This window comes from Gaetbulibacter sp. PBL-D1 (assembly GCF_050509525.1).
Lineage (GTDB): Bacteria > Bacteroidota > Bacteroidia > Flavobacteriales > Flavobacteriaceae > Gaetbulibacter_B > Gaetbulibacter_B jejuensis.
In genome coordinates this window covers 173,014-223,926 of the sequence record NZ_JBNWKB010000005.1, presented here as the reverse complement: position 1 = coordinate 223,926, position 50,913 = coordinate 173,014, and the positions used below count along the sequence as shown (strand labels likewise).

Here is a 50,913-nt window from a genome sequence, read left to right as displayed (position 1 = left end):
TGCTGTACTGTTTCTGCTTTGTCTTCTATAAGCGTGTTTAATTCAGTATTCTTAAAGAAAATAACTACCAAAAGATGGTTTTTAGCAATACCTTTTAAGTAGGGAAGTTGTCTGTGTAATCCATCTAAAGTTTCAAAATTGGTATACAACAACATCAAACTTCTTTGGTTAATGTTTCGTTTTACATCAGCATAAAGTCTTCCATAATCACTCTCAAAATAATCGGTTCTTACATTGTAAAGAGTTTCTAAAACAAGATTCATTTGCGACGTTCTACGTTCGGCAACAACAATATTTTCAACCTTTTTAGAAAAAGCCAAAATACCTGCTTTATCTTGCTTTTTTAGAGCTACATTAGAAATTACCAAAGAAGCATTGATAGCATAATCCAATAAAGTTAAACCATCAAAAGGCATTTTCATAACACGTCCTTTGTCAATTACTGAATATACAGGTTGCGATTTTTCATCTTGAAACTGATTAACCATTAACTGATTGGTCTTAGCTGTAGCTTTCCAGTTTATAGTACGTAAATCGTCTCCCAAAACATACTCCTTAATCTGCTCAAACTCCATGGTATGACCAATTTTTCTAATCTTTTTTATACCATATTGATGCAGGTTGTTGCTAATTGCTAACAAATCGTATTTGCGCAATTGCATAAAGCTAGGGTAGGTTGGTACCATTTTGTTTTCGGCACTTACAAAGCGTCTTGCAACTAAACCAAAAACAGATGAAGCATATATGTTAAGTTTTCCAAAATGATATTCGCCACGTTCAACAGGACGCAATTCATACTGTAGTTTTGAAACGCTAGATGCTTTTAATCGTCGTTCAATATTAAAGTTTCTAACCTGGAATTGTTCAGGAATTTCATCTATAACTCTAACATTTACAGGAAAGGTGTAGAAATTTTCCAACGTAAGTTCAATAGCGTTTTGGTCACCATTTGAGAACTTTTCAGGAAGTAAACGGTTACCAACAACACCTCGTTTTGCCATAAATAACAGTAAGGTGTCCAAAATGGTTAATGCGACTAATAACAATACCAAAAGCTTAACAATATTGAACAGTCTTGGGAAAATAAAACTGACAATAAATAGCAGTATTATACCTAAGCAGGCATAAAAAAATCGGTTTTGTATGTAAAACGGTTTTAGGCGTTTAAGCATTATCTTGGTATTTCTACAGCTTCAATAATTTGATTAATAATTTGTTTTGTGGTAATACCTTCCATTTCGCGTTCAGGAGTTACAATTACTCTGTGTTGTAATACAGGAGTTGCCGCTTTTTTAATGTCCTCAGGAGTTACAAAATCTCGTCCAGCAATAGCAGCAAATGCTTTACTTGCTTTTAGTATTGCTATAGATGCTCTTGGTGAAGCTCCTAAATATAAAAACGGATTGTTACGTGTGTTTACAATAATATTGGCAATGTATTTTACCAAATGTTCTTCTATAATGATTTGGTTAACAATATCCTGAAACTTTTTAATTTGTGCTTTGTTAAGATGAGACGTTACCTTATCGGTTTTTAAATCGCCTTTAAGCGCTTGTTCTCTGTTAAGGATTTCAACCTCTTCATCAAGGTTAGGATAATCTACATCTATTTTAAATAAAAAACGGTCTAATTGCGCTTCTGGTAAGCGGTAAGTTCCTTCTTGTTCTACTGGGTTTTGTGTTGCTAAAACAATAAAAGGTAAATCCATTTTATATTTATTACCATCTATAGTAATTTGGCGTTCTTCCATGACCTCAAAAAGCGCTGCTTGTGTTTTTGCTGGTGCACGATTGATTTCGTCAATTAAAATCATATTCGAAAAAATAGGACCTTCTTTAAACTGAAATTCTGATGATTTCATATCAAAAACCGAAGTTCCTAAAATATCACTAGGCATAAGGTCTGGTGTAAATTGAATACGACTAAACCCAATATCCAATGACTTTGCTAATAGTTTAGCTGAAATGGTTTTTGCAACACCAGGAACACCTTCAATAAGCGAATGTCCATTTGCTAATAACGACGCCAAAAGCATGTCTATCATTCCTTTTTGACCTACAATAACTTTACTTATTTCTTGTTTTATTAAGGCAACACCTTTTTGTAACTCACTAAGGTCTATTCGGTTTTTAAAACTAATGTTTTCGTCTTCTGTAATAGCGGTTTCAACAGGTTGTTGAGTAGTTTGCTCGTCTTGTTGAGGTTGTAATTGCTCGTCTTGATTTTCGTTTTCGTGCTCCATAATTATTTGGTATAAAAATCTTCTATTGCTTTATTTAAATTGAGTAAATCATCTTCATTGCAACTAGGTTTTGCTTTTAAATGTGCAATAAGGTTGATGAGTTTTTGAGTTTCGCTTTCGTCTTTTCCTGATTTTAAGACTAAAGACTTTACAAACTTTTTATCCAATACTTGCGTGTCTAAATAATACACACGTCTTATATGTTCTAAAAAGTAAGTTATTTTTTTATTGACAAGATTGTCATGGTCTTTTGTTTCGTAATATAGGTTTCCTATGGTTTTTGTAAAGGCTACTGTTGTATTTTCTAATGGTTTTATCACTTTTACAACACGTTGTTTTCGTTTTGCATTAAAAATCATAAATAAAAATATAGACAATAGTGCTAAATACCAAGCATAGCGTAAAGGTGGTTGACTTAAAATGAATCGTAATGGTGAACTTCCTAAATCTTTACCAAACTTATTTTTTGAGTCAAAATAAATGGTGTCGTCTGGCAAGTAAGACAATGCAGCAGCTGCATACTTCTTATTATTTTTTTTGAGCAAATGGTAGTTGGTAAACACCACAGGTTGTAGGTGTAAAAAGATATTGCCTTTTCCCCAATTCACTTTTATAAAATTGACACGTTGTTGTAATGAGTCAAACTTTTGATAGCCTAAAACGGTTGTGTAAACAGTATCTAATTCTGAAAAGTAGATGTTGCTCATACCTTTTTGTATGAAAATAGAATCTTGTTTAAGCCTAGGATTTGCAAAACTTAAATTTGCAGCACCTTTAAAACTGTAATCGTTGTCAGTTTGAAAACCTAAACTGTCAAAAAATGTCCTTGGAGGATAACTGGTTGACATGAAAATGGAATTTCCAAAGGACGCAAAATCCAATAACTCTTGAGCCGAAACATCATCGGTAGGAGAGAACTCATTAATTTGAATAAAGTTTCCAGCAGTAAGGTACGTGCTATCTTCCCAACTGTAGTAATCGTCAAAATACTCATAAGGTGTAACCTTTATATCATGCACTTTACTGGTTGGAAAAAGGGTTTCCAATTCGTTGTGTAAAATATAAGTACCATATGGTATTTTTTGATTTTCGTTATAGGTTTTAGTCCAGTTTACTGGTGGAGGAGTAGAAAACTCAACAACTATAACTCCTACAAAAAGTAAAACTAAAAGACCTATGTATATTTTTATGGTTTTGTTCATGCTTTTACGTTGTTTATAAAGGTTGTAAATGCATGTTTAGCTTTGTCAAACTGTTGTGTATTGACATCAAACTCACCATACCAAATGTAATTATATAAGTAAGAGGTGTAAGAAAATTGATCTCTATTGGTTTTTGATTGTAATTCGTACAGATAGTCGCTATCAGTTTTTTCTACATCGTAATCAATAAGTTGCGCATTGGTTAACGATCGTAACAACCATAAGTAATAATAACGGACTGCAAGTCTGTAATTCTTTTCACTTTCAGCAATTTCAATAAGCGATTTAAAATCGGCTACGTGAATGTTGTTTTCAATATCAGTAACCGGAACAATATTTTTTTCCGAAGATTTTCCAAACACCCAAGTGCCTTCTTTGTTGATAATTGCTCTAAAAATAAAATACACTACCAGTAGAAAAACGACCACATAGAAAATTTTTAAAGCAACCTCAGTAAATGACGATGCTTGTCCGTCACCACTTAAATTGAATAGTTTTTGAAACAAATCGCTTAACCATTGTTTAAATCGAGTCCACCAACCAGACTGTTCTACTGTGCGTTCATAAATGTAATCGTTACCAGAATACTTATCGGTTAATTCTTCAAAATGACGTTTTTCAATAGGCGAATTGTCAGTTACTAAAGAATCAGAAGCAGTTTCAGTAGCAGGAATACCAAACACTGTAGTTAACGACCCAAAGTAGAAAAGGATAATATGTATAAATAAGAATTTATTCACCAGAACCAATTTGATCAATAACGCTTTTGGTGTTTATATTTTCATTGTCTTCTTTTAAACTGTAAAACACAATACCTTGGTTTAGTTGAACAATTACATTTAGTATTGAGCTTACTAAAAAGGTTAATAAGAAAATTGCAATCATCATTACTGTCATTGTACCAGCAATTTCCTGTGGGTTATTCATTGTGTCTCCTTGTTCTATGGTAGTAAATAAGCTTGCCATACCAAAAATATAAGGTATTAAAGCAATAATGTTTTGTACAATGTAGCTCATTAAGAAAAAGATACCAACGCTACCTATTGCAGCCCAAAATTTTGAACTTATTAAGGTCCAAGCATATCCAAAACATTCCCAAATACCTTTTTTATCTTCAATATATTCTATAAGAGTAGACTGATAAAATAACGCTACAAAACCAATAACAAGTGGTAAAAGCAGCATGCCAATAATTGTAATTACTAGAAGAAACATGGCTACTCCGCAAACAATCATTAAAGGAATACCAACTAATATAGCACATACCAGAAAAATGAATATTTTACCAATATGCTTTTTATATAGGTCAACAATATCACGTGTTTCAAAGTTAGAACCACCACGTTCGCTATATAATTTTAAATAAATAGGAACAAACGAATAGGAGACAACACCAGCAATTAAACCAACAGTACAAAACAAAATAATGAGTACTATGAAAATTCCCATGTTTTCATTCATGTAATCATCAACCACTGATGGATTATTAGACATTAATCCTCCAAAAACGATATCAGTATAAAACTTTGAAAAAAAGTAGCCCAATACCATAAGTATGATGAGGAAAATTCCATTTACTATAAAAAATTGCTTAAAAAGGTGTTTTCCACTTTGCTTTAAAAATGCAAAAGTGTCTTGAAAGAATTCACCAAAGCCTCTAGATTTATATAGTTCCATAAGTTGATTTAAGTTTTTTGTTTAAAATGTATGGGTAAACCAAATAGTAGTAAGAAATTATAAAAAGGGTAACTAATATAATTCCTACTGATAACCAATTGGGCATAGTATTAGAATACCGAGTCACATAACCTTCTAAAAAACCTGCTGAAAAGGTAAACGGAAATGTGCTGATTAAAATCTTTACACCATCTTTTACACCTGTTTTAAAAGAAGTCATTCGTGAGTAAGTTTTTGGAAATAAAATACTGGCTCCTAAAATTAATCCAGCGGCACATTCAATAACAATAGCAAAAATTTCCATAGAACCATGAATCCAAATACCTCTTACGCTTTCCCAAAGCACGCCTTTATCATAAAAAAAGTATTGAAAAGATCCTAACATAATACCATTGCGTAACATGTAATATACAGTGCCAATACCACCAAAAACACCAAAAATAAAGGAGCAAATGCCTACATAAAGGTTGTTTAGGGTAATGCCGATAAAACTTCCCCAATTACTACCGCTTTTGTAAACCGCAACAGGATCGCCTGCTTCAATATTCTCTAAAGTCATGTTTACATATTGGTCGGTAAGTATTATTCTTACAAAAGTATCGTCGTGTGCTGCAGAAATTACTCCAATAGCTACAAAAGCAGCAAAAATTAAAAAGGCATAAAGCACATAACGTCTGTATTGGTAAACAATTAGCGGAACTTCAATTTTCCAAAAATGCACAAATCGATTAGTGTCTTCGCGCTTGGTTTTATAAATTTTTTGAAAAGCTTTAGCAGCTAAGTTGTTTAAATAAAGAATTGTTTTACTTTTGGGATAGTAAGTTTGAGCATACGAAAGATCGTTTACTAAGTGTATATAAAGTGATGCAAGTTCATCAGGATTTTTAAGGGTTTTTCCAAAAATAGCCTTTTCAAAATTGAGCCATTTTTCTTTATTTTGTTTAATAAATGCAACTTCTCTCATAAGCTATCAAATTAAAGTAATAAATGGTAGAGTTACAAATAAACACCACTCAAAATGTAAATATTAATTTCACAGCTGCTAGTGTTGGAGATAGGATATTGGCATACATTATAGATTTAATAATTAAGATAGCCTATATCGTTGTAATTTATCAGTTAACATTTAATCTTTTTGAAATTGATGAAATGATTGAAGACATGGATCATTGGTCTCAAATAGCCATTCAAGCATGTTTTTATTTACCTGTTGTTTTATACTCTCTTATTTTTGAAACTATACTTGATGGTCAAACACTTGGAAAACGTATAATGAAAATTAAGGTTGTAAAAATTGACGGTTACCAAGCATCATTAGCCGATTTTGTGATTCGTTGGTTTTTTAGGATTGTAGATATTAACATGATGTCTGGTATTGTGGCATTAATCTCTATTGTAACCAGTAAAAAAAGTCAGCGTTTAGGTGATATGACTGCTGGTACATCGGTAATTTCATTAAAGAATAATGTAAATATCAGCCATACTATTCTTGAAGATTTAGAAGATACTTACACACCAACATATCCTTCGGTTATTAAATTGTCCGATAATGATGCACGTATTATTAAAGACACTTTTATAACTGCCAAAGCAGCAAAAGACTACACAACGCTTATAAAGCTGCGTAAGAAAATAATTGAAGTTATAGATATTAAAGAAGTGAATGGTAACGATATTGAATTTATTGATACCATACTTAAAGACTATAACTACTATACACAAAGCATGTAATGTTTTTTCAGGTTATTGACATACTAGGTACTATTGCTTTTGCTATTTCAGGCGTTTTAGTCGCTATGAATAAAAGAATGGATCCATTTGGAGTGCTTATTATAGCATTTGTAACTGCTGTAGGTGGTGGAACCTTAAGAGATACACTTATTGGGCAAACTCCTGTGTCTTGGATGATTAATATGACTTACGTGTATGTTATTTTAGGAGCAACCTTATTTGCTATTCTTTTTAAAAACTATATTAACTATTTAAGAACGTCACTTTTTTTGTTTGATACTATTGGTATTGGACTTTACACTGTGGTTGGAATTGAAAAAGGCTTAACCATTGGTTTGCATCCTATAATTTGTATTGCGCTAGGAACCATGACAGCTTGCTTTGGTGGTGTGATAAGAGATATTTTATGTAACGAAATACCTGTGATTTTTAGAAAAGAAATTTATGCAACAGCTTGTATTTTGGGCGGACTTACTTATTTCTTGCTTAGTGAGTTTTTAACCGATTCTAACTTTGTGTTTGTAATAGCAGGAGTAGTTGTAATTGTTATTCGGCTTTTAGCTGTTAAGTTGAAAATAAGCTTACCTAGTTTGTATAAAGATTAGAAATTGGTTTTGATGCTTTTAATAACTGCGTACTTGTAAATCATAATTATTGATATAACTATAGTGGCTATAAAATAAAGTAAACCTACTAAAAGTAGTGTTTGTGCTTCAGTGTTAAAACTAGGAAACTCACTAACTTCAGAAAGTACAGCTAAAATCATATACAAGCTTATAACAATTAAAAGACTTGGTATTGAAATTCCTACTACTTTATTCTTGAAGATGATTTGCAAAATTAAACCAGCTATAAGCGTAATGGCAATATAGTTAAGTGTTAGTCCTGTTGAAAACCAATAAAAAATTACGCTAGCAATTAAAAAGTATTCTGGGATTTCAAGAATTATTTTTTTGAAGTTGTTCATTCTATTTGTTTGGTGGTTGTTAATTGAAACGAAAAATAGACATATTTATTATAAAAAATCCCATTACCTAATACTAAGATAATGGGATTAAATTGTTGTTATATTAATGTTTAGTTTTGCGGTACAGGAAATCCTCTATCACGCATTAATGCTTCAATTTTAGCATCACGACCTCTAAATAGTCTGTAAGCTTCAGCAGGATCCATTGCGTTTCTAGGAGCAAACAAATACTTCACCAATTTTTCAGCAACTGCTTCATCATAAAAACCACCTGGAGCTTCAGCAAAAGCTTCTGATGCATCACTAGTTAATACATCTGCCCACATGTAACCATAATATGCAGTAGCATAACCTTCACCAGAAAATACGTGTCCAAAGTGAGGTGTTCTATGACGCATTGGTAATTCTTTAGGCATACCAAGTTCGTCTAAAGTTTCACGCTCAAACTTATCAATATCTATATTGGTTGGATCAGCTAAGTGTAATTTCATATCAATTAATGCAGAAGCTAAATATTCTGTAGTACCAAAACCTTGGTTAAACGTTGAAGCTTTTTTGATTTTTTCAACCAATTCAGCAGGCATTGGTTTTCCTGTTTCGTGGTGTACTAAGAATTGATTAATCACCTTGTCAGTAGATAACCAACGTTCTAACAATTGCGATTGAAACTCGGTATAATCTCTAACACCACCTTGTAAGGTTGGATACTTCACATCAGCAGCAAAGAAGTGTAAAGCATGTCCAAACTCATGGAAAAATGTTGTTGCATCATCCCAAGATACTAATACAGCTTCTCCTGGAGCAGGTTTTACAAAGTTAGAGTTGTTAGATGCCAATACGTTAGTTTCGCCATCAAATGACGTATAACTTCTGTAAGTAGTTGCCCAAGCACCTGAACGTTTACCTTCACGAGCAAATGGGTCTAAATACCAAAGACCAATATGTTTTCCTGAATCTTTATCAGTAACTTCCCAAACGTTTACATCTTCGTTAAATACAGGAACTGAGCCTTCTTTAACAGGAGTAAATTTGTAATTAAACAATTCTCCAGCTACAAAGAACATTGCTTCGGTTAACTTATCTAATTGAAGGTATTGCTTTACTTCATCGCTATCTAAATCGTATTTCTTTTTACGAACTTTTTCAGCATAGTAGCGGTAGTCCCAAGGTTCAATGGTAATATTGTCGCCATTTTCATTAGCTACAGCTTGCATGTCTGCTACCTCTTCTTTAACTCTTGCTGTTGCTGCAGGCCAAACTTTTAGCATTAAATCCATAGCGTTTTCAGGGGTTTTTGCCATTCGGTCTTGTAATCTCCACTCAGCATAATTGTCATAACCTAAAAGTGCTACACGCTCTTTACGTAGTTTTAAAATCTCAGCAATAATTTGGTTGTTGTCGTATTCGTCACCATTGTCTCCACGCGAGTAGTAGTTTTCCCAAACTTGTTTACGTAACTCACGGTTGGTAGAGTAGGTAAGGAAGGGATCCATTGACGAACGTGTGTTTGTAATGGCATACTTACCTTCATGACCTTTATCTGTAGCGATTTTAGCAGCAGATTTTATAAACCCATCTGAAAGTCCTCCTAATTGGTCTTTGTTCAAGTAAGTCACATAGTTTTCTTCGTCATGTAAAACATTATTAGAGAATTTGGTGTACAATGACGATAATTCTTTGTTGATTTCAGCGTAACGTGCTTTTTTAGCAGCATCAAGGTTGGCACCATTCATTTCAAACTGCTTGTAAGTTAAATCTACAACACGTTGCTCTTGGTCGCCTAAAGGCGTTTTTTGTGACGCATCATAAACCGCTTTAATACGTTGAAATAATTTTTCGTTTTGCGAAATTTTAGATTGGTAATCTGATAGTTTAGGTGCTAATTCTGCTTGAATTGCTCTAAACTCAGGAGAAGATACATTACTACTAAAAATACCATAGTAACGCGTTACTCGGTCTAACTCTTCAGCAGAACGCTCCATAGCAACTATAGTGTTTTCAAAAGTTGGAGGTTCAGGATTGTTGGCAATAGCTTCAATATCTTTTAAACCTAATTCCATTCCTATTTCCATAGCTTCTTTAATGTCCTCAACCTTCATTTTGTCAAATGCAGGAACGCCTTGGTAAGGACCTGTCCATTCTTGTAGTAAAATATTATCACTCATGGCAACGTCATCATTTTGTTGTTGGCTCTCTTCTTTACAAGCTGTAAAAGAGATTAAAGCACATAAACCCAAAGTTTTAATGTGCGTAGAAAAATTGTGTTTTTTCATTTAGAAAGTAGTTTAGTATTATGCTGCGGAAGGTATTAAAAATCTATAAAATGAAGTCTTAATTATTTTATAATTTCTACCTTTTTAATGTATATATTATGCAATGGCCATTCGGCTTCATCGGTTTCTTGTGCTGAGATTTTATCTACTACGTCCATTCCATTTATTACTTTTCCAAAAATGGTATAGTCTCCATCCAAATGGTAAGAACCACCAGGTTTTTGAACAATAAAAAACTCATAAGGAGAAGCCAATTTGTAAGGATTCTCAATCTCGCTACTTGGCATGCTCACCACACCTCTGTCGTGTCTAAAACCACGTTTGGTATCAGTAGGTAAGAGGTAGCGACCAATGTCTTTTCGTTTGTTCATAACATCAGGATCGTCAGTGCTTCCACCTTGTATAATAAAGTTGTTGACTACTCGGTAAAATTGTGTGTCGTCAAAATAACTTTGCTTGGTAAGAAAGATAAAATTAGCTCTATGGAATTTGGTTTCGTTAAACAATAAGATGTCTATTGTACCAAAATCTGTCGTAATTCGTACTTTGTTTTCTTTGTTGTGTTTTTCGTACTCCAAGAAAAACTCCATAGCATTCTCATCGGTTAGATAAGGGAATTCTCTTTTTGGTTCAACAATAGTATCGGTTTTTGGAGGTTCTTTTTTGGTTTCTGTAGTATCTGTTGAAGGTATTGTATTATTTTTTTTAGAAGATTTTTTATCTTCACAGTTCGTTAAGGCAAAACAAAGGCAAACCAATAAAAGAATTCTCATAATGAATTTTAATGCGTTTTTAGATTCTGTTTCAAAAATAAAAAATCTACCACTACCAGGAGAAGCTTCACAAATTAAAATGTCGCCTCCTTATCGTTTGGAGCTTATGGCAAAGCAAAAAGAAGCCATGAAAAACTCCAAGCATGCTGGTGTTATGGCATTATTTTATCCTGATACCAAGCAAAACGCAAAACTGTTGTTAATTTTAAGAAAAACCTACAAAGGTGTACATTCGGCTCAAGTGGGTTTTCCTGGAGGCAAGTTTGAAAAAGACGATGCGTCATTAGAATTTACTGCTTTAAGAGAAACACGAGAAGAGGTTGGTGTATTGGAACAGAGCATAAAAGTATTGCGAGCGTTAACGCCAATGTATATACCACCAAGTAACTTTACTGTGTTTCCGTTTTTTGGAATCACGACTACAATGCCTAGTTTTATAAAACAAGAAGAAGAGGTTGAGGATTTAATAGAAGTTGAGCTGTCTCATTTTTTAGATGATAGTACAATGATTAAAACTTCTGTACCAACATCTTACAAAGTAAATGTTGAAGTTCCTGCCTATAAATTGAACAATCATATTGTTTGGGGAGCCACTGCAATGATGCTTAGCGAGTTAAAAGACTTGTTAAAACAAGTGTTATAAAATAACAGTTTTCTTACATTTGTAGCTTACTAACTAATAAAAATCTATGGGATTATTTAAAAAAAATCCTTTCGGACATATTCTTTTTTTGAAAAAATGGCTCATTAGAATCTTAGGCGCAATGACTCACAGACGCTTTAGAGGTTTTAATGAACTTAAAATTGAAGGCTCTGAGGTTATCAAGAATCTTCCTGATGCCAATGTGTTGTTTATTTCTAATCACCAAACCTATTTTGCAGATGTTGTGGCTATGTTTCACGTGTTCAATGCGAGTTTAAGTGGAAGAATAGACAATATTAAAAATGTAGGTTATTTATGGAATCCTAAGCTGAACATTTACTATGTTGCTGCAAAGGAAACCATGAAATCTGGTTTGTTGCCAAAAATTTTGGCGTATGTAGGTTCGGTAAGTATTGAGCGCACATGGAGAGCAGAAGGACAAGATGTTAACCGACAGGTTAAAATGAGCGATATTTCTAATATTGGAAAAGCCTTAGATGATGGTTGGGTTGTTACTTTTCCGCAAGGAACCACAACACCTTTTAAACCTATTAGAAAAGGAACAGCGCACATTATTAAAAAATACAAACCTGTTGTTGTGCCTATTGTAATTGATGGTTTTAGACGCTCTTTTGATAAAAAAGGATTGCGTATTAAAAAGAAAAACATCTTACAAAGCATGGAAATAAAAGCACCTTTGGAGATTGATTACGATAACGAAAGTATTGCTGAAATTGTTGAAAAAATAGAATACGCTATTGAGCAACATCCTTCGTTTTTAAAGGTGATTTCCCAAGAGGAACTACAAGCGCAAGAAGAACTCAACAAACTGCGTGAGTGGTAAAACTAATTTAAGACTGTATTGCACTTGATTTGCTAATGCGGAATTCAACTCAAACATAAATTATGAGAATCTGAAACGAGTTCAGATTGACAATTTACATTTTAATAACCACTATACTTCCAGCTTTTTAAGCTCTCTGTAGTTGTTGTTAAGACGCTTGAGTAAAATACCATAAATAAGCCAGTAAAACCCAAGTAACACTAGTATTGCGCCACCTAGAGTAACTATGGTTAGTCCTATAATTTTAGCGTAGAATGTAAAGGCTTCACCATTGGCCGAAGCTAGCTCTACCTTAGAGATAACATCTTCGTTTTGGCTAAATTCAATATACAACGCTATAACTGCTGAGGCAATCATAAAAATAAGGTTAAAAGCTACATATTGCTTTACAGTACGTCTGGTTTTTAGGATGTTTTCCATAAGTACTTTTGCGCTGTCAGTTACAGAAATTCTGCGGTAGTTTTTATAGAATAAATAAAAGAAATACGCCAAAACCACATAACCTAAAATGGTAAATGGTATGAGTAAAAAGTCGCTTTCTAACTCGTCAAAATGTTTAGCATTCTTATTGTCTTTTAACAAGAAACTTATTCCTGTCCAAAATGCAAATTCTAAAAGGCTGATAATAAAAATCCACTTGACAATAGATGAGGATTTTTTTAATATCATTTTATAAATCTCATTGTAAGTCAACTTTGGGTAGTTGTCTTCTCCCTTTTTCCAGTCTTTCTTTAATAATTCTAACTCATCCATAAGCTTACGGATTTAATATTGTTTTTAGTTTTGTTTTCACTCTGTTCATCTTCACTCTTGCATTTACCTCAGTAATTCCCAGAGTTTCACTTATTTCACTGTAATTTTTATCTTCTAAGTATAAAAACACCAGTGCCTTTTCAATGTCGTTTAATTGGTGGACTGCTTTGTACAATAGCTTTAGTTGTTGCTCTTCGGTGTCGTCGTATTCTTCCGATTTTATTTTAAACTGAATACTCTCAAACTCCTGTGTTTGTATGGAGCGTTTAGATTTTCGGTACAACGTTATTGCTGTATTTAAGCCAACTCTATACATCCATGTGCTAAATTTTGAGTCGCCTCTAAACTTAGGATAGGCTTTCCATAATTGTATAGTTATTTCTTGAAACAAATCATTGTGCGCTTCTTGATTATTGGTGTATAATCTACAGACTTTGTGTACAATGTTCTGATGCTTTTCAAGCTGTTCTACAAAACTATGTTCAAGTTGTTTGTCCAAATTTCAATCAGTTAGTTGACTATATGTAGCTATAAAAGGTGAGTTGTTACACTAGTTTAAAATTATTTGTTTTTTAGTAAGCCTAACACTATGAAATACTGTGCTAAAGCATACGTTAGCATAATACTGATGTTCGATAATGGTAAGGGTTTGTAAAACTTGTTGAGTGCCAAAATACTATCAGAAAGCATAAACAGCAATGCGCCTAAAAATACTAGCGTATAGCTTAGTGGTAGCACTTTACCTTGTCTTAAAAACGCAGTTACAGCCATAGTTAAAATTACTAGCATATAAACCGTTACAGGATATAGCATGTCTCCAAGACCATCAAACATTATATAAAACAGCATTGCAGCATACAGCAAAGCTATAAGTATAAATACATAAGGGTTTTTGCTTGGGTTTTTATGTTTTAAAAATACTATGATGTACATAATATGAGCCAGTAAAAAAGCGATAAGTCCAAACATAAAATACCCTTCTGATTTGTGTACAAACATTAATAGCACATCACCAAGCAAAGAAAACAGTAAGGCAAATAAGGTAAGTAGCTTTAAGGTTTTGTTGAGGTGATTACTACTTGTTAAAAAATAGGCGATAAGCGACACCAAAATAGCTGGTTTGGTAACATAATGCAACCCATTTAGGCTTTCAACACTACTGCAAATAAGCTCTGCAATAATAATGATAAAAAATAAGATACTAAAGCCTTGTTCTTTTTTTGTAAGCATAATAGATAATTAATGCTTAAAGGTACTAAATTGAATGTGGAAATAAGAATAGGATGATTTGGAATGTTCGTTTAACGGTCTTGTATATGATACGTTGCGTGGTTTAGCACGTAATTTAGCAAATAAAAACCGAATAGAAAATCCGCGAGGATTTTCGTAAGTAGGCTCTCACTAGCAATGGATTATATACGTTGTTGTAAACTGTGCTTTTAATTTTTTTCAAATATTCTTAAATATTTCGATTCAGATAGTTTTTTTCTGTAAACTACAATTAAAATTGCAGAGATAAAACTTGTAATTGTTAGAATCAGATAAATAATTGGTGTTGCTTTTAAAATCAAATTATTATGTTCTATTTCTTTAACATAGTTTATTTTCTCGGTTTCTGTATTTAATGTAGAATAATGATATGATTCAGTTGGATTAAATACTCCATATTTTTTACTTACGGCAGAGTTTATTGTTGCTAAAAGAAAGTAACAGGAAATAATAATTAATAATATTGAAATGAAGTTGAAAAATATTTTTTTGTTTTTATCAGAGCTCATTTTTTTGCCATTAATTTTCTATAATACTTTTCTTGTTCATTCTCATTTCTTGCGTTTTCAAATAATTCAAATAGTCCAAACCAATAAAGTCTTTCGTTCATTGTCATTCCGCCAATTCCATCAATTGCCGATTTCCGAAATTCAGTCCACATTGCGTAAACTTTTTCAAAGTCAGTTTGTTTTTCAATCAACGTATTACCAAGAAAATGCTCAATATTGTCTTTTAATTCAACCGCATTTCTTTCATCAATTTTCCATTCCTGAATGTTATCGGCTAATTTTTGAATAGTTTTTTCTTTAGAAACTTTTAGAATATTTTTTATCAGTTCGTCCAAGTTCATTTTTTGCGATTCAGTTTGGGCATTGTTTACAATAATAAAGATATGGATAGTTTTAATTATCTATATCAACTTTGGTATGAATAGTTGCAGGATTTTCAGAAATGTGAGAAAACAAGCAATTACTTGTAGACATTATTGTGCATAGTATTTATTTTATTGTTACAGCATTTAAGAATCTATTTCCTGAATTTGTTCTATAAAGAATTGTAACTCTATCTGTGTTTTCATAAATGCCATTATTCGGTGCTTGAACTTCTGCTAATTCAAACTCAAGTAAGACGTTGCAAGAATATGTCCATTTATTAAATTCCTTATCATAATTTTTCAATACATAATGGGTGAAATTACGAGGTGATCCAAGATAACTACTGTGGTCTTTTCCAATATTCCCAAATGAATTTAACTTTAAAAGCAATTCAGCTTCTGAGGAACTAAAATTGGATAAAATATTCACATATCTCGGATGAAATTCAGAATCTATTAGTTGATTAGCTAATATATTTTCCCACATTTCGTGTAAAGTAGGGTCAACTTCTTTTGATGCTTCTTCAAATGATTTTACGAAACTTTTTAAATGTTTCGGTGAATTCAATTGTCCTTTTAGTTGAGCTTTTTCAACAGCTTTTTGAATAGTGTACGCACCAACAGCTTTTTCGGCATCAACCATATTATCGAACTTTTGTCGAATGTATCTTCCAAAACCACTCGTAGTCTCTGTAATGGGTGCGACAATTTTATTGAAAGAATCAATCAAGGCTTTAGTAGTTTCAACATAGACTTCTTTCGGTATAGCTTTCGCAGTTTCACCTAATCCAACCAAGTCAAGGCTTCTACTTTTTTTATCGTTTTCTTGTTCTTTCATTAGAGTTCTTTTGTTATATTTTACACAACAATAAAGATATGAATAGTTTTAATTAGCCCTATCAACTCTCAACGAATTTAGTTTTTTTATATGACAGTCATGCAGTTATCTTATTAATTGTTATTAACAGATGTATTCTTAAAAAAGCGTTAATTAACAGTTGTATACAGTACTTTAACAAATTGCTAACAGCAGTGAGGTAGGTAATGGTCTAATTTTAAGACAATCAATCAATTAAAAACGAGCAGTTATGTTTTTAAGTCCAGCATTTTAGTTGGGCTTTTTTTAGCTAATGTAATTCCACATGTTTTTGTATTTGCTCAATTGCCTGTAGGTGTGGAGTAGTACTTTGTGTTCTGGTAAGCCTAGTGTTGGGTCGCTGTTTAAAACGCGTTTAGCATAAAAGCGAGCGCTTTGTAAGATGTCTTTGTCTTTAACAATATCGGCAATTTTAAGGTTGAGTACACCACTTTGTTGGGTTCCCATAATATCACCAGGACCACGAAGTTTAAGGTCTACTTCGGCAATTTCAAAACCATCACTGGTTCTGGTCATAGTTTCTAAACGTAGTTTACTGTCGTTACTTAGTTTATGGCTCGTCATTAAAATGCAATAGCTTTGTTCGGCACCACGACCAACACGACCTCTTAACTGGTGTAATTGCGATAACCCAAAGCGTTCAGCACTTTCAATAACCATAACAGAGGCGTTAGGAACGTTTACACCAACTTCAATTACTGTAGTGGCTACCATAATTTGTGTTTCGCCTTTAGCAAAACGTTGCATTTCGTAATCCTTATCGGCTGGTTTCATCTTTCCGTGTACAATGGAGATTTGGTATTTTGGCATAGGAAAGTCTCTAGAAATGCTTTCGTAACCATCCATAAGGTCTTTGTAATCCATTTTCTCACTTTCCTGAATTAATGGATATACCACATATACTTGTCTGCCTTTTTTAATCTCATCTCTTATAAACTGAAACACACGAAGTCTGTTTTTATCGTAACGATGTACTGTTTTTATAGACTGTCTTCCTGGAGGTAATTCGTCAATTACTGAGATGTCTAAATCACCATAAACCGACATTGCTAAAGTTCGCGGAATTGGTGTTGCAGTCATCACTAAAATGTGTGGAGGAGTAGTTGCCCTTTCATTATCAGAAGATGCCTCTGGGCCTTTTCTCCATAATTTGCTTCTTTGCTCGACTCCAAATCGATGTTGTTCGTCTATAATTGCAAGTCCTAAATTTTTAAATTTTACCTTATCTTCAAGTAGTGCGTGAGTACCAATTAAAATCTGTAAATTGCCATTTTCAAGATTTTCATGGATTTCTTTTCGTTCTGAAGTATTACTTGAACCAGTTAATAATTTTATACTGATATTCAATTTGTTGCAAAACTCTGATAAACCGTTGTAGTGTTGAACTGACAAAATTTCAGTTGGAGCCATTAAACAAGCTTGAAAACCGTTGTCAAGTGCGATTAACATTGACATTAGCGCAACTATAGTCTTCCCAGAACCAACATCACCTTGTAATAATCGGTTCATTTGTGCATTACTGCCTAAATCGGCTCTAATTTCTTTGAGAACTCGCTTTTGAGCATTGGTTAATTCAAAGGGTAAATGTTCCTTAAAAAAGGTGTTGAAATAGTCGCCAACTTTTTCAAATGGAAAGCCTTTAATTTTTGATTTATGGATTAGATTTTTAAGAATAAGCTGCAGTTGGATGTAGAATAATTCTTCAAATTTTAATCGGAATTGAGCACGTGATAATAGCTCTTGGTTTTTTGGAAAATGCACGTTGAAAAGTGCTTCGCTTTTTGAGAGTAATTTAAGTTCGGAAAGTAAATTTTCAGATAAAGTTTCTGAAAATCTGCCTTTGGTTTCCAGGAACAGATTCTGCATAATTTTACTAATTACTCTGTTGGTGATGCCTTTATTGGATAGCTTTTCAGTTGAAGGGTAAATAGGTTGCATTGCAGAGCGCAAATTCTTTTCGTGTTCTTCAAGCGGTTCCATTTCAGGGTGAGGCATGCTAAATGTGCCATTAAACCAATTGGTTTTTCCAAAAATCACATAAGTTGTGTTTGGTTTTATGCTGTCTCTAATCCATTTTTGACCTCTAAACCAAACCAACTCCATAACTCCAGTATCATCTTGAAACGTGGCAACTAGTCGTTTACCTCTTTTTTGAGCGATTTCTTTAAAGCTAGTAACTCTTCCAATAACCTGTACGTCAGCGTTGTTGCGTTGCAGTTGATTAATTTTGTAATATTGAGTTCGGTCAATGTATCGATTTGGAAATAAGTTGATTAGGTCTTGATAGGTGTGAATACCAAGCTCTTTACGAAGTAAATCGGCTCGATTTGGTCCAACGCCTTTAAGGTAATCTATAGGTGTTTGAAGATTGGTATTCATGGTAACGAATATAATTCTAATACTTGAAAGATAAAACTTGATTTTTTGTATTTTGGAACTCTAAAACGAGCAGAAAACAAATAAAATGCGAGCATTAGTAATATCAGGTGGCGGAAGTAAAGGTGCGTATGCAGGAGGAGTTGCGCAGTACCTTATTGAGGGTCAGGGTAAAACTTACGATATGTATTTAGGAACTTCTACAGGAAGTTTGTTAATACCTCATTTGGCTGTCAACGATATTGGTAAGTTGTATGATATTTTTACTAATGTGCAACAGAGTGATATTTTTAGTGTAAGTCCTTTTGTGCAGCGTGAAAAAGACGGAAGAGAGTTTGTATCTATTGATTTTGTGAACTCTTTATGGCAGTTTATTCGAATGAAACGCACCTTTGGTGAGAGTAAATCACTAAGGAGGAATATTAGGAAGAATTTTACTAAAGAAGAGTTTTTAAAGATAAAAGACACCAAAGAGGATGTTGTAGTGACAGTGTCTAACCTTTCTAAAAACACAGTAGAGTACAAGTCTATTAACGACTACTCGTATGAAGAGTTTTGTAATTGGATATGGATTTCTTGCAATTATATACCGTTTATGTCTTTAGCTAAAGTGAACGGTTATGAATATGCTGATGGTGGTTTGGGTTGTGTAGTGCCAATACGCGAGGCTATACAGCGTGGAGCAACTGAAATTGATGCTATTGTTTTAGAAGCTGAACAAATGGATAGGTTGAAGGTGTTGGGCAAAAACCCATTTTCCTTAATGATTAATCTGTTTGGGCATTTGCTTAACCAAGTGGAGCGTAATGATATAGTTATAGGCAAGCTTGCTGCACGAAATAAAGGCGTAAAGCTGAATTTGTACTATACACCAACAGACCTTACTGAAAACTCCTTAATTTTCAGTAAGCGCTTGATGACTAAATGGTGGCAATTAGGATATGATTATGCAAAAGCAAGAAATGAAAGGTAGTGGAGTTTTACCACATGTCGCTTACTTCTTGTTTTATGTAAGATAATGCAGCGTCACTAGGAGCTCGCTTTTCCATCATTTCGGTTAAAACAACTTCTCTAAGTTTATTGGCAGTGTCAGTTTTTTCTAAAAGACTTGCTTTTCTTATCAGTTGAATAGTGGCGTTTTTTGCTGCTGCAATAATGTTCCAGCACTCATCAGTCATGTAGATTTGTTGTGATAAATTATGCTCAAACTCTTGCTCAATAGTTGCTATAATTAAAGATTCGTAATCTTCTTTATTTGAGGAGTTTGGAATAACTCTAATCAGTAATTTTGAAGGTGTAATACGCTCTAAAAACAAAGCCATTCTTTCATAGGCTTGTAGGCGGATAGGAAGTGTGTTTACTTGTATGTCTTTATGTAATAAAAAGCGTCTTCTACCATCTTCGTTTTTAGTGTGTTCTTTAAAAAAGTAATAAGCAATCATTCCAGTAATTAGGGCAGGAACAGCATACAATAATACTTCAAATATTTTTTCAACTTCCATAGTGTTTTAGTTAGGTTAGGTATTTTGGTTTTTATATTGACCTCCCAAATATATGCAATCTTTTAAATCTTGCATACTTTTAAAAGGCACAGGAGTTTTTTCGTAGTGATAGGTTAAATCTAATTCTTTAGACAGGTTATGGTCGTCTACATTTACATCAATATCACTCATTTTAAACTGACAAGGATGCTCGTAACCTGCGGAATGTGTAATTTCTATAAACTCTTTTCTAAAGGTTTTAAAATATTGCGCTAATCGATGTGACTTTAAAGTTACATCAATACCACTTTGTAGCCATTTGCTTTGGGTGGCAACACCACTAGGACAATGATTGGTATGGCAAATTTGTGCTTGGATACAACCAATACTCATCATGGCTTCTCTGGCAACGTTAATACAGTCAACTCCCATAGCAAAAGCCATTGCAGCTTTTGCAGGAAATCCTAGTTTTCCACTTCCAATAAAAACAATGCGTTCACTTAAACCTTTTCTCTGAAATAGTTTGTATAAATCGCTAAACCCATAAACCCAAGGTAATGAAACGTGGTCTGCAAAACTTGGTGGAGCAGCACCTGTACCGCCTTCGCCACCATCTACAGTTATAAAGTCTGGTCCATGACCTTTGGTTTTCATTATATCAGCAAGTTCTTCCCATTGGTCTAGTTTTCCAATAGCAGCTTTTATACCTACAGGCAAACCTGTTGCTTCAGCAATGGCTTCAATAAAATCAACCATTTCAGGAACGTTGGAAAACGCTGAATGGTTAGGAGGTGATAACACGTCTTTACCGACTTCTACGTGACGTATGCGAGCAATTTCCTCAGTAATTTTTGCTCCAGGAAGTACACCACCTTTTCCAGGTTTTGCGCCTTGAGACAGCTTAATTTCTATGGCTTTTACATGTGGATTATCATTAACTAACTGCACTAATTTTTCCATTGAAAAGTTACCATTGCTATCTCTTACTCCAAAATAGCCTGTTCCAAAATGAAACATAACATCACCTCCATTGCAGTGGTAAGGAGACAAACCACCTTCACCTGTATTGTGGTATGCTCCAGCTATATGAACACCTTTGTTGAGAGACTCAACTGCTTTGGCAGATAAAGAACCAAAACTCATAGCAGAAACATTAATTACAGACGCAGGTCTGAACGGTTTTTTTCGCTTGTTGTAAGCACCAATAACTTTTGCACAAGGTAAAAACGTTTTGTCAACAGCATTAGGATGGTCTTTTTCAATTTTATAAGGCATCATTGCATTGTTGATAAAGATGTGATGATGCGAATAAATATCTCTGTCAGTTCCAAACCCTTCGTAGTTGTTTTCTTTTTTAGCAGACGCATAAATCCAACCTCGTTCAATTCGGTTAAAAGGTAACTCTTCTCTATTGTTTGCTACAAGATACTGTCTAAGTTCAGGACCAATGCGTTCTAAAATATATCTAAAATGCCCAATAACAGGGAAATTATGGCTTATGGTGTGTTTTCTTTGTAAAAAGATGTCTCTTATAGCAACTAAAGCTAAAACGATTAACATCCACATCCACCAGCTTATGTTGCTTATGAAATCTAAAAACGTATTCATTATTAATTGTTTAAGTAGTCTAATGCTAAGTATGTCATGGCTTTAACACCCAAAATCAATCCATTGTCATCAATTTTGAAATCGGGAGTATGGTGAGGAAACGCTTCAGTGTTTCCTGGTGTCATTCCGCCTAAATAAAAGTAAAGCCCAGGAACAACCTCTTGAAAATAAGAGAAGTCTTCACCTCCTGTAACTGCTTTCATAAGTTTAACATTATCTTTTCCTGCTGCTTTTTCTAGCGAAGGTAACATTTGTGAGGTTAAATCTGGGTCGTTATAGGTAACAAGTGTGTTTTCTTGAAACTCAATAGTTGCTTCACCACCATAAGCTTTGGCGATGGTTTCAGTCATTTCGGTCATTCGTGTAATGATTTTGGTTCGCATATCAGCATCTAGGGTTCTAACAGTCCCAATAAGTTCAGCACTTTCAGGAATAATATTAAAACGTACACCACTTGTAATTTTACCAACAGTAATAACAGCAGGTTCAACCAATAAATTAGATTCTCTACTGATGATACTTTGGTAACCATCAATAATTTTAGCAGAAATGTAAATAGGGTCAACTCCTCCCCAAGGCTGCGAACCGTGAGTTTGCTTGCCTTTTACCTTCACTACAAAACGCTCTACAGCAGCCATCATACCTCCAGGTTTGTATTTTATGGTACCAACAGGAGTAGCAGAGTTAATATGAAGTCCGAAAATAGCATCCACTTTTGGGTTTTCTAAAACGCCTTCTTTAACCATTAAAGATGCTCCGCCTTCTTCTCCAGGAGGAGGACCTTCTTCAGCAGGTTGAAAAATAAATTTAATGGTACCTTTAATCTTGTCTTTATGTTTTGAAAATATTTCAGCAACTCCCATTAAAATTGAAATGTGCGTATCGTGTCCGCAAGCATGCATTACTCCAGTTTCAGTACCTAAAAAGGTATCTCTAACTTCCGATTTAAAGGGTAAATCATTTCTTTCGGTAACAGGTAAGGCATCAATATCAGCTCTAAGCGCCACTACTTTTCCTGGAAGGTCACCTTTTAATATACCTACAACTCCTGTTTTTGCGACTCCTGTTTGTACTTCAAACCCTAAAGATTTTAAGTGTTCAGCAATTTTTTCAGCAGTTTTAAACTCTCGATTTGATAACTCAGGATTTTGATGAAAATGGTGTCTCCATTCAATAACTTTTGGTTCAATATCAATAATATCTTGTTCTAAAGTTGTTTGCGAAAATGTGCTTGAAATGATAAGGCAACATAAAGCTGGTAGAAATTTCATGAAGTATCTATTTACGTTTTGAACTCTAAATATATTTAAAATTTGTCAAAGCCTTTTTACAATACTTTAATTGTTTATAATTATTAATAAAACTGTTTATGTAACTAAGTAACATTGGTTATTTTCACACTTTAAAATGAAATTGAATTGGAGAAGTATTTAAGTCAGTTAAATGATGCACAATTAGCACCTACATTGCAAAAAGATGGACCTATGATTGTAATAGCAGGAGCAGGTTCAGGGAAAACACGTGTGCTTACTTATAGAATAGCGTATTTAATGAGTCAAGGGGTTGATGCGTTTAATATTTTGTCATTAACCTTTACAAATAAAGCTGCTCGCGAAATGAAATCGCGTATTGCAGATATTGTTGGAAATAGCGAAGCTAAAAACCTTTGGATGGGAACATTTCACTCGGTTTTTGCTAAAATTTTAAGGTTTGAAGCCGATCGGTTAGGTTATCCAAGTAACTTTACAATTTACGATACACAGGATTCTGATCGATTGATTTCTTCAATCATTAAGGAAATGAATCTTGATAAAGATGTATATAAGTATAAGCAGGTAAGATCTAGAATTTCTTCGTATAAAAACAGCTTAATTACAGTTAAAGCCTATTTTAATAATCCAGAGCTTATTGAAGCTGATACTGCTGCTCGACGACCACGATTAGGTGATATTTATAAAAACTATGTAGAGAGATGCTTTAAAGCAGGTGCTATGGACTTTGATGATTTATTGTTGAAGACCAATGAACTTTTAACTCGTTTTCCTGATGTGCTTGCCAAATATCAAGATCGTTTTAGATATATTTTGGTTGATGAGTATCAGGATACTAACCATTCGCAGTATTTGATTGTAAGAGCACTTTCTGATCGTTTTCAAAATATATGTGTGGTTGGTGATGATGCGCAAAGTATATATGCGTTTCGTGGTGCAAACATTAATAACATCCTGAATTTTCAACGCGATTATGATGATGTAAAAGTGTTTAGGTTAGAGCAAAATTACCGTTCTACAAAAAACATTGTTAATGCAGCAAACTCTATTATTGATAAAAACCAAACCAAGTTAGATAAAGTAGTTTGGACAGCTAATGATGAAGGTCCTAAAATAAAGGTTAACCGTTTAATGACCGATGGTGACGAAGGTCGTTATGTGGCGAGTTCTATTTTTGAGAATAAGATGAATAATCAGCTTAAAAATAAAGATTTTGCCATACTGTATCGTACTAATGCGCAATCGCGTGCAATGGAAGATGCGCTTCGTAAACGAGGAATTGAATACCGAATTTATGGAGGTTTATCCTTTTACCAACGTAAAGAGATTAAAGATGTGCTTTCGTATTTAAGGTTGATTATTAATCCAGCCGATGAGGAAGCGCTTAAACGTGTGATTAATTTTCCTGCGCGAGGTATTGGGCAAACCACTATTGATAGATTGGTGGTTGCAGCAAATGGTTATAACCGTTCAATATTTCAAGTATTACAAAACCTAGATAAGGTTGATATAAAAATCAACTCTGGTACTAAAGGCAAACTTCAGGATTTTGTAACTATGATTGAGAGTTTTCAGGTCATGAACCAAAATGCTAATGCTTTTGAACTTGCTGAACACGTCACTAAAGCTAGCGGATTGATAAGAGAGTTCAATAAAGATGGTACTCCTGAAGGTATCGCTAGAATGGAGAACATTGAAGAACTTTTAAATGGTATTAAGGATTTTGTTGAAGAACAAAAAGAATTGGCAGACACTACAGGTTCTTTAACCGAGTTTTTAGAAGATGTTGCTCTAGCTACCGATTTAGATAATGACACAGGTGATGACGATAGAGTAGCATTAATGACCATTCACTTGGCTAAAGGTTTGGAGTTCCCTTATGTGTATATTGTAGGTATGGAAGAAGATTTATTTCCAAGTGCCATGAGTATGAATACGCGTAGTGAACTAGAGGAGGAGCGACGCTTATTTTATGTGGCATTAACTAGAGCAGAAAAGCAAGCTTACTTAACCTATACACTTTCGAGGTACCGTTGGGGAAAATTAATTGATGCTGAACCAAGTCGATTTATTGAAGAAATTGATGACCAGTATTTAGAGGTATTAACTCCAGTAAACGACCCAAGGCAAAACCCTATGTTGAATCCTGATATTTTTGGTGATGTTGAACCTGATAAAATTCGTTTTAAGAAACCTATTAAGCGAAAATCAGAAAAAAAGCCTCCTAAGTTTGTAGCTCCACCTAAATTGAAACCTATATCAAAAACCACAAACGATGGAGTGAATCTGTTTGATGGTAAACTTACTGTAGGAAATATTGTGGAGCATATTAGGTTTGGTAAAGGCGAAGTGCTTAAAATTGAAGGTCAAGGCGCTGATACAAAAGCAGAAATCAATTTTGAAAATGGAGGTGTAAAAAAGCTGTTGTTACGATTTGCTAAACTGCAAGTGTTGGGTTAATTATTTAACCATTTTTACAGAATTGATGTGTCCATGACCATCATATTCTTTTATGGAGTTGTTTGGGTCAACAATCCACTCGCCATCAACAATGTATTTGTAGTGATGTTTTCCGCCAGATAGAAGTATGGTAGATGTCCATCCTTTGTCGGTTTTGGTCATTTTTATTTCGTGCTCGTTCCAATCATTAAAAGAACCAGCAAGAATCACAGTGTTAGCGTTTTTAAAACCAAAAAGATTAAATGTAACAGGAACTTGTATATTGATAACAGAGTTGTAACCATCATACTCGTTTCTTTTTTTAGAAGGATTGTCAGGGTCTTCTATCCAGTTACCGTCAACTATAAACTTGTATTGATATTCTCCTGGTTTTAAGTCTAGGGTAAGTTCCCAGCCATTAGTTGTTTTGATCATTTTAAATAAGTGTTCATCCCAACGGTTAAAACTTCCGCTTAAGATTACATTTTTTGCGTTCTCATAACCATTTAATTTAAAACATGCATTTCCGTTTGGATCAGGAACAGCAGTGTAAATCTTAAGATTGTATGTGTGGTAATTGTTTCCGTGGTTATCAACTGCAGGAGCAATATTGGATACCTTGTTGCTTGGTTCTGCCCAATATGAATTGTTTATTACAAACTTAAACTCCCAAGAAAATTCATCAGTAAAGTCAGAAAGCTTTTTTCTTAATTCATAAGTGTATTCACCTACTTTGTTCATTTTCCATTTGTCTCTAGACCAAAGGTTGAATTCTCCAGAAACGACAACATTTTCAATGTTAAAGTCTTTAAAATCCATCTTTCTGCCAGTATGCTCATTGGTGTATTCTTTGTAGTCTCTAACATCAAAAGTAAACACGACCTCTTCACCTTCAATTTTGTAGCCTAAAGTGTTGCCATTTTGTGCTACGAGGTTTAAGCTTAAAAAGCAAAGGCATAAATATGTTATGACTAATTTCAATCCTTTATATTTGGATGCTTTACGAAGTAAAGTTTTTCTTTTTTATAGTTTATAATTGTTCTTTTCTGCTGAAAAAACTCAAAGCCTAAAACACCATCTAACTTGGTTCCGAAGGCTTCGTTCATTTTACTTAAATTGGTCAATATTGTGTTCATTGGTCCAAAGTAAATAGTTTCACTCAGTTTAACACGATGCAATTTCCCTGCCAAAACTTCAATTTTGGAATTACTTGCTCCTGTAAGCATGAGTCTTTCTTTAGGATGGAAATATTTTAAAACCTTTTTGCTAACTGATTTGTTTATTTGATTAAGCTCAGCAGCACTATCCAATCCCATTTTTAAGTTTTGACCATTTACTGTTGCATTGAGTACAATAGTATGGTTTTTTAATTTGAAATCAATGCTATCTGTTATTTTTTCTAGATAAACATATTTATCTAGTTTTTCTCCAAACCTATCTGTTTTAGTAAGTGTAATTTGGTTTAAGTATAAATCTATAAATACTTCGTAGTCTTTCAGTATGTTATAACCAATAACACCTAAAAGGTTCATTTTTTTTGTTCTTTCAATGTGAGAAAGGTCAATAACATCAGAGGTTTTGTTTTCCAAAATCAAATTTTGAATTACAAACTGACTGAGTTGTCTTTCTAAAGGGTCGTCAACAATATTCACAACACCAGATGTTTCGTTTTTCTTTTTATTGTGACTGTATTTTATTGGGAAATGAACTTTATTTAAAATTAAAGTTTCAGAGCCAGTATCTATTATAAAATTACCTTCTTTACCTAACAGTTTAGCTTCAACAACAATTAAATGGTCAATAAGCTTAAAGGGAATTCTAGTAGTATAATCGTTTATAATTTCAGCTTCGGTAAAAGATACATACTCTACTTTAAAATTGGAAAATGCTTTTCCTGTAGTGATAAAAAGTATGACTATGAGTAGTATCTTTTGCATATAGTTAAGACTCTAAAAATTGAATATTGTTACATGTTTTTATAGTAAATGTGCTTTTGTAAGTGTTTTAATTAGTATCAAAATTTGTTTATATGCATCACATCATAAAAATGCTTTACTTTGTAATGTAACTGTAAGATACATATTTATGGCTGAATTTGTGAAAATTTATGCGGAGAATCCTAATCCTAAGCAAATTGCTAAAGTGATTAAGGTGCTTAAAAATGGTGGATTGATTATTTATCCAACAGATACGGTTTATGGTTTAGGTTGCGATATTACCAATACTAAGGCTTTAGAGCGTATTGCTCAAATAAAAAACGTGAAGTTAGATAAAGCTAACTTTTCATTTATTTGTCATGATTTAAGCAATTTAAGTGACTATGTTAAGCAAATAGATACTACAACTTTTAAGATTTTAAAACGAGCATTACCTGGTCCTTATACGTTTATTTTACCTGGAGCGAAGACCCTACCAAATGCTTTTAAAAAGAAAAAGACAGTAGGTATTCGTGTGCCTGATAATACTATTGCTTTAGAAATTGTGAAGCAATTAGGTAACCCTATTATTTCAACATCCATACGTGATGAAGATGAAGTTTTGGAATACACTACTGATCCTGAGCTTATATTGGAGAAATGGAATAACCGAGTTGATTTGGTAATTGATGGAGGTTATGGTGATAATGAAGCGTCCACTGTTATTGACCTTTCAGAAGAAGAACCAATCATTGTTAGGGAAGGTAAAGGGAGTTTGGAGATATTTTAAATAAAAAAGCTCAACCATTGGTTGAGCTTTTCTTTTTCTATAAAGAAGCAATTAGTTAGTACCAGCTTCTAAGTTTTTCATTTCTTTTTCAATCATATCGTAGAACTCATCGATTTTTGGTAAAATCACAATTCTAGTACGACGGTTAGCTGCCTTACCTTCAGCAGTGTCATTAGATGCAACAGGAACAAACTCTGCACGTCCTGCAGCAATAAGTTTAGATGAAGAAACACCTAAATCTTCAAGTACGCGAACTACAGATGTAGCACGTTTAACACTTAAATCCCAGTTGTCAACCAATGGTGGTTTGTTGTAAGGAACAGGGTCAGTGTGTGCTTCTACCATACACTCAAAGTTTGGTTTGCTGTTAACTACTTTAGCAACTTTACCTAAAACTTCTTTAGCGCGTTCGTTTACAACATAGCTTCCGCTTTTAAATAAAAGTTTGTCAGCAATTGAAATAAATACAACTCCTTTTTCTACGTTTACCTCAATGTCAGGATCGTTAATACCAACTTCTTTTTTCAAGCTAGTTACTAAAGCCAACATTACACTATCTTTTTTAGTGATAGCATCTTGTAAACGAGAGATTTTAAGGTCTTTTTCTTTCATGCTTTCTAAAGTTTTTTCAACGTTAGAAGCACCTTTTGAAGTAAGAATAGTTAAATCCTTGTTACTTTGAATTAGGTTGTCGTTAGATTTTTTTAAGTCAGAAATTCTGTCTTCTAAAGCTTCAGCTCTTGCAATTGCAGAAGCCTTATCAGATAAACAGCTGTTTAATTTAACAGTTGCAGTATTTAATAGGTCTTGTGTTTCTTGTTGTTTCGCTTCAAGTGCTGCATATTCTTTTTTAGATACACATGATCCAAAAAGCAACATGGCTGAAACACTTAATAACATTAGTTTTTTCATAATTAGTGTGTGATTAAATAATTTGTAATTTAACATACCAAAATTATATAAAAGATTACTCCGTTTGGTATATGTTAACAAAAACTTTAACAATTTTATAAACAATTAAAATCTTTTATCCTTATTTACGTAATAAGACCACACTATAGATTTTTTATGGTAGTAATTTTCTTTCTTTTTTTGTGAATTTCGAAATTTTAAAAGCTTAGGAAGTTTTGCGTAAAATGCAAAATGTGCTTTAATGATTGCTAAAAAATGCTGAGGCTTAAATTCTAGTAAAAACTTGATGCCAGCTATACCATCTAAAAGTAACCTAGTAAACACTTTTGGTATTATTGAGCCATGAGCATTTTTAACTAAGGTATAAAGACTATTTCTAAAGTTTAAATATGTTTTTTTAGCATTAGAGTTTTTAAGTGTTGCACCACCAACATGGTATATGCTTGATGTGCCAATATATTTTGTTGTATACCCTTTGTTGTAGGCTCGCCAGCACAAATCAATTTCTTCCATGTGGGCAAAAAAGTCTTCATCAAATCCATTGAGTTCGCCAAAAACAGATCGCTTAATAAATAAACAAGCACCTGTTGCCCAAAAAATAGTAGCTATATCATTGTATTGACCATTATCTTTTTCAAGAGTGTTAAAGATACGACCTCTACAAAAAGGGTAACCATATTTATCTAGATAGCCTCCTGCAGCTCCAGCATATTCAAAATGGTCTTTTTGTTTGTAATCTAAAATTTTTGGCTGCGCAATAGCAATGTTTTTATCGTTGCTAAAAGCCTCTTGAATAGGTGTAAGCCAATTAGGAGTTACTTCTACATCGCTATTGAGTAAACAAAATACATCAGCATCAATAGTATTAAGAGCATCGTTATAGCCTTTGGCATAACCACCATTTGTAGAATTGACAATAACTTTAATGTTAGGATATTCTGTTTTTAAAAACTCAACGGAGTTATCAGTTGAAGCATTATCAGCTACGTAAATATCAGCATTTTGAGAATAAGCAACAACCGATGGTAAGAACTGTTCTAAAAGTTCTTTTCCGTTCCAATTAAGTATGACGACAGCTATTTTCATTTTTGATATTCAGGAATGTCTCTTAAAAACACATAGCGTTCATTTTCAAAATCCATTTGGCAATAATAATGATTAATTCCGTTGGTAACCATTAAATAGGTTGCGTTTAACTCTAAATTGTAACGTGCAATTTGATCAAAGACGGTTTGGTTAATATTAATTTTTGGAGCTTTACATTCTACAACCAAATGTATTTGTCCGTTTGGGTTATAAACGACTATATCGTAGCGTTTACGTAAATCGTTGACCGTTAATTCTTTTTCAACATTAATTAAAGATTTTGGATATTTTTTCTCTTCAATTAAAAACTGTAAACAATGTTGTCTTACCCATTCTTCAGGTTGTAAAACCACAAATTTTTTGCGAATAGCATCAAAAATAGAAACTTTATTTTCGTTATTTTTGAATCGAAACGAGTATGTAGGAAAATTTAGTTTTTGCACACTACAAATTTGGTGAAAATTTTTCAATGGACGAAGTCAAAGAATTAGTAAGCGATATACGAAAAGGACACATTAAACCTGTTTATTTTTTAATGGGTGAAGAACCTTATTATATAGATAAGTTGTCAGAATTTATTGAAGACAATATTTTAAGTGAGGAGGAAAAAGGGTTTAACCAAATGGTACTTTACGGAAGAGATGTGAGTGTTGAGGATATTATAGCTAATGCTAAGCGTTTTCCTATGATGGCCGAACACCAAGTGGTTATAGTAAAAGAAGCTCAAGACCTCTCTAGAACTATTGATAAGTTGGAAGCCTACGTTGCAAATCCGCAACCAACAACTATTTTGGTTGTAAATTATAAGTACAAGAAAATTGATAAACGAAAGTCGCTTTACAAGGCCATAAAGAAAAATGGTGTTGTCTTTGAAAGCAAAAAACTATACGACAATCAGGTACCAGATTGGATTAGGAGAGTGTTGTCTGGTCAAAGCTATTCAATAACTCCAAAAGCAGCATTGATGCTTGCTGAATTTTTAGGAACCGATTTAAGCAAAATAAATAATGAGCTTGAAAAACTAAAGATTGTACTTCCTGAAGGCACTGAGATTACTCCTGAGCACATTGAGCAAAATATTGGGATTAGCAAAGATTATAATAATTTTGAATTGCATAAGGCTATTGGAGATAGAGATACTAAAAAAGCCTTTAAGATTATTAAGTATTTTGGTGAAAACCCAAAAGATAATCCAATGGTAGTTACAGTTTCATTACTTCATAGTTATTTCTCTAAACTATTGCAGTTACATGGATTAAATGATAAGTCGTCCAGAAACGTTGCGTCTGCCTTAAAAATAAACCCTTATTTTGCTAATGAATATATTGTAGCAGCACGTAACTATCCAATGAAAAAAGTAAGTGCTGTTATTGCCTCACTAAGAGAGTTTGATGTAAAGAGCAAAGGTGTTGGTGCTAACTCAATACCGCAAAGCGATTTACTTAAAGAATTAATGGTTAGAATTATGAATTAAGCTTCTAATTGCTCTAATTCTATAGTGTAATCGTATTGTAAATCTTCATGTAGTGTTGCAATTATTTTTTGAATGGCAACAAGTTGTCTTTGATATATGTTAGTTAGCGTTACATTGTGCTTTATTGAAGGTTTAAACGCTTTTAGTTGCTTGCAAAAGTAGAGTAGAAGCTCAACTTCGGTTTCTTTTTTAAGTGAGTATCGTGCGTATTTTTTTATGAGTCTCAATATTTTTCTGACACTTTTTTTAATGTAGAAATAGCTGTTGGTGTTAATTTGTTCAAACAAGTCATCAATTTCAGATTTTACAGCTTCAATGTATCCTATTTCATCATGAGATTCAAATAGTAAATAGGTGAGTAGCTCTTTGTTTTCTTTTTTGAATTTTGATAACCGTAAGCAGAGTTCTATTAATTCTTCAGAAGAACGATGCTGTAATTCTTTTTTAATACTAACTACAGTTGCTGCTTTCATAGGTTTCCTTTTAGTAGGTTAACACTAACTGTGGCGAGTTCACTATCAGGAAATTTTGAAAAATAATGCTCACTTGGAACTAAACCAGCTTCTTTAGCAATACTATTAAAAACATCAACTTCAATAATGTATTGGTCGCTATAACCATGAGTAGCGTCGTAAGCGGTAGCTGCAGTTTTTCCTAGGTTAACAGCAGTGAGTTTAGGGTTTATGGTATGTAATTCGATAATGAGTAAACCAAAACGTTCTACATAAGGTTTCCATTTTTGTAAATGTTCTAGCAGAGAATCTTCTACTAAATTATTACTAATGCGTTTTCCTTGATAAGCATAAGCACCAGATGATTGACTAACTCTGTTAGTAATTGTTTTTGGAGCTTCCCAAATGCGGTTGTGATCTAAAAATGTGCGTACATTAAGTAAATCTTTTAAATCGATGTTATAGTCTTCTTTTAAATCTTTTGCTAATAAATCTGGACGTCCTATGTCTCCCCAAATTACTTTAGCCCAAATATCAGCTTTAATTAAGTTGGCTCTGGTAACTTTTAAAGCAGCTTGGTTAAAATCGGCTCCAACCAATAATAAAGGATGTTCTTCTAATACTTTTCCTCTTGAAGTTTGGTGCTCGATAACGTCAAATATATGCTGAATAAACGCACCATTTCCACAACCCATATCAAGTATGCCTTTTGGTTGTTCGTCTATGGGTTTGTTAAAGAGTTCAATAATAACTTCGTCTATAACCTTGAAATACGTTGAATGCGCACCACCACTTCCCCAAACATTCATTTCTCTGTCAACATGTTTTTCCTTTTCATCGGGAGAATCGGTTTTTAAAATCATAGGATTTCCAAAAATCAACTCATCTAGTTTTACAAAGGTTGGAAGGTAAGATACGGTAACGCCATAAGCACTTGCTCTTTTAGCAAAAAACAACCCTTTGTCGGTAAATTGATAAGTGTTCTTTTTCTTAGTAAACCAATCTAAATGTGTGAAAAAGTCTAATATTTTCTTAAAACTTTCTGGGTCTTTATGGTATTCTTCAGCAGTAAAAGAGGCTTCCATAAAATATTTATGAAATAAACCATTAACTCCCAATAACACAATTATTGGAGCAACAATAACACCTTCAATGTGTTTTAAAATTTGTTGTTCAATACTGTTTTCTTCTACTTTGCCTAATCCAAAGTTTTGCTCAAATTTTTTGAATATGCGTTCAAGAGCAATAAATGCATCAGCACCAATTCGGTCTTCAGGAAATTTAACCGAGTAATCCAAAAGCTTTACAGCATCTTCGTATAAATGAACAAGTTCAAAGGCCTTTTTGCTATTAGTATTAATTTCGTACTCTACTTTGTCATTGGCATTGTCTAGGTGCTGAGTAAGCCAACCTTGAGCAGACAAAATTCTTAGCGCAATATTGAGATAGCCATCGTTAGCATTGAACTTTTCGGTTAATTCTGTTAGGCTACATGTTTTATTTTCTAAAAGGTACTGTAATACTCCTTTTGAATTCAAAGTATGAGCAGTAGTAGCAGTAGCAATACCATCAAGGTGTTTAAAAATATTACTTCTTAATTGCTGTTTGTCTTGCTTTGTGAGCATAGTTTTGGTGTAATCGAAATTATTATTGATTATATTTTTAAAGAAAAATGACCTCTATATTCTTTTCCTTCAGGAAGTTTTAAGTAATACCAATAATCGTCAGGTGTTAATAGTTTACCATGAAATAAACCATCCCAACCATTTGATGTATTTGGGTTGAAAGCTTTTAGAAGTTTGCCATACCTGTTAAAAATATAAATTGTAATATCAGGATAATCGTTTGGGTCTAATCCTTTTATATTCCACGTGTCGTGTCTTCCGTCATTATTTGGTGTGAAGTATTTAGGAAACCCAATAATATTAAATGTTTCAGAACTAATATTGCAGTTAAAAAGGTCTTTAATATATACTGTATGAGAACCTGCTTCTACATTAGTAAATACATTGCTAGGTTGGTAGATTCCGTTAGGGTCATCTAGTGAAAATACAAAATCTCCAATTGTGGCGATGAGGTTTATAGTTACATCATAATCGTTAATAACTATACTTTCTACTTGAGCAGTTTCAATTTGATTAACAGTAACAGTTATATGTTTTTCACAGTTTAAAGCAGGGTCAATTATTGTTAAATTGTAAATACCAGGTTCGTTTATGTAAATCTGATTGGTGGTATCATTAGTATTCCATAAATAATTAAAGTTAGAAACATCACTATTACTTAAACCAGAATCAATTATTATTGGAAATTCAGAAGGACAAACATTAATAGTTTGGTCGTCTATTAAAGGAAAGTCTTTTACAATTAATTCTAAAACGCCACCACCATAACATACGTTATCGCTTTCAGCTCTAATATAAAGGCTAGTAGAAGATGAAGTATAGTTTAATGGTACTGCATTTATGCCAATAGCAGCATCTTGTTGTGTTTCATGAAAGGTAACATTAATGTTTGTAGGTAAGTTGAGTGTGTTTACGATATTCTCAACTGCATTATTTAAATCAAATTCAGCAATACCAGAATTATCTAAATCACAAGTTTCAAGCTCAAAACTATTTAAATCAACTGACTGTGTGGTTTCGAGTCTTATTGATGCGATATTAAAACATTGTGTATTGGCTTTGTATACTTTGGCATATAATATTTCGCCTTGGTATTGATTCTCATAAACATTGTTTAAGGCATTTGAGTTGTGTTCATCAGCTAGAGCTTCTGCTTCAGAATGGTAATAGTAAACCTGAATAGCTTCAGAAGTGTTGAAGGTTAAAGGTCCATTGGCTAAAGCTAAATTAAAGGTTGCAATACCATCATTTGGGTCGTTGTCATACGAGTCGCATTGTACCAAATCGTAAGTGTTTTGCATTACATTAGGAGCTTCTGAAATATTTATTTGTTTAACCATTGGGTCATATTCAACACCATTAATTGATAGGGTTAATGTAGCTGTATAAGTTCCTGGTTGGTCATAAAAATGATAAGCTTCTTCGTTAGTTGAGGTTTGACCGTCACCAAAATTCCATTCTACAGTATCATAAGGCTCTTCAGAAGTTATAAAAAAATGAGTGGTATCACCAAGACAGGTAAACTCGTAATCAAACGTGTAAAGAAATATAGATTGTATAAAAGGCGGAAGTCCTAGTTGAGCAGTTTTTCCTTCTAAAAAAAGAGAATTATGAGAATAGTTACATGCAGAGCCAATACCATTTGGGTTATTTATAACAGATAGATATTCTCCTTCTCCAAAAACAGGATATCCTGCTCTGTAAATTTTACCGTTAATAGCTAATTGCAAAGCGCCAGCAACATTTGAAGAGCTGTTAACGGTTTGCTGTGTAGTCTCAACATTAGCAGCCTCGGTTTGGTATTGATACAAATAACTTGTAACAAATAAATCGTCCTCATCAAAAACGCTAGTAGTAACATATAGTAGCTCTGAATTAGGCGAAAATTCAACTCCGTAAGGATAGGTATTTGAAATTACGTTTTTTTGATTGCTTACAACACCTGTAGCGTTATTAAAATCGTACAATAATACCTTTCCTGATTTTTTTGTTCCGTTTCTCGGGCTACCTAGATTTGTTGAGCTATGTGCTATTGCAATTTTTTCTCCATCAGGTGATACTTTTAAGTACCCAATAGCAGTAACATTTGCACCTTCTTCATTAATCCTAGGCTCTACCATTTGTTGAACCGAAGAAACAACAGGAGTATCAACAACACCAGTATAGTCAACTAAAAACGCATAAAATTTATTTCTAAAATGTGTAATAACCCAAACAGCGCTTCCGTCACTATGTGTTACAGCTGTGATTTTTTCGGAAGATTTATACTCGCTTTGAGTAGCATTGTTAACGTCATAAGTGATTAAATGTATGTTTTTTTGAGTATCAACAACATCACCTAAGCCATTGTTAAGTGTCATGTCAACTTCAGAATAATTAACACCATCAATAGGTTCGTCTTCTGTTAAAAAATAACTTGGTTTGTCAATAGTAAAAATGTAGTAGGAGTTTGAATTACCGGGTTTAGGGATAATAAGTGCAGATTCTGTACTAGAAGAATGTCCTAAAAGTCCTTCGCCATTAGGCATAACTTGATGTTGTCTATCCCAAACAGTTCTACCATCAGTATAGAATAATAAGCTACCATTAGCATCAGAAATTGTAGCGCATCCTTCTTTGGTAATGAGTTGTCCATTTAATAAAACTGAAGGATCATCTCCAGTGTTAAAATCAAGACCAGCATTGTAGCCAAAATACCAAATAGCAGATTCGTTTTGCGAAAACAAGCTAATAGTAATTAAACAAAAAATAATCAACAAAAAGTGTCTTATCATGAATAACCTATTTATTCACCTTGAAAAAGGAGAACTTATAATAAGTAAATATAACTATTTGATTTTTAAGTTGAATACATCAAACAGTAAATGAAGTCAAATTACCTAATTTTTGGATAACTTGAAGGGTTTACTTCATGCATAACATTATAAACAGCCTCAAATATATCTTCGGAAGAAGGTTTTGAGAAATAATCACCATCAGTACCATAAGCAGGTCTGTGTGCTTTAGCTGTTAATGTTTTAGGTTGACTGTCTAAATATTGATAAGCGCCTTGAGTATTTAATATTTCGTTTAAAATATATGCCGAAGCTCCTCCTGGAACGTCTTCATCAATAACCATTAATCGGTTTGTCTTTTTAACACTCTTCACTATATCATGGTTAATGTCTAGTGGAAGCAGTGACTGTAAGTCAATAACTTCTGCATCAACACCAACTTCTAGAAGCTCTTTAGCAACATCTTCAACAATACGAAGTGTTGATCCATAGGATACCAAAGTAATGTCTGTTCCTTCTTTAACAGTTTCAACAACACCAACAGGTGTTTTAAGTTGTCCTAAGTTATTAGGCATTTTTTCTTTTAAACGGTAACCATTTAAACATTCTACAATAAGTGCAGGTTCATCACTTTCTAAAAGTGTATTATAAAATCCTGCAGCCTTAACCATATTTCTAGGAACAAGAATATTAACACCTCGCATTAAATGTAAAATTCCACCCATTTGAGAACCAGAATGCCAAATACCTTCTAGTCTGTGTCCACGAGTACGAATAATTAATGGTGCCTTTTGCTTGCCTAAAGTTCTGTAATACAATGTAGCAAGGTCGTCACTAATGATTTGAAGTGCGTACATTAGGTAGTCTAAATACTGAATTTCAGCAATTGGACGCAATCCTCTCATTGCCATTCCAATACCTTGACCTATAATTGTAGCTTCTCTAATACCAGCATCAGCTACTCTAAGTTCACCATATTTTTTCTGTAATCCTTCTAAGCCTTGGTTAACATCACCAATATTTCCTGAGTCTTCACCAAAAACTAAGGTTTCAGGATAGTTGCCAAAAATGGCATCAAAGTTATCTCTTAAAATTAAACGTCCATCAACTTCTTCTGCATTGTCATCATAAGTTGGTTCAACCTCTTTAATATTTAGTACAGAATGCTTGGTTTCGCTATATAAATGCGAACTGTATTTTGGTTGAACTCTGTCTAAGTTAGTGTTAATCCAGTTTTGTAATGTTGCTTTTTCTGCTGATTCTTCAGAAATCACATAACGAAGTGCTTTTCTTGCAGAAGAAAATACATCTTTTCTGATAGGTTCTTTTATGGCAGATAAATCATTGACAAGTTTTGTTAAAAACACCTTGTTTGGACTAGAAGATGCAAGCTTAGTTAAAATATCAATAACTTCGTTTTGCTCTTGCTTGATTGGTTTTAAGTAAGCATCCCAAGCTCTTTTTTTACCTTCTCTTACTTGTTTTTTTATGTTTTTATCAATGCTGTCTAATGTTTCTTCATCAGCAATATTATTGCTAACCATCCATTGGCGCATTTTTAAAATACAATCGTGCTCAGCTTCCCAAGTTAAACGCTCAGGAGATTTGTAACGTTCGTGAGATCCAGAAGTAGAGTGACCTTGAGGTTGTGTAAGTTCAACCACATGAATCATTACAGGAACGTGCTCTTCTCTTGCAATTTTAGAAGCCTGTTGGTAGGTTTCCATTAATGCTACATAATCCCAACCATTAACTTTAAGTATTTCGTAGCCTTTATGTTTATCGTCTCTTTGAAATCCTTTTAAGATTTCTGATATGTTTTCTTTAGTAGTTTGGTGTTTAGCATGTACAGAAATTCCATACTCATCATCCCAAATACTTATTACCATTGGTACTTGTAATACACCAGCAGCGTTTATGGTTTCAAAAAATAAACCTTCACTAGTACTAGCGTTACCAATTGTTCCCCAAGCAACTTCGTCACCATTTACCGAAAACTTAGTAGCGTCTATACCTTTAACATTTCGGTATATTTTAGAAGCTTGTGCCAATCCTAATAAACGAGGCATTTGACCAGCAGTAGGAGAGATGTCAGCGCTTGAGTTTTTTTGTTGTGTTAAGTTTTTCCAGTTACCATCCTTGTCTAAACTGTGAGTACCAAAATGACCTCCCATTTGTCTTCCTGCTGACATAGGGTCAGCTTCAATAGAAGGGTGTGCATATAAACCAGCAAAAAACTGGTCAATGGTTAGCTCACCAATAGCCATCATAAAGGTTTGGTCTCTGTAATAACCAGATCTAAAATCTCCATTTTTAAATGCTTTTGCCCATGCAAGTTGCGGGACTTCTTTACCGTCACCAAAAATTCCAAATTTTGCTTTACCAGTCAAAACTTCACGTCTACCTAACAAACTACATTCTCTGCTTGTAACAGCAATTGTGTAATCGTTTATGACTTCGGCTTTGAAATCATCAAAAGTGATGTTGTTTATAGTGTTTGGTTCAGTATGCATTTATAGAGGTATTTTTAAGTTGCAAATTTAGGGAAACTTTCTGTTCTTTACAATGCTTAAATTTGTTATAATATTAAGAATATATCAAAAAAAAGCAAATATTTTTAATATTTCTCTATTAAATCGATAAAAATTAAGAATCTGTTAATAAATTCCTAATACCACTTCCTTCTAAATAGGCCTAAAAGTGCTTGTGGGTCTACTGTAAATTTAAACCTTATTTTTTGATCGTAATGTGGTTGAGCAATTTCCCATCCTAAATTGGAATATACAGGGAAAAATACTTCAAAATAATCTGGTACTAAGTTTAATCGTATTCCGGAGTCATAAACGACTTCAGCATCAGAGTATTTGTTTTTTACAAGACCAAGGTCTCCATAGGCTTCAATATATTTCCAAATGCTTGTACTGGTATTTATAGTTGTCATCCATTGGTTGGCAAAAGCAGGTCTTAACTTTGATTTAAATCCACCTTCGGCAATGATAATTTGTTGACTAAAAATACCAGAAGCTTCAGAGCGTCCTAAATAATCGTAATCAAATAAATAATCAGTAGGTCTGTCTAATGCAAAACTAAAGTAGTTGTTATTGGCATCGGTTTTATTGTATAAAAATGTACCAGCAAAAAACCTAAAGTTAAATTGTCTGTTATTTTCAGAAAGCTTACGATACTCGTAGTTTACAGCTATTTTACCAAATTTATTGGCTATTTGAAAGTCTGTATAAATTTTATAAAAATCAACCAAACCAGGATTAGAGTTTATATATCTAATATTGAAAACACCATAATCTGGTTCTTCAGTCAATACAAGATTGTTGTCTTCTTGCTTTCTTGAAATATCCAAATACCTTAAGTTAATGTAGTTAGACTTGTTAGACCTAAAGTTTTTGTCATCTCTAAAATAAAATGAAAGTGTAGGCGATACTATGGTTACAAAAGCATTTTCAGCAAAAGATGAATAACTAGCGGTTAAACCGTAGGTAATATTGTAAAGGTCGTTGTTTTCAATATTGTGAGTAAACAAAACAGTTGAAGATCCTGTTAAGGTCTTAGAGTTTGTTGAGTATTGTGGAGAAAACTTGTAGTTTAATTTTTTACGCAACAATGTTTTATTATAGATTTTTGCTCCTAAATTTAAACCATCGTAAATATTTTTATACTCTACAATTGGCATTAAAAATACTTGGTTGTAATGAGGATCTTCAATATCCTTAAATAATCGGAATTGAAATGGTTTATTGTTGAAGAAAAAACCTTTTAAGGATTTTTGGTTATCTCTTAGGTTTATTTCTGGTATTGCATTGTCGTAATTTAAAACCAGCTTATTAGCGTCATTTCTTGGTATGGTTAACGTTTTACTTCCATTAACATTTTCTATCCAAGTTTTAGAAAGTATTGAATCGTTATTTAAAGTAAATAACGACACAGGCATTGCATTTTTACGCTTGTTTTTTATAGTAAATGTTATTGAATCTTCGGTTTTTGAAACATTTTTAATTTTAAAATCAATCTTTTTTCTTGTTGTTAGATAATCATCAAAAAACCAATCGATATCTTTTGAGGTGTTTTGTTTTAAAAGTGATTCAAATGCTTTAGAAGAAGTTGGTTGTAGCCTAGTTTCTTTTAAAAATTGAACGATAGTCTGCTCAAGTATATTTCCATTAATAAAATCGTCTAAGTATTTTAAACCCAAACCTGCTTTATACTTACTTGCAATATTAGCATTGAACTTTAATAAAGAATCTTTAGACATTGCCAAAGGTTGATCTCTGTTAGTACGAGCCATTTGCATAAAAAACAACAGGTATTGGTCGTTGAATTTTAAATCGGCAGCATGAAAAGATCTTACTCCCCAAACATCAGCTAATGTTCCTAGAAGCTTCATGTCTGGATAATGTTCTTCAATATATTTCATTAGAAAATAAACCTGAAAACTATCTTTTAGCCAATAGTCTTTACGAGGATTTATCAATAATGTATTTTCAAGATATTTGTTGAGAGCTGTTCTTAAAAGCTTCAGTTCGTATTGAAAATTATCAGGAAAAGGCCTAATAAAACTTGGTAACTGGTTAAGGCCATACAAAGGGTCTTTTTTATACTCAATTTCGGTTAACAGCATTCTTTCATGTGGATACTTTCCTAAGTTGTCATCAATAAAACTAAGTACTTTATCAGTTATAATAGCTCTTTCATGTGCTTCTAAGTTTTCTTCTTTTAAATTAGTAATAACAGTTACATTATCGGTTTTTACATATTTAAAATCAGGAAATCGAGCTAGAGATAAAAAAGAATTAATACGATCTTTTCCATTTATAATAGTAATTAATGTACTATCAGTTTGGTTAAGCGCAAGCGTGTTTAACTCTGTCATGAGCGCATAGTTTCTTGGGTGCTCAATTTCAAACGTTAAGTCGGTTTTTGGTAGGTATAAATCGTCAAGATTTTTATTGCTGTAGTAATGCCATTCACCATCATAAATAGCAGGTGTTACATACCAATACTTTAAATTGAAATCTTTGGTTTCGGTTATTCCATAACTGGTAAAAGTATCATTAGGAACAACTAAGTTGTAATTTAAAAGAATATTGTACGATTCTCCTGGAGGAATAGCGTTGTTAAGTGTGATTTCAATAACATCAGGATGGTTTTTTAAACGAGTAAACTCTAAATCGTCACCTTCATTTTCTTTAACCGATGTAATAGTTGTGTAGCCTCTTTCATCACTTTTAGCAAAATGGAATTTGTTATTAAATTCTTCAGTAAAACGTTTTGCTAACGGACTAGTTTTAACGGAGTAGGCGTTGTTCCAATCGTTTAAATATATGGTCTTTAAAGTGTCTTTTGAGGTGTTTTGATAGGAAATATATTGCTTTATATGCAGGGTTTTATTAGGAATGTCAAACTTTGCATTTAGCTCAATTTTATTTTGAGCCCATGTACAAAGGTTTACTAATAAAAGTAGATATATAGTTATTGCTGATTTCAATTCGCTACCACAAACTTTAAAGGGTTACTGTTAAATTGGGACAAGGTAATATAGTATAAACCATTTGATAGATTTGAAATATCTTCCCTAATATATATCGAATTTTTTAAAGGAATGGTTTTTACCAATTGACCAATACCATTATAAATAGTTATAGTCGTTTTAAAAAGCGCTTCAGAACGGATCTCTAATTCTAAAAAAGAAGTATTCAAAATATTTGAACCAACAAAGCGTATTGGTTGTTTTAACTCAGGACTGTGAGTGTTTAAAACCTCAGTAGTTTGTAATTGTAAAGTCACTGGTAAGTGATCGCTAAAATAGTACAGAGCATTTCTAATATTAAAATCAAAATCGGTTCCTGAGCAATTGGTTGAATTTATTTCTTGATTATGACAAGAGGTGTTAGCGTTATTACCAAATACTTTATAAGAATCGTTTACATAAAAAATATCAGTATTGGTAAGCATGTTTTCTGAAGCTAAAATAAAATCAAATCTGTCGTCAAAACCACCTGTAGTTCCTCCTAAACCAGTTTGCGTTCTGGTTGATTGAGTAAAAACGTCAACGTAGCTACTGTTGTTGTGCCAACTTCCAATTCTGTTAGCAGGATCAACAAATGTAATGTTGTTTGAAGTGTCAATTAGTTCTTGAAAAGCAGGTTCGGAATGGGTGTAAACATTTAAGTCGCCTCCCAAAATAACGTTGCTGTTTGCAGGAAAAGTGGCCAAGTAATCTATTAAATCTTGAACCATTTGAAGTCGTAATGCTTGATTGTCTGTTCCGCTAGAAGCTTTTAAATGACAAACAATAACATCAATATAAATAGGATTTGTGCTTTGATTTACAGTGTTTAACTTTAATCTGTAATGATTAAAATCCCTATAAATAGTAATCACTTCATTCTGACTTTCTAAAATAAATTTTGAAGTGTCAAAATAGATAAGGTTTTGTAGGTCATTTTGATTACCAAGATTGTCATCAGAATTATTAAGAACAAAAGCAGCTCTATTATAATTAGGATTTATGCTTTGCATCATAGCTAATATGTCATTAGCTCCATTTTCATTATTGAGTTCACAAACCATAAATAAGTCTGGTCGGTAATCATCAACAATGGTGTTAAGGTATTGCAACCTATTTTCTACATTGTTCTCTAGAGGATAGTTTAAAAGATTATAGAACATAACATTGAAGGTCTCTTGCGAGAAGAGACCATAAATATTAAGCATACAAGCTAGTACAAGCAATGCTATGTTCTTCTTTTTCATAACTATATTTTGGAAAGCAATTTTCTCTTAGAAGTTAGGACTCAAGTTGAATTCTTTGTAGAATGCATCAAGAATTTCTAAAACTTCATCAGCAGTATCCACCAAATGAATTAAATCTAAGTCTTTAGGGCTAATATTATTGTGAGTTTCTAAAAGTGTTGCTTTAACCCAATCCATCAATCCGCTCCAAAATTCTGTTCCTACAAGTATAATAGGGAATTTTTCAATTTTATTGGTTTGAATTAAGGTAATCGCTTCAAACAACTCGTCTAAAGTTCCGAAACCACCAGGCATTACAACAAAACCTTGAGAGTATTTTACAAACATTACTTTTCTTACAAAGAAATAGTCAAAATCTAAACTCTTGTCAGAATCAATATAAGGGTTGTCATGTTGTTCAAACGGCAACTCAATGTTAAGTCCTACCGATGTTCCTCCAGCAATGTGAGCTCCTTTGTTTCCAGCTTCCATAATACCAGGTCCACCACCAGTAATTACACCATAACCATGGTCTACAATTTTACTAGCAACTTCTTCAGCTAGTTTGTAGTATTTGTGGTCTGGTTTTGTTCTTGCTGAACCAAAAATTGAAACACAAGGTCCAATTCTGCTTAATTTTTCATAACCATTAACAAACTCTCCCATGATTTTAAAAATTGCCCAAGAGTCGTTTGTTTTTATTTCATTCCATCTTTTGTGATGTTGTTCGTTTCTCATAGTGTAAATCTTATTTTTGTAACATGCTAATTTAGTTCTTTTTTAAGGAATTGCGCAGTGTAACTTTTTTTGTGTTTTATTATTTCTTCTGGAGTGCCTTCAGCAACAATTTGTCCGCCACCTTTTCCGCCTTCGTAACCTACATCAATAATATGATCCATCATTTTTATAACATCCATATTGTGCTCAATGATAAGTACAGTATTTCCTTTGTTGGCTAATTTATTAAGTACTTGCATAAGTACACGAATGTCTTCAAAATGTAAGCCTGTTGTAGGTTCGTCAAGAATGTAAAAGGTGTTTCCTGTATCTCGCTTGCTAAGTTCAGTAGCTAGTTTAATACGTTGTGCTTCACCACCTGAAAGCGTTGTACTTTGTTGACCCAATGTAATGTATCCTAAACCAACGTCTTTTATGGTTTTTAGTTTTTTATGGATTTTTGGAATGTGCTCAAAAAAGTCTACAGCTTCGCTAATAGTCATGTTGAGTACATCGCTAATGCTTTTACCTTTATATCTAATTTCGAGGGTTTCACGATTAAAGCGTTTGCCTTGACAGGTTTCGCACTCTACATAAACGTCTGGAAGGAAATTCATTTCAATAACACGTAAACCACCACCTTGACAAGTTTCACAACGACCTCCTTTTACGTTAAAGCTAAAACGACCAGGTTTGTAACCTCTAATCATAGCTTCAGGTATTTTAGCAAAAAGGCTTCGTATTTCGCTAAATGTACCAGTGTAAGTTGCAGGATTGCTACGAGGTGTTCTACCAATAGGTGATTGGTTAATGTCTATAACTTTATCAATATGCTCCAAACCTTTAATGCTCTTGTAAGGCATTGGTTTTTTTACGCCATTAAAGTAGTGCGCATTCATTATTGGATATAAGGTTTCATTGATAAGTGTTGATTTTCCACTTCCTGAAACACCAGTAACTCCAATCATTTTTCCTAATGGAATAGTCACTGAAACATTTTTTAAGTTGTTACCAGTACAACCTTTTAGTTCAATGAATTTTCCATTGCCTTCACGACGTTCTTTTGGTACTTCAATAGCTTTACTACCATTAAGATAATCGACAGTTAGTGTATGATGTGTTTTTAATTCATCAGGTGTACCAATACTTATAATTTCGCCACCATATTTTCCTGCTTTTGGTCCAATATCAATAACATAATCGGCACGTTCAATCATGTCTTTATCATGTTCAACAACAATTACCGAGTTGCCAATATCTCTCAACGACACTAACGAGTTGATAAGTTTTTCGTTGTCGCGTTGATGCAAGCCTATACTAGGTTCGTCTAAAATATAAAGTACACCAACCAGTTGCGACCCAATTTGAGTGGCAAGCCTAATACGTTGTGCTTCTCCACCAGAAAGCGATTTTGAGCTTCGGTTAAGCGATAAGTAATCAAGTCCTACATCTAACAAAAACTGTAATCGTGTTGAAATTTCTTTTAGTATTTCTTCAGAAATTTTAAACTGTTTTTCTGATAGATGTTTAGGTAATTCTTTAAACCAATCTACCAAATCAACAATGTCTTTGTTTGCTAATTCAGAAATATTAAGACCATTAACTTTAAAGTATAAAGATTCTTTTCTAAGTCTAGAGCCTTCACATTCGCTACATTTTACTTTATCCATGTAGTCTTTTGCCCAACGTTTTAAAGATGTTGATTCTGCATTGTTGTATTGGCTTTCAATAAAATTAGCAACACCTTCAAACTCGATTTTATAATCTCTGGTAACACCAAGTGTTTTACTTTCTACCGAAAACTTTTCATTTCCACCATAGAGAATCATTTGTTTAGCGTCTTCAGGAATACTTTTGTAAGGATCGGATAAGCTAAAGCCATAGCGATGCGCAATGGTTTCTAACTGTTTAAAAATCCATGAGTTCTTTTGTGGTCCATGAGGTGCAAGTGCTCCTGCTTTTATAGATAAACTGTCGTCTGGTATAATTTTACGTTCGTTGATTTGATAAAGTCTACCAATACCATTACACTTTGGACAAGCACCTTTAGGTGAATTGAATGAAAAGTTATTAGGTTCTGGGTTTGGGTAAGAAATACCAGAAGAAGGACACATTAGGTTTCTACTAAAATAACGTGCCTCGTTAGTGTCTTGGTCTAACACCATAAGCACATCGTCTCCATGATACATGGCTGTGTTTATGGTTTCTGTTAAGCGCTTATCGTTATCGGCAGAATTATCAATTTTAAGTCGGTCAATTACAATTTCTATATCATGCGTTTTGTAACGGTCTAACTTCATACCTTTTACAAGGTCTTTTATTTCGCCATCAGTACGCACTTTTACAAAACCTTGTTTTGCAATTTGCTCAAAGAGTTCGCGATAGTGACCTTTACGAGATCTAATAACAGGCGCAAGAATATTTATACGTTTGCCATTAAAAGACTCTACAATAAGTGTTTTAATTTGCTCATCGTTGTAGCTCACCATTTTTTCGCCAGTGTTGTAACTATAGGCATCACTTGCACGAGCAAAAAGAAGCCTGAGGAAATCATATATTTCGGTAATAGTACCTACTGTAGAACGAGGCGACTTACTAGTTGTTTTTTGTTCTATAGCAATTACAGGAGATAGTCCATCAATTTTATCGACATCAGGACGCTCCAATCCACCTAAAAACTGACGCGCATAAGCCGAAAAGGTTTCAATATAACGACGCTGTCCTTCGGCATAAATAGTATCGAATGCTAAAGAAGACTTACCACTACCTGAAAGACCTGTGATAACCACAAGCTTTTCGCGAGGTATTGTAACGTCTATGTTTTTGAGGTTATGGACTCTTGCGCCTTGAACCTCTATATGTTCTTCAAATTGACTCATAGAATTGCAAAGTTGCAAAGGTACAGATTTAGTAATACAAAACGAAGTGAAGCTGTTTTAGAGTTTTGTTAAAAAGATATTACTGAGCGTATTAGTTTTTGCTGAATTTTAAAATATAGGTTGTCATAAAGTAATGTGGAAAAAAGTACAATGTTATGATGCTAAAAGGCATAAAAGTGTATATTAGTGAGTGTAAATTTTGATTTGTGAAAATGAAAAACAAAAACGTAGCATTTGTTCTGTTAAGCATGCTTATGTATTTAGGATGCAATTCAAAACCAGAAAAAAAGAAAATAGAAGATACTAGTAATACAATAGTAGTATTAACAACTAATTATGGCGAAATAACCTTAGAGCTTTTTAACGACACTCCTAAGCACAGAGATAATTTTATAAAACTGATAAATGAGCATGCTTATGACAGCTTGTTGTTTCATCGTGTCATTAAAGACTTTGTCATACAAGGAGGAGATCCTGATAGTAAAAATGCACCAATAGGAAAGTTTTTAGGCGAAGGTGATTTAGATTATACTGTACCAGCTGAATTTAGACCAAATTTATTTCATAAAAGAGGTGCCTTGGCTACTGCAAGAGAAGAAAATTTAACAAGAGCATCAAGCGCTATGCAATTTTTTATAGTTGATGGTAAAGTGTATAACGATAGCTTGCTGGATGTTGCTCAACAACGCATTAACACTATGACTGCGCGTTTTCATGTAATTAAAAGTAAAGCGCATAAACCTTTGTTTGAAGCATTAAAGATAGCAAGTGAAGGTAATGATGAGCAGCTCGCAACTAAGCTTAATGATAGTATACAACAATTAGCTGAAACTTATACTGATTTTGAAGCCTACACTATTCCTGAAGCACATAGAGCAGTCTATAAATCTATAGGAGGTATTCCGCATTTAGATCAAAATTATACTGTTTTTGGCGAAGTAATTGACGGTATGAATGTAGTAGATTCAATTGTAAATTTGCCAACCGATGAAAATGACAGACCTTTGGAAAATGTAATAATTCTTAGTACAGAACTAAAAAACTGATTGACTGATACAACTTTATGAATATAACAATTGAAAATATACTTTTAATAGGTTCGTTATTGCTTTTTGTGAGTATTGTTGTGGGTAAAACTTCCTATAAATTTGGAGTGCCAACATTACTACTTTTCTTAGTGATTGGGATGTTAGCAGGTTCTGATGGTATTGTGGGGATTTATTTTGACGACCCTAAGCTAGCGCAGTTTATAGGTATTGTATCACTTAATTTTATTTTGTTTTCAGGTGGTCTCGATACCAGTTGGAAATCGGTTAAACCTGTATTAAGAGAAGGTTTAATGTTGTCTACTTTAGGAGTATTGCTTACAGCTACTTCGCTAGGTGTTTTTGTTTGGATGGTTACCGATTTTACGATTTATGAAAGTTTATTGTTAGGTTCTATTGTGTCGTCAACTGATGCTGCTGCTGTATTTTCAATTTTACGTTCTAAAAATCTTTCGTTACGCACTAATCTTCGCCCTACACTAGAGCTTGAAAGCGGAAGTAACGACCCAATGGCTTATGTGTTAACTATTGCATTTTTAACGTTGGTAGTAAATCAAGACCAAAGTGCGTGGTCAATCATCCCTTTATTTTTACAGCAAATGGTTATAGGCTGTATAGCAGGTTTTGGATTTGGTAAATTGAGTAAGTTTACTATAAATACTATTAAACTAGGCTTTGAAGGGTTGTACCCAGTTTTAGCAATAGCACTAATGTTTATTACATTTTCAGCAACCGATTTTATAGGAGGTAATGGCTTTCTTGCTATTTACATTTGTGCTGTTTACTTAGGAAATCAAGACTTAATTCATAAATCTACAATTTTAAAGATGTTTGATGGGTTGGCTTGGTTAATGCAAATTGTTTTATTCCTTACCTTAGGCTTATTAGTATTTCCTTCTCAAATTGTTCCTTATATAGGTATCGGACTACTTATTTCTTTGTTTCTTATTGTTGTTGCTAGACCTATAGGTGTTTTTATTAGTTTGATGTTTTTTAAAATGAAACTAAGAAGGCGTGCTTACATCTCTTGGGTTGGATTGCGAGGAGCTGTACCTATTGTATTTGCTACATATCCTTTGCTAGCAGGAATTGATAAAGCAAACATGATGTTTAGTATTGTATTTTTTATTTCGGTAACATCGGTTTTAATACAAGGTACAACACTTTCGATTTTTGCTAATTGGTTAAAAGTGGCTTTACCAGAAGAAACTAAAAAAATAACTGAGGTTGATAGGCTTATACTAGATTTGCCTAAATCGTCATTTCAAGAGTTTGTGATTTCACCTCATTCTTATGCAGCTAATAAACGAATAGTTGATGTTAAGTTTCCTAAATCGGCATTTATAGTAATGATAAAAAGAGGTAAAGAATATATTAGACCTGGAGGCTCCACGGAATTGTTAGAAAATGATGTGTTAATGGTGATTGCAGATACTCAAGATGATTTTATAGAAGTGAATAGCTGTATTAACGGGTAGTTTTTTGCAATAGCAATGTCAATTATGAAACAGTGTTTTGTGTGATAAATTGAGGAGTTGATTTTTAGTATTCGTATAAAAAATAACTACTTTTAACTCTGCGAATGTATTTTAGTTTGTCTTAATACATCCAAAAATTTTAATTTTAAATAACAAGCATTTTACTTAAACATAAAACTTATAATTTATGCAATTACTAGGAATAGGTTCTAGAATAAACCACAACGAGTACGGAAAAGGTGTAGTGACTAATGTTACATCAAAACACTATTGGGTAACTTTTATTGAAAACGGATTAGAAACTATTGATATCGATAGCGATTTTGAAGTTATAGAACTTTGTGAAGACGATGTTGATACTATTAGTTTTTGTGAAGTTGAAAGTAGCTTGGTACAAATTTTAAAACGTTGGAGTGATGTAAGTGAAGTAGTGCCAATTGCTGATAAATGGAAAGGCGGTAAACTTGTTATGGAACCTGGAGATACAAGTTTACAAGGAAAAGAGTTACCAATAGATACTTTTTTTCATAAGATAACAATGGTGCGTGATAGATTACGTGTTATGGAACAAAAAATTAACTCCAGTAAAAATCTTGATGAGCAAGAAAAAATAGACTTACAACAATACATCACCAGGAGTTACGGTAGTTTAACAACCTTTAATGTGCTTTTTAAATTAAAATCGCAACAGTTTATTGGTCAAAAAGGAGGTTAATTAATTACTAAGATTCTTTTTTGAATGCTTTTTTGATAAGGTAAATACTGATAGCAATTGGTATAACAACGCATATAACTACTGATGAGGTGGTGTAATTGCTTCCTACTGCATTAAAACTTCTTAAAAAGTCTGCAGATGCATCAAACAACTGATTTGAAAATTCTGAAAAACTTTTAACGCTTAATAGTGTAATTACTACAATGAGTGTAAATGCAATTTTTAAGTAATGACGTTTTATAATCTTGTCAATAAGTATGCACCAAAACAAAGGAATAATAATATACCAAATAATAATGTTTACCTCTTTGTAGCTAAATCCTGTGAGGTTTGAGATAAAAATAAGAACATCATAAACCAGATTGAATATTTTCTTTAGCATTTACTTAGTGCCTTTAACATCTTGGAGTTCCATCCCAAAAAACATAAACTTGTGAAAGGTTGGTAGCTTTGCACCACTTTCGGTAGTTGTCCAGTCTTTCCAAGAGAGCTCTACACCATCAAAAGGGAGTTTGTCATTCCACATTTTAAAACTGGTAGGCATTCCGTTTGTGTCTAGTTGCCATAAATAAGTATCATCAGGTTGGTAGTTTACAAGTAATTCTTGTTTTCCGTTTACATTAACTACACTACGCGTAACACCTTCATCAAAGACTCTGTATGGTGCAACCAACCAAAATGAGTCTTCACTAAAATATGTATGGGCTTCAGCAATCAAGTTTTTAGCTTGTTCGCCTTCAACTTTAAAATTATGAACGTAAGCTTTACTGCTGTTTAGCTCATTAAGTTTTAAATCAACTTTGTATTCTTCCCAATAAACAGTACAAGAATGTTCGCTCTTTTTCCATTTGTAATGCCTACGTTTTTTATAGGTCCATTCAATATACTTCGTGTTTTTATAAGCTTCATAATCAAGAGCAGTTAGCATTTTTTTTGCTAAAGCGTCAGCTTGCTCATTTTGTACACCAACAGGAAGGTCTTCATCATATTTAAAATGCAGAT

45 protein-coding genes (1 of these 45 only partly in view) are annotated in these 50,913 nt (G+C 33.3%); 11 read left to right on the top strand and 34 right to left on the bottom strand.

Features of this window, described 5'->3' with window-relative positions:
- The 6 genes from ACQ0RB_RS06205 to ACQ0RB_RS06180 form a co-directional block, all read right to left on the bottom strand.
- Positions 1-1,172: DUF58 domain-containing protein (locus ACQ0RB_RS06205; RefSeq protein ID WP_430497268.1), on the bottom strand; the 1,172-nt coding region annotated here is incomplete at its 3' end.
- The gene (locus tag ACQ0RB_RS06200) at positions 1,172-2,242 is read right to left on the bottom strand and encodes an AAA family ATPase (protein WP_430497266.1); all 1,071 of its coding nucleotides are present in this window, start codon (positions 2,240-2,242) and stop codon (positions 1,172-1,174) included. The genes ACQ0RB_RS06200 and ACQ0RB_RS06205, both read right to left, overlap by 1 nt.
- Before the next feature lie 2 nt (positions 2,243-2,244).
- Positions 2,245-3,444, bottom strand: coding sequence for a DUF4350 domain-containing protein (locus ACQ0RB_RS06195; protein ID WP_430497265.1), 1,200 nt, complete (start codon positions 3,442-3,444; stop codon positions 2,245-2,247).
- On the bottom strand, positions 3,441-4,184 hold the full coding sequence (locus ACQ0RB_RS06190; RefSeq protein ID WP_430497263.1) for a hypothetical protein: 744 nt from the start codon (positions 4,182-4,184) through the stop codon (positions 3,441-3,443). The genes ACQ0RB_RS06195 and ACQ0RB_RS06190 overlap by 4 nt, the downstream gene beginning before the upstream one ends.
- Positions 4,177-5,121 (bottom strand): hypothetical protein, encoded by a 945-nt coding sequence (locus tag ACQ0RB_RS06185; protein WP_430497261.1) that lies wholly within the window; start codon positions 5,119-5,121, stop codon positions 4,177-4,179. Before ACQ0RB_RS06185 ends, ACQ0RB_RS06190 begins: the two co-directional genes overlap by 8 nt.
- Positions 5,108-6,085: a stage II sporulation protein M gene (locus tag ACQ0RB_RS06180; RefSeq protein ID WP_430497259.1), complete on the bottom strand. Its 978-nt coding sequence runs from the start codon at positions 6,083-6,085 to the stop codon at positions 5,108-5,110. Before ACQ0RB_RS06180 ends, ACQ0RB_RS06185 begins: the two co-directional genes overlap by 14 nt.
- A 23-nt stretch (positions 6,086-6,108) precedes the next feature.
- Between ACQ0RB_RS06180 and ACQ0RB_RS06175 the strand changes: the two genes are divergently transcribed.
- Both ACQ0RB_RS06175 and ACQ0RB_RS06170 read left to right on the top strand, forming a co-directional pair.
- Positions 6,109-6,852 (top strand): RDD family protein, encoded by a 744-nt coding sequence (locus ACQ0RB_RS06175; protein ID WP_335974915.1) that lies wholly within the window; start codon positions 6,109-6,111, stop codon positions 6,850-6,852.
- Positions 6,852-7,457, top strand: coding sequence for a trimeric intracellular cation channel family protein (locus ACQ0RB_RS06170; RefSeq protein ID WP_129760558.1), 606 nt, complete (start codon positions 6,852-6,854; stop codon positions 7,455-7,457). The genes ACQ0RB_RS06175 and ACQ0RB_RS06170 overlap by 1 nt, the downstream gene beginning before the upstream one ends.
- On the opposite strand, the gene ACQ0RB_RS06165 is transcribed toward ACQ0RB_RS06170, so the two are convergent.
- The 3 genes from ACQ0RB_RS06165 to ACQ0RB_RS06155 form a co-directional block, all read right to left on the bottom strand.
- Positions 7,454-7,819, bottom strand: a complete 366-nt coding sequence (locus ACQ0RB_RS06165; RefSeq protein WP_430497257.1) for a hypothetical protein — start codon at positions 7,817-7,819, stop codon at positions 7,454-7,456. The genes ACQ0RB_RS06170 and ACQ0RB_RS06165 overlap by 4 nt on opposite strands.
- Positions 7,820-7,929: 110 nt before the next feature.
- The gene (locus tag ACQ0RB_RS06160) at positions 7,930-10,092 is read right to left on the bottom strand and encodes a M3 family metallopeptidase (RefSeq protein ID WP_430497255.1); all 2,163 of its coding nucleotides are present in this window, start codon (positions 10,090-10,092) and stop codon (positions 7,930-7,932) included.
- Between the two features lie 62 nt (positions 10,093-10,154).
- On the bottom strand, positions 10,155-10,865 hold the full coding sequence (locus tag ACQ0RB_RS06155) for a peptidylprolyl isomerase (protein WP_430497253.1): 711 nt from the start codon (positions 10,863-10,865) through the stop codon (positions 10,155-10,157).
- A 1-nt stretch (position 10,866) separates the two neighbouring features.
- On the opposite strand from ACQ0RB_RS06155, the gene ACQ0RB_RS06150 reads away from it, so the two are divergent.
- A complete protein-coding gene (locus tag ACQ0RB_RS06150) occupies positions 10,867-11,508 on the top strand; it encodes an NUDIX hydrolase (protein ID WP_262732711.1) in 642 nt (213 codons plus the stop codon).
- A 46-nt stretch (positions 11,509-11,554) separates the two neighbouring features.
- On the top strand, positions 11,555-12,352 hold the full coding sequence (locus ACQ0RB_RS06145; protein ID WP_134200311.1) for a lysophospholipid acyltransferase family protein: 798 nt from the start codon (positions 11,555-11,557) through the stop codon (positions 12,350-12,352).
- A gap of 111 nt (positions 12,353-12,463) precedes the next feature.
- On the opposite strand, the gene ACQ0RB_RS06140 is transcribed toward ACQ0RB_RS06145, so the two are convergent.
- From ACQ0RB_RS06140 to recG, 7 genes are all read right to left on the bottom strand, one after another.
- Positions 12,464-13,105 carry a hypothetical protein gene (locus tag ACQ0RB_RS06140; protein WP_430497250.1) on the bottom strand — a complete coding sequence of 214 codons (642 nt, stop codon included), beginning with the start codon at positions 13,103-13,105 and terminating at the stop codon, positions 12,464-12,466.
- A 4-nt stretch (positions 13,106-13,109) separates the two neighbouring features.
- Entirely contained in the window at positions 13,110-13,604 is a 495-nt protein-coding gene (locus tag ACQ0RB_RS06135) for an RNA polymerase sigma factor (protein WP_129760564.1), read from the bottom strand.
- A gap of 62 nt (positions 13,605-13,666) precedes the next feature.
- Positions 13,667-14,335 (bottom strand): lysoplasmalogenase, encoded by a 669-nt coding sequence (locus ACQ0RB_RS06130; RefSeq protein ID WP_430497247.1) that lies wholly within the window; start codon positions 14,333-14,335, stop codon positions 13,667-13,669.
- Positions 14,336-14,544: 209 nt separating this feature from the next.
- Positions 14,545-14,883, bottom strand: a complete 339-nt coding sequence (locus ACQ0RB_RS06125) for a hypothetical protein (protein ID WP_430497246.1) — start codon at positions 14,881-14,883, stop codon at positions 14,545-14,547.
- A complete protein-coding gene (locus ACQ0RB_RS06120) occupies positions 14,880-15,224 on the bottom strand; it encodes a hypothetical protein (RefSeq protein WP_430497245.1) in 345 nt (114 codons plus the stop codon). Before ACQ0RB_RS06120 ends, ACQ0RB_RS06125 begins: the two co-directional genes overlap by 4 nt.
- 148 nt (positions 15,225-15,372) lie before the next feature.
- Complete coding sequence (locus ACQ0RB_RS06115) at positions 15,373-16,086, bottom strand: Abi-alpha family protein (protein ID WP_129760566.1); 714 nt, start codon at positions 16,084-16,086, stop codon at positions 15,373-15,375.
- A gap of 285 nt (positions 16,087-16,371) precedes the next feature.
- Positions 16,372-18,504: an ATP-dependent DNA helicase RecG gene (gene recG, locus ACQ0RB_RS06110; protein WP_430497243.1), complete on the bottom strand. Its 2,133-nt coding sequence runs from the start codon at positions 18,502-18,504 to the stop codon at positions 16,372-16,374.
- Between the two features lie 85 nt (positions 18,505-18,589).
- On the opposite strand from recG, the gene ACQ0RB_RS06105 reads away from it, so the two are divergent.
- Complete coding sequence (locus ACQ0RB_RS06105; RefSeq protein ID WP_129760569.1) at positions 18,590-19,474, top strand: patatin-like phospholipase family protein; 885 nt, start codon at positions 18,590-18,592, stop codon at positions 19,472-19,474.
- Positions 19,475-19,481: 7 nt separating this feature from the next.
- On the opposite strand, the gene ACQ0RB_RS06100 is transcribed toward ACQ0RB_RS06105, so the two are convergent.
- From ACQ0RB_RS06100 to ACQ0RB_RS06090, 3 genes are read right to left on the bottom strand one after another with little or no spacing between them, the layout of a single operon-like run.
- The gene (locus tag ACQ0RB_RS06100; RefSeq protein ID WP_129760571.1) at positions 19,482-20,003 is read right to left on the bottom strand and encodes a hypothetical protein; all 522 of its coding nucleotides are present in this window, start codon (positions 20,001-20,003) and stop codon (positions 19,482-19,484) included.
- A 15-nt stretch (positions 20,004-20,018) separates the two neighbouring features.
- Complete coding sequence (locus ACQ0RB_RS06095; RefSeq protein ID WP_430497240.1) at positions 20,019-21,590, bottom strand: FMN-binding glutamate synthase family protein; 1,572 nt, start codon at positions 21,588-21,590, stop codon at positions 20,019-20,021.
- Positions 21,591-21,592: 2 nt separating this feature from the next.
- On the bottom strand, positions 21,593-22,861 hold the full coding sequence (locus ACQ0RB_RS06090) for an amidohydrolase (RefSeq protein WP_430497238.1): 1,269 nt from the start codon (positions 22,859-22,861) through the stop codon (positions 21,593-21,595).
- A gap of 147 nt (positions 22,862-23,008) precedes the next feature.
- Between ACQ0RB_RS06090 and ACQ0RB_RS06085 the strand changes: the two genes are divergently transcribed.
- Positions 23,009-25,321 (top strand): ATP-dependent helicase, encoded by a 2,313-nt coding sequence (locus ACQ0RB_RS06085; RefSeq protein WP_430497237.1) that lies wholly within the window; start codon positions 23,009-23,011, stop codon positions 25,319-25,321.
- Here ACQ0RB_RS06085 and ACQ0RB_RS06080 read toward each other — a convergent pair whose 3' ends face one another.
- Both ACQ0RB_RS06080 and ACQ0RB_RS06075 read right to left on the bottom strand, forming a co-directional pair.
- Complete coding sequence (locus tag ACQ0RB_RS06080) at positions 25,322-26,281, bottom strand: hypothetical protein (protein WP_430497235.1); 960 nt, start codon at positions 26,279-26,281, stop codon at positions 25,322-25,324. It abuts the gene before it with no gap.
- The gene (locus tag ACQ0RB_RS06075; RefSeq protein ID WP_430497233.1) at positions 26,278-27,237 is read right to left on the bottom strand and encodes a hypothetical protein; all 960 of its coding nucleotides are present in this window, start codon (positions 27,235-27,237) and stop codon (positions 26,278-26,280) included. The genes ACQ0RB_RS06080 and ACQ0RB_RS06075 overlap by 4 nt, the downstream gene beginning before the upstream one ends.
- A 148-nt stretch (positions 27,238-27,385) precedes the next feature.
- Here ACQ0RB_RS06075 and ACQ0RB_RS06070 point away from each other — a divergent pair, with 148 nt between their 5' ends.
- Positions 27,386-28,006, top strand: a complete 621-nt coding sequence (locus tag ACQ0RB_RS06070) for an L-threonylcarbamoyladenylate synthase (RefSeq protein ID WP_129760575.1) — start codon at positions 27,386-27,388, stop codon at positions 28,004-28,006.
- 51 nt (positions 28,007-28,057) lie between these two features.
- On the opposite strand, the gene ACQ0RB_RS06065 is transcribed toward ACQ0RB_RS06070, so the two are convergent.
- The 3 genes from ACQ0RB_RS06065 to ACQ0RB_RS06055 all read right to left on the bottom strand — a co-directional run bounded on the left by ACQ0RB_RS06065 (position 28,058) and on the right by ACQ0RB_RS06055 (position 30,447).
- Positions 28,058-28,918 (bottom strand): OmpA family protein, encoded by an 861-nt coding sequence (locus tag ACQ0RB_RS06065; protein WP_131507574.1) that lies wholly within the window; start codon positions 28,916-28,918, stop codon positions 28,058-28,060.
- A 105-nt stretch (positions 28,919-29,023) separates the two neighbouring features.
- Entirely contained in the window at positions 29,024-30,004 is a 981-nt protein-coding gene (locus ACQ0RB_RS06060; protein ID WP_430497230.1) for a glycosyltransferase family 2 protein, read from the bottom strand.
- The gene (locus ACQ0RB_RS06055) at positions 30,001-30,447 is read right to left on the bottom strand and encodes a type I restriction enzyme HsdR N-terminal domain-containing protein (RefSeq protein ID WP_430497229.1); all 447 of its coding nucleotides are present in this window, start codon (positions 30,445-30,447) and stop codon (positions 30,001-30,003) included. Before ACQ0RB_RS06055 ends, ACQ0RB_RS06060 begins: the two co-directional genes overlap by 4 nt.
- A gap of 26 nt (positions 30,448-30,473) precedes the next feature.
- On the opposite strand from ACQ0RB_RS06055, the gene holA reads away from it, so the two are divergent.
- Complete coding sequence (gene holA, locus ACQ0RB_RS06050) at positions 30,474-31,478, top strand: DNA polymerase III subunit delta (RefSeq protein WP_430497227.1); 1,005 nt, start codon at positions 30,474-30,476, stop codon at positions 31,476-31,478.
- Here holA and ACQ0RB_RS06045 read toward each other — a convergent pair.
- The 8 genes from ACQ0RB_RS06045 to uvrA form a co-directional block, all read right to left on the bottom strand.
- Positions 31,475-31,951, bottom strand: a complete 477-nt coding sequence (locus tag ACQ0RB_RS06045; protein WP_430497225.1) for a hypothetical protein — start codon at positions 31,949-31,951, stop codon at positions 31,475-31,477. The genes holA and ACQ0RB_RS06045 overlap by 4 nt on opposite strands.
- Positions 31,948-33,555 carry a class I SAM-dependent methyltransferase gene (locus tag ACQ0RB_RS06040; protein WP_430497223.1) on the bottom strand — a complete coding sequence of 536 codons (1,608 nt, stop codon included), beginning with the start codon at positions 33,553-33,555 and terminating at the stop codon, positions 31,948-31,950. The genes ACQ0RB_RS06045 and ACQ0RB_RS06040 overlap by 4 nt, the downstream gene beginning before the upstream one ends.
- A gap of 29 nt (positions 33,556-33,584) precedes the next feature.
- A complete protein-coding gene (locus tag ACQ0RB_RS06035) occupies positions 33,585-36,329 on the bottom strand; it encodes a T9SS type B sorting domain-containing protein (protein WP_430497221.1) in 2,745 nt (914 codons plus the stop codon).
- Positions 36,330-36,430: 101 nt separating this feature from the next.
- Complete coding sequence (locus ACQ0RB_RS06030) at positions 36,431-38,842, bottom strand: alpha-ketoacid dehydrogenase subunit alpha/beta (protein ID WP_430497219.1); 2,412 nt, start codon at positions 38,840-38,842, stop codon at positions 36,431-36,433.
- A gap of 155 nt (positions 38,843-38,997) precedes the next feature.
- Positions 38,998-41,829 carry a metalloprotease gene (locus ACQ0RB_RS06025; RefSeq protein ID WP_430497218.1) on the bottom strand — a complete coding sequence of 944 codons (2,832 nt, stop codon included), beginning with the start codon at positions 41,827-41,829 and terminating at the stop codon, positions 38,998-39,000.
- Positions 41,826-43,097 carry a hypothetical protein gene (locus ACQ0RB_RS06020; protein ID WP_430497216.1) on the bottom strand — a complete coding sequence of 424 codons (1,272 nt, stop codon included), beginning with the start codon at positions 43,095-43,097 and terminating at the stop codon, positions 41,826-41,828. Before ACQ0RB_RS06020 ends, ACQ0RB_RS06025 begins: the two co-directional genes overlap by 4 nt.
- Positions 43,098-43,124: 27 nt before the next feature.
- Positions 43,125-43,814, bottom strand: coding sequence for a TIGR00730 family Rossman fold protein (locus ACQ0RB_RS06015; protein WP_129760586.1), 690 nt, complete (start codon positions 43,812-43,814; stop codon positions 43,125-43,127).
- Between the two features lie 26 nt (positions 43,815-43,840).
- Positions 43,841-46,672 carry an excinuclease ABC subunit UvrA gene (uvrA, locus tag ACQ0RB_RS06010; RefSeq protein ID WP_430497214.1) on the bottom strand — a complete coding sequence of 944 codons (2,832 nt, stop codon included), beginning with the start codon at positions 46,670-46,672 and terminating at the stop codon, positions 43,841-43,843.
- A gap of 212 nt (positions 46,673-46,884) precedes the next feature.
- Here uvrA and ACQ0RB_RS06005 point away from each other — a divergent pair, with 212 nt between their 5' ends.
- The 3 genes from ACQ0RB_RS06005 (at position 46,885) to ACQ0RB_RS05995 (ending at position 49,911) form a co-directional block, all read left to right on the top strand.
- Positions 46,885-47,718 carry a peptidylprolyl isomerase gene (locus tag ACQ0RB_RS06005; protein ID WP_430497212.1) on the top strand — a complete coding sequence of 278 codons (834 nt, stop codon included), beginning with the start codon at positions 46,885-46,887 and terminating at the stop codon, positions 47,716-47,718.
- Positions 47,719-47,735: 17 nt separating this feature from the next.
- On the top strand, positions 47,736-49,196 hold the full coding sequence (locus tag ACQ0RB_RS06000) for a potassium/proton antiporter (RefSeq protein ID WP_430497210.1): 1,461 nt from the start codon (positions 47,736-47,738) through the stop codon (positions 49,194-49,196).
- A gap of 187 nt (positions 49,197-49,383) precedes the next feature.
- Positions 49,384-49,911 carry a hypothetical protein gene (locus ACQ0RB_RS05995; RefSeq protein WP_430497208.1) on the top strand — a complete coding sequence of 176 codons (528 nt, stop codon included), beginning with the start codon at positions 49,384-49,386 and terminating at the stop codon, positions 49,909-49,911.
- A 7-nt stretch (positions 49,912-49,918) separates the two neighbouring features.
- Here ACQ0RB_RS05995 and ACQ0RB_RS05990 read toward each other — a convergent pair whose 3' ends face one another.
- The gene (locus tag ACQ0RB_RS05990; protein ID WP_343797242.1) at positions 49,919-50,293 is read right to left on the bottom strand and encodes a hypothetical protein; all 375 of its coding nucleotides are present in this window, start codon (positions 50,291-50,293) and stop codon (positions 49,919-49,921) included.
- Positions 50,294-50,913, bottom strand: partial view of a hypothetical protein gene (locus tag ACQ0RB_RS05985; protein WP_430497206.1) — the 3' portion only. The gene runs 79 nt beyond the window's last position; the window shows 620 of its 699 coding nt (coding positions 80-699); its start codon lies beyond the right edge, outside the window; its stop codon occupies positions 50,294-50,296.

What these genes read in the sequence shown, in the direction of transcription:
- ACQ0RB_RS06160 (WP_430497255.1), bottom strand. Translation starts at nt 10,092, where the DNA reads ATGAAAAAACACAATTTTTCTACGCACATTAAAACTTTGGGTTTATGT.
- ACQ0RB_RS06140 (WP_430497250.1), bottom strand. Translation starts at nt 13,105, where the DNA reads ATGGATGAGTTAGAATTATTAAAGAAAGACTGGAAAAAGGGAGAAGAC.
- ACQ0RB_RS06165 (WP_430497257.1), bottom strand. Translation starts at nt 7,819, where the DNA reads ATGAACAACTTCAAAAAAATAATTCTTGAAATCCCAGAATACTTTTTA.
- ACQ0RB_RS06100 (WP_129760571.1), bottom strand. Translation starts at nt 20,003, where the DNA reads ATGGAAGTTGAAAAAATATTTGAAGTATTATTGTATGCTGTTCCTGCC.
- ACQ0RB_RS06060 (WP_430497230.1), bottom strand. Translation starts at nt 30,004, where the DNA reads ATGAAAATAGCTGTCGTCATACTTAATTGGAACGGAAAAGAACTTTTA.
- ACQ0RB_RS06115 (WP_129760566.1), bottom strand. Translation starts at nt 16,086, where the DNA reads ATGAAAGAACAAGAAAACGATAAAAAAAGTAGAAGCCTTGACTTGGTT.
- ACQ0RB_RS06035 (WP_430497221.1), bottom strand. Translation starts at nt 36,329, where the DNA reads ATGATAAGACACTTTTTGTTGATTATTTTTTGTTTAATTACTATTAGC.
- holA (WP_430497227.1), top strand. Translation starts at nt 30,474, where the DNA reads ATGGACGAAGTCAAAGAATTAGTAAGCGATATACGAAAAGGACACATT.
- ACQ0RB_RS06095 (WP_430497240.1), bottom strand. Translation starts at nt 21,590, where the DNA reads ATGAATACGTTTTTAGATTTCATAAGCAACATAAGCTGGTGGATGTGG.
- ACQ0RB_RS06180 (WP_430497259.1), bottom strand. Translation starts at nt 6,085, where the DNA reads ATGAGAGAAGTTGCATTTATTAAACAAAATAAAGAAAAATGGCTCAAT.
- ACQ0RB_RS06150 (WP_262732711.1), top strand. Translation starts at nt 10,867, where the DNA reads ATGAATTTTAATGCGTTTTTAGATTCTGTTTCAAAAATAAAAAATCTA.
- ACQ0RB_RS06000 (WP_430497210.1), top strand. Translation starts at nt 47,736, where the DNA reads ATGAATATAACAATTGAAAATATACTTTTAATAGGTTCGTTATTGCTT.
- ACQ0RB_RS06125 (WP_430497246.1), bottom strand. Translation starts at nt 14,883, where the DNA reads ATGAGCTCTGATAAAAACAAAAAAATATTTTTCAACTTCATTTCAATA.
- ACQ0RB_RS06145 (WP_134200311.1), top strand. Translation starts at nt 11,555, where the DNA reads ATGGGATTATTTAAAAAAAATCCTTTCGGACATATTCTTTTTTTGAAA.
- ACQ0RB_RS06075 (WP_430497233.1), bottom strand. Translation starts at nt 27,237, where the DNA reads ATGCAAAAGATACTACTCATAGTCATACTTTTTATCACTACAGGAAAA.
- ACQ0RB_RS06155 (WP_430497253.1), bottom strand. Translation starts at nt 10,865, where the DNA reads ATGAGAATTCTTTTATTGGTTTGCCTTTGTTTTGCCTTAACGAACTGT.
- ACQ0RB_RS06120 (WP_430497245.1), bottom strand. Translation starts at nt 15,224, where the DNA reads ATGAACTTGGACGAACTGATAAAAAATATTCTAAAAGTTTCTAAAGAA.
- ACQ0RB_RS06170 (WP_129760558.1), top strand. Translation starts at nt 6,852, where the DNA reads ATGTTTTTTCAGGTTATTGACATACTAGGTACTATTGCTTTTGCTATT.
- ACQ0RB_RS06065 (WP_131507574.1), bottom strand. Translation starts at nt 28,918, where the DNA reads ATGAAAAAACTAATGTTATTAAGTGTTTCAGCCATGTTGCTTTTTGGA.
- ACQ0RB_RS06070 (WP_129760575.1), top strand. Translation starts at nt 27,386, where the DNA reads ATGGCTGAATTTGTGAAAATTTATGCGGAGAATCCTAATCCTAAGCAA.
- ACQ0RB_RS06130 (WP_430497247.1), bottom strand. Translation starts at nt 14,335, where the DNA reads ATGCTTACAAAAAAAGAACAAGGCTTTAGTATCTTATTTTTTATCATT.
- ACQ0RB_RS06015 (WP_129760586.1), bottom strand. Translation starts at nt 43,814, where the DNA reads ATGAGAAACGAACAACATCACAAAAGATGGAATGAAATAAAAACAAAC.
- ACQ0RB_RS06090 (WP_430497238.1), bottom strand. Translation starts at nt 22,861, where the DNA reads ATGAAATTTCTACCAGCTTTATGTTGCCTTATCATTTCAAGCACATTT.
- ACQ0RB_RS06030 (WP_430497219.1), bottom strand. Translation starts at nt 38,842, where the DNA reads ATGCATACTGAACCAAACACTATAAACAACATCACTTTTGATGATTTC.
- ACQ0RB_RS06200 (WP_430497266.1), bottom strand. Translation starts at nt 2,242, where the DNA reads ATGGAGCACGAAAACGAAAATCAAGACGAGCAATTACAACCTCAACAA.
- ACQ0RB_RS06195 (WP_430497265.1), bottom strand. Translation starts at nt 3,444, where the DNA reads ATGAACAAAACCATAAAAATATACATAGGTCTTTTAGTTTTACTTTTT.
- ACQ0RB_RS06185 (WP_430497261.1), bottom strand. Translation starts at nt 5,121, where the DNA reads ATGGAACTATATAAATCTAGAGGCTTTGGTGAATTCTTTCAAGACACT.
- ACQ0RB_RS05990 (WP_343797242.1), bottom strand. Translation starts at nt 50,293, where the DNA reads ATGCTAAAGAAAATATTCAATCTGGTTTATGATGTTCTTATTTTTATC.
- ACQ0RB_RS05995 (WP_430497208.1), top strand. Translation starts at nt 49,384, where the DNA reads ATGCAATTACTAGGAATAGGTTCTAGAATAAACCACAACGAGTACGGA.
- ACQ0RB_RS06045 (WP_430497225.1), bottom strand. Translation starts at nt 31,951, where the DNA reads ATGAAAGCAGCAACTGTAGTTAGTATTAAAAAAGAATTACAGCATCGT.
- ACQ0RB_RS06105 (WP_129760569.1), top strand. Translation starts at nt 18,590, where the DNA reads ATGCGAGCATTAGTAATATCAGGTGGCGGAAGTAAAGGTGCGTATGCA.
- recG (WP_430497243.1), bottom strand. Translation starts at nt 18,504, where the DNA reads ATGAATACCAATCTTCAAACACCTATAGATTACCTTAAAGGCGTTGGA.
- ACQ0RB_RS06175 (WP_335974915.1), top strand. Translation starts at nt 6,109, where the DNA reads ATGGTAGAGTTACAAATAAACACCACTCAAAATGTAAATATTAATTTC.
- ACQ0RB_RS06005 (WP_430497212.1), top strand. Translation starts at nt 46,885, where the DNA reads ATGAAAAACAAAAACGTAGCATTTGTTCTGTTAAGCATGCTTATGTAT.
- ACQ0RB_RS06040 (WP_430497223.1), bottom strand. Translation starts at nt 33,555, where the DNA reads ATGCTCACAAAGCAAGACAAACAGCAATTAAGAAGTAATATTTTTAAA.
- uvrA (WP_430497214.1), bottom strand. Translation starts at nt 46,672, where the DNA reads ATGAGTCAATTTGAAGAACATATAGAGGTTCAAGGCGCAAGAGTCCAT.
- ACQ0RB_RS06020 (WP_430497216.1), bottom strand. Translation starts at nt 43,097, where the DNA reads ATGAAAAAGAAGAACATAGCATTGCTTGTACTAGCTTGTATGCTTAAT.